The sequence below is a fragment of the Microbacterium sp. SA39 genome, assembly GCF_000967865.1.
Taxonomy (GTDB): domain Bacteria; phylum Actinomycetota; class Actinomycetes; order Actinomycetales; family Microbacteriaceae; genus Microbacterium.
Genome location: NZ_JXRU01000023.1, coordinates 1 through 56117, shown reverse-complemented (window position 1 = coordinate 56117; position 56117 = coordinate 1). Strand labels below are relative to the sequence as shown.

Annotated in this window: 54 protein-coding genes (1 of these 54 running past the window's edge); 22 read left to right on the top strand and 32 right to left on the bottom strand. The window is 69.4% G+C overall.

The window, feature by feature from the left end; translation table 11 throughout:
- Positions 1-659, top strand: partial view of a DNA repair protein RadA gene (gene radA / locus RS85_RS02205; protein WP_046011787.1) — the 3' end only. 706 nt of this gene lie to the left of the window's left edge; the window shows 659 of its 1365 coding nt (coding positions 707-1365); its start codon lies beyond the left edge, outside the window; its stop codon occupies positions 657-659.
- 11 nt (positions 660-670) lie between these two features.
- On the opposite strand, the gene RS85_RS02200 is transcribed toward radA, so the two are convergent.
- From RS85_RS02200 to RS85_RS02160, 9 genes are all read right to left on the bottom strand, one after another.
- Positions 671-1081 (bottom strand): hypothetical protein, encoded by a 411-nt coding sequence (locus RS85_RS02200; protein WP_046011786.1) that lies wholly within the window; start codon positions 1079-1081, stop codon positions 671-673.
- Between the two features lie 334 nt (positions 1082-1415).
- On the bottom strand, positions 1416-2735 hold the full coding sequence (locus RS85_RS02195) for an RNA polymerase sigma factor (RefSeq protein WP_046011785.1): 1320 nt from the start codon (positions 2733-2735) through the stop codon (positions 1416-1418).
- A 4-nt stretch (positions 2736-2739) separates the two neighbouring features.
- On the bottom strand, positions 2740-3072 hold the full coding sequence (locus RS85_RS02190) for a YciI family protein (RefSeq protein ID WP_046011784.1): 333 nt from the start codon (positions 3070-3072) through the stop codon (positions 2740-2742).
- 81 nt (positions 3073-3153) lie between these two features.
- Entirely contained in the window at positions 3154-3483 is a 330-nt protein-coding gene (locus RS85_RS02185; RefSeq protein ID WP_160298605.1) for a YciI family protein, read from the bottom strand.
- Positions 3484-3588: 105 nt separating this feature from the next.
- Entirely contained in the window at positions 3589-4251 is a 663-nt protein-coding gene (locus RS85_RS02180) for a hypothetical protein (RefSeq protein ID WP_046011782.1), read from the bottom strand.
- Between the two features lie 35 nt (positions 4252-4286).
- Positions 4287-4685 carry a hypothetical protein gene (locus tag RS85_RS02175; RefSeq protein ID WP_046011781.1) on the bottom strand — a complete coding sequence of 133 codons (399 nt, stop codon included), beginning with the start codon at positions 4683-4685 and terminating at the stop codon, positions 4287-4289.
- A gap of 231 nt (positions 4686-4916) precedes the next feature.
- Positions 4917-5987: an ABC transporter permease gene (locus RS85_RS02170; RefSeq protein ID WP_152642310.1), complete on the bottom strand. Its 1071-nt coding sequence runs from the start codon at positions 5985-5987 to the stop codon at positions 4917-4919.
- Positions 5984-7483, bottom strand: coding sequence for a sugar ABC transporter ATP-binding protein (locus RS85_RS02165; RefSeq protein ID WP_046011780.1), 1500 nt, complete (start codon positions 7481-7483; stop codon positions 5984-5986). The genes RS85_RS02170 and RS85_RS02165 overlap by 4 nt, the downstream gene beginning before the upstream one ends.
- A 76-nt stretch (positions 7484-7559) precedes the next feature.
- The gene (locus tag RS85_RS02160; RefSeq protein ID WP_046011779.1) at positions 7560-8597 is read right to left on the bottom strand and encodes a substrate-binding domain-containing protein; all 1038 of its coding nucleotides are present in this window, start codon (positions 8595-8597) and stop codon (positions 7560-7562) included.
- 246 nt (positions 8598-8843) lie between these two features.
- Between RS85_RS02160 and RS85_RS02155 the strand changes: the two genes are divergently transcribed.
- Positions 8844-9734 (top strand): AraC family transcriptional regulator, encoded by an 891-nt coding sequence (locus RS85_RS02155; RefSeq protein ID WP_046011778.1) that lies wholly within the window; start codon positions 8844-8846, stop codon positions 9732-9734.
- 79 nt (positions 9735-9813) lie between these two features.
- On the opposite strand, the gene RS85_RS19420 is transcribed toward RS85_RS02155, so the two are convergent.
- The 8 genes from RS85_RS19420 to RS85_RS02125 form a co-directional block, all read right to left on the bottom strand.
- Positions 9814-10086: a SidA/IucD/PvdA family monooxygenase gene (locus tag RS85_RS19420; RefSeq protein WP_152642309.1), complete on the bottom strand. Its 273-nt coding sequence runs from the start codon at positions 10084-10086 to the stop codon at positions 9814-9816.
- A gap of 9 nt (positions 10087-10095) precedes the next feature.
- Complete coding sequence (locus tag RS85_RS02150; RefSeq protein ID WP_046011777.1) at positions 10096-11160, bottom strand: LPO_1073/Vpar_1526 family protein; 1065 nt, start codon at positions 11158-11160, stop codon at positions 10096-10098.
- A complete protein-coding gene (locus RS85_RS19655) occupies positions 11157-11333 on the bottom strand; it encodes a hypothetical protein (protein ID WP_160298604.1) in 177 nt (58 codons plus the stop codon). The genes RS85_RS02150 and RS85_RS19655 overlap by 4 nt, the downstream gene beginning before the upstream one ends.
- Positions 11334-11483: 150 nt before the next feature.
- The gene (locus tag RS85_RS02145; protein ID WP_046011804.1) at positions 11484-12161 is read right to left on the bottom strand and encodes an NYN domain-containing protein; all 678 of its coding nucleotides are present in this window, start codon (positions 12159-12161) and stop codon (positions 11484-11486) included.
- A gap of 286 nt (positions 12162-12447) precedes the next feature.
- Positions 12448-13383 carry an aldose 1-epimerase family protein gene (locus tag RS85_RS02140; protein ID WP_046011776.1) on the bottom strand — a complete coding sequence of 312 codons (936 nt, stop codon included), beginning with the start codon at positions 13381-13383 and terminating at the stop codon, positions 12448-12450.
- A 1-nt stretch (position 13384) separates the two neighbouring features.
- Positions 13385-16375 carry a DUF5107 domain-containing protein gene (locus tag RS85_RS02135; protein ID WP_052703287.1) on the bottom strand — a complete coding sequence of 997 codons (2991 nt, stop codon included), beginning with the start codon at positions 16373-16375 and terminating at the stop codon, positions 13385-13387.
- Between the two features lie 161 nt (positions 16376-16536).
- Complete coding sequence (locus RS85_RS02130) at positions 16537-17037, bottom strand: amino-acid N-acetyltransferase (protein WP_046011775.1); 501 nt, start codon at positions 17035-17037, stop codon at positions 16537-16539.
- Between the two features lie 59 nt (positions 17038-17096).
- Positions 17097-19625 (bottom strand): ATP-dependent Clp protease ATP-binding subunit, encoded by a 2529-nt coding sequence (locus RS85_RS02125; RefSeq protein ID WP_046011774.1) that lies wholly within the window; start codon positions 19623-19625, stop codon positions 17097-17099.
- A 274-nt stretch (positions 19626-19899) separates the two neighbouring features.
- On the opposite strand from RS85_RS02125, the gene RS85_RS02120 reads away from it, so the two are divergent.
- From RS85_RS02120 to RS85_RS02095, 6 genes are read left to right on the top strand one after another with little or no spacing between them, the layout of a single operon-like run.
- Entirely contained in the window at positions 19900-20526 is a 627-nt protein-coding gene (locus RS85_RS02120; protein WP_046011773.1) for a hypothetical protein, read from the top strand.
- Complete coding sequence (locus tag RS85_RS02115) at positions 20526-21167, top strand: hypothetical protein (protein WP_046011772.1); 642 nt, start codon at positions 20526-20528, stop codon at positions 21165-21167. Before RS85_RS02120 ends, RS85_RS02115 begins: the two co-directional genes overlap by 1 nt.
- Positions 21167-21940, top strand: coding sequence for a hypothetical protein (locus tag RS85_RS02110; protein ID WP_046011771.1), 774 nt, complete (start codon positions 21167-21169; stop codon positions 21938-21940). Before RS85_RS02115 ends, RS85_RS02110 begins: the two co-directional genes overlap by 1 nt.
- Positions 21937-22173, top strand: a complete 237-nt coding sequence (locus RS85_RS02105; RefSeq protein ID WP_046011770.1) for a helix-turn-helix domain-containing protein — start codon at positions 21937-21939, stop codon at positions 22171-22173. The genes RS85_RS02110 and RS85_RS02105 overlap by 4 nt, the downstream gene beginning before the upstream one ends.
- A 17-nt stretch (positions 22174-22190) precedes the next feature.
- A complete protein-coding gene (locus RS85_RS02100; protein ID WP_235282302.1) occupies positions 22191-22466 on the top strand; it encodes a CopG family transcriptional regulator in 276 nt (91 codons plus the stop codon).
- Complete coding sequence (locus RS85_RS02095) at positions 22463-22897, top strand: TA system VapC family ribonuclease toxin (protein ID WP_046011769.1); 435 nt, start codon at positions 22463-22465, stop codon at positions 22895-22897. The genes RS85_RS02100 and RS85_RS02095 overlap by 4 nt, the downstream gene beginning before the upstream one ends.
- 4 nt (positions 22898-22901) lie before the next feature.
- Here RS85_RS02095 and RS85_RS02090 read toward each other — a convergent pair whose 3' ends face one another.
- Complete coding sequence (locus RS85_RS02090) at positions 22902-23282, bottom strand: YbjQ family protein (protein WP_046011768.1); 381 nt, start codon at positions 23280-23282, stop codon at positions 22902-22904.
- 108 nt (positions 23283-23390) lie between these two features.
- Between RS85_RS02090 and RS85_RS02085 the strand changes: the two genes are divergently transcribed.
- Positions 23391-23678: a hypothetical protein gene (locus tag RS85_RS02085; protein WP_152642307.1), complete on the top strand. Its 288-nt coding sequence runs from the start codon at positions 23391-23393 to the stop codon at positions 23676-23678.
- A 158-nt stretch (positions 23679-23836) separates the two neighbouring features.
- The gene (locus RS85_RS02080; RefSeq protein ID WP_200894773.1) at positions 23837-25255 is read left to right on the top strand and encodes a dicarboxylate/amino acid:cation symporter; all 1419 of its coding nucleotides are present in this window, start codon (positions 23837-23839) and stop codon (positions 25253-25255) included.
- A 152-nt stretch (positions 25256-25407) separates the two neighbouring features.
- Here RS85_RS02080 and RS85_RS02075 read toward each other — a convergent pair whose 3' ends face one another.
- The gene (locus RS85_RS02075; protein ID WP_046011766.1) at positions 25408-27138 is read right to left on the bottom strand and encodes a cation:proton antiporter; all 1731 of its coding nucleotides are present in this window, start codon (positions 27136-27138) and stop codon (positions 25408-25410) included.
- 71 nt (positions 27139-27209) lie between these two features.
- Between RS85_RS02075 and RS85_RS02070 the strand changes: the two genes are divergently transcribed.
- From RS85_RS02070 to RS85_RS02035, 8 genes are all read left to right on the top strand, one after another.
- The gene (locus tag RS85_RS02070; protein WP_046011765.1) at positions 27210-28250 is read left to right on the top strand and encodes an LLM class flavin-dependent oxidoreductase; all 1041 of its coding nucleotides are present in this window, start codon (positions 27210-27212) and stop codon (positions 28248-28250) included.
- A gap of 99 nt (positions 28251-28349) precedes the next feature.
- The gene (locus RS85_RS02065) at positions 28350-29618 is read left to right on the top strand and encodes a molybdopterin molybdotransferase MoeA (RefSeq protein WP_046011764.1); all 1269 of its coding nucleotides are present in this window, start codon (positions 28350-28352) and stop codon (positions 29616-29618) included.
- Complete coding sequence (gene mobA, locus RS85_RS02060; protein ID WP_046011763.1) at positions 29615-30265, top strand: molybdenum cofactor guanylyltransferase; 651 nt, start codon at positions 29615-29617, stop codon at positions 30263-30265. The genes RS85_RS02065 and mobA overlap by 4 nt, the downstream gene beginning before the upstream one ends.
- On the top strand, positions 30262-30543 hold the full coding sequence (locus RS85_RS02055) for a DUF6457 domain-containing protein (protein WP_046011762.1): 282 nt from the start codon (positions 30262-30264) through the stop codon (positions 30541-30543). Before mobA ends, RS85_RS02055 begins: the two co-directional genes overlap by 4 nt.
- A gap of 157 nt (positions 30544-30700) precedes the next feature.
- Complete coding sequence (locus RS85_RS02050; RefSeq protein WP_046011761.1) at positions 30701-32089, top strand: MFS transporter; 1389 nt, start codon at positions 30701-30703, stop codon at positions 32087-32089.
- Positions 32089-33639 (top strand): FAD-dependent oxidoreductase, encoded by a 1551-nt coding sequence (locus RS85_RS02045; RefSeq protein ID WP_046011760.1) that lies wholly within the window; start codon positions 32089-32091, stop codon positions 33637-33639. The genes RS85_RS02050 and RS85_RS02045 overlap by 1 nt, the downstream gene beginning before the upstream one ends.
- Positions 33636-35774: a molybdopterin oxidoreductase family protein gene (locus tag RS85_RS02040; RefSeq protein WP_152642306.1), complete on the top strand. Its 2139-nt coding sequence runs from the start codon at positions 33636-33638 to the stop codon at positions 35772-35774. The genes RS85_RS02045 and RS85_RS02040 overlap by 4 nt, the downstream gene beginning before the upstream one ends.
- A gap of 101 nt (positions 35775-35875) precedes the next feature.
- A complete protein-coding gene (locus RS85_RS02035) occupies positions 35876-36085 on the top strand; it encodes a hypothetical protein (protein ID WP_046011759.1) in 210 nt (69 codons plus the stop codon).
- 90 nt (positions 36086-36175) lie between these two features.
- Here RS85_RS02035 and RS85_RS02030 read toward each other — a convergent pair whose 3' ends face one another.
- Both RS85_RS02030 and pheA read right to left on the bottom strand, forming a co-directional pair.
- Entirely contained in the window at positions 36176-37102 is a 927-nt protein-coding gene (locus tag RS85_RS02030; RefSeq protein ID WP_046011758.1) for an endonuclease domain-containing protein, read from the bottom strand.
- A gap of 213 nt (positions 37103-37315) precedes the next feature.
- Positions 37316-38266 carry a prephenate dehydratase gene (gene pheA, locus RS85_RS02025; protein ID WP_046011799.1) on the bottom strand — a complete coding sequence of 317 codons (951 nt, stop codon included), beginning with the start codon at positions 38264-38266 and terminating at the stop codon, positions 37316-37318.
- Positions 38267-38344: 78 nt separating this feature from the next.
- Here pheA and pgm point away from each other — a divergent pair, with 78 nt between their 5' ends.
- On the top strand, positions 38345-40036 hold the full coding sequence (pgm, locus tag RS85_RS02020) for a phosphoglucomutase (alpha-D-glucose-1,6-bisphosphate-dependent) (protein WP_046011798.1): 1692 nt from the start codon (positions 38345-38347) through the stop codon (positions 40034-40036).
- Here the strand turns inward: pgm and RS85_RS02015 are convergent.
- The 8 genes from RS85_RS02015 to RS85_RS01980 all read right to left on the bottom strand — a co-directional run bounded on the left by RS85_RS02015 (position 40033) and on the right by RS85_RS01980 (position 48535).
- On the bottom strand, positions 40033-41136 hold the full coding sequence (locus RS85_RS02015; protein WP_046011757.1) for a glycerate kinase: 1104 nt from the start codon (positions 41134-41136) through the stop codon (positions 40033-40035). The two genes, pgm and RS85_RS02015, sit on opposite strands and share 4 nt — an antisense overlap.
- Complete coding sequence (locus tag RS85_RS02010) at positions 41133-42200, bottom strand: LacI family DNA-binding transcriptional regulator (protein WP_046011756.1); 1068 nt, start codon at positions 42198-42200, stop codon at positions 41133-41135. The genes RS85_RS02015 and RS85_RS02010 overlap by 4 nt, the downstream gene beginning before the upstream one ends.
- Positions 42201-42209: 9 nt before the next feature.
- Positions 42210-42992, bottom strand: a complete 783-nt coding sequence (locus RS85_RS02005; protein ID WP_046011755.1) for a sugar phosphate isomerase/epimerase family protein — start codon at positions 42990-42992, stop codon at positions 42210-42212.
- A 4-nt stretch (positions 42993-42996) separates the two neighbouring features.
- Complete coding sequence (locus tag RS85_RS02000) at positions 42997-43887, bottom strand: sugar phosphate isomerase/epimerase family protein (RefSeq protein WP_046011754.1); 891 nt, start codon at positions 43885-43887, stop codon at positions 42997-42999.
- Positions 43884-45092: a dihydrodipicolinate synthase family protein gene (locus RS85_RS01995; RefSeq protein ID WP_046011753.1), complete on the bottom strand. Its 1209-nt coding sequence runs from the start codon at positions 45090-45092 to the stop codon at positions 43884-43886. Before RS85_RS01995 ends, RS85_RS02000 begins: the two co-directional genes overlap by 4 nt.
- A gap of 3 nt (positions 45093-45095) precedes the next feature.
- Entirely contained in the window at positions 45096-46259 is a 1164-nt protein-coding gene (locus RS85_RS01990) for a Gfo/Idh/MocA family protein (protein WP_046011752.1), read from the bottom strand.
- A 97-nt stretch (positions 46260-46356) separates the two neighbouring features.
- Complete coding sequence (locus tag RS85_RS01985) at positions 46357-47493, bottom strand: cobalamin-independent methionine synthase II family protein (protein ID WP_046011751.1); 1137 nt, start codon at positions 47491-47493, stop codon at positions 46357-46359.
- A gap of 85 nt (positions 47494-47578) precedes the next feature.
- Positions 47579-48535: a LacI family DNA-binding transcriptional regulator gene (locus tag RS85_RS01980; RefSeq protein ID WP_046011797.1), complete on the bottom strand. Its 957-nt coding sequence runs from the start codon at positions 48533-48535 to the stop codon at positions 47579-47581.
- 152 nt (positions 48536-48687) lie between these two features.
- Here RS85_RS01980 and galT point away from each other — a divergent pair, with 152 nt between their 5' ends.
- The 3 genes from galT to galE are packed head-to-tail and all read left to right on the top strand — an operon-like array spanning position 48688 to position 52202.
- A complete protein-coding gene (gene galT / locus RS85_RS01975) occupies positions 48688-49953 on the top strand; it encodes a galactose-1-phosphate uridylyltransferase (RefSeq protein ID WP_046011750.1) in 1266 nt (421 codons plus the stop codon).
- The gene (gene galK, locus RS85_RS01970) at positions 49950-51173 is read left to right on the top strand and encodes a galactokinase (protein WP_046011749.1); all 1224 of its coding nucleotides are present in this window, start codon (positions 49950-49952) and stop codon (positions 51171-51173) included. Before galT ends, galK begins: the two co-directional genes overlap by 4 nt.
- 48 nt (positions 51174-51221) lie before the next feature.
- Entirely contained in the window at positions 51222-52202 is a 981-nt protein-coding gene (gene galE, locus RS85_RS01965) for a UDP-glucose 4-epimerase GalE (RefSeq protein ID WP_046011748.1), read from the top strand.
- Positions 52203-52457: 255 nt separating this feature from the next.
- Here galE and RS85_RS01960 read toward each other — a convergent pair whose 3' ends face one another.
- The 3 genes from RS85_RS01960 to RS85_RS01950 are packed head-to-tail and all read right to left on the bottom strand — an operon-like array spanning position 52458 to position 55917.
- Positions 52458-53831: an MFS transporter gene (locus RS85_RS01960; RefSeq protein ID WP_046011747.1), complete on the bottom strand. Its 1374-nt coding sequence runs from the start codon at positions 53829-53831 to the stop codon at positions 52458-52460.
- On the bottom strand, positions 53828-54757 hold the full coding sequence (locus tag RS85_RS01955) for a polysaccharide deacetylase family protein (protein WP_046011746.1): 930 nt from the start codon (positions 54755-54757) through the stop codon (positions 53828-53830). Before RS85_RS01955 ends, RS85_RS01960 begins: the two co-directional genes overlap by 4 nt.
- A gap of 20 nt (positions 54758-54777) precedes the next feature.
- Positions 54778-55917, bottom strand: a complete 1140-nt coding sequence (locus RS85_RS01950) for an ROK family transcriptional regulator (protein ID WP_046011745.1) — start codon at positions 55915-55917, stop codon at positions 54778-54780.
- Positions 55918-56117 lie beyond the last annotated feature (200 nt).

Genomic DNA, 56117 nt, shown 5'->3' with positions numbered 1-56117 from the left:
ACGTGGTCTGCCACTTCGAGGGCGACCGGGAGACCTCGCTGCGTTTCATCCGCGCGCTCAAGAACCGCTTCGGCCCCACCGACGAGGTCGGCTGCTTCGAGATGACCGGTGCCGGCATCGCCGAGGTCCCCGACCCGTCAGGGCTGTTCCTCTCGAAGTCCACGGCCGAGGGCACGTGCGTCGCGATCTCCCTCGAGGGCCGACGCGCGCTGCCGGTCGAGGTGCAGGCGCTCACGGTGCCGTCGACGGCGCCGAACCCCCGGCGCATCGTGCACGGCGTCGATTCGTCGCGCGTCGCGATGGTGCTCGCGATCCTCGAGCGGCGCGCGAACATCAAGACCAGCAACCTCGACGTCTACGTGTCGACCGTCGGCGGCGTGCGCTTCACCGAACCGGCGGCGGATCTCGCGATCGCGATCGCCGTGGCCGGATCCGTTCAGCGCACCTCGGTGCCGCGCACGGTGGCCGCCGTGGGCGAGCTGAGCCTGGCGGGTGAGATCCGTCCCGTGACGCAGGCCGCACAGCGCCGGTCGGAGGCATCGCGCCTCGGCTACGACCAGGTCGTCGACGACCGCTCGAAGACGCTCGTCGGCGCATTGAAAGACATCAAGGCGCGCGAACGCGGTCCGCGCGAGCAACGCGACATCCCTCCGTTCTAGATTCCCCCGGGTTACGCGTCGAGCGCCTTGAGCAGCTCGACCGGGTCAGCCTGCATCGGGTGGGGGCCGGCGATGTCGAGGAACACCGTCGTGATCGGATGCGCGGCGAGGAACTTCCGCAGCCAGTCCGCGGTGTAGATGCCCACGCCGGGCGGGAGGTTCGCCGGCTTGTTCTTCGCGTCGCTGAAGAGCAGCAGCGCGAGGTCGCCCGTCTTCGCATCGCGGTAGGTCCACACCTCGCCGCTGTCGAGCGGGTTGTCGCGTGCACCCGGCGAGTTCAGGGGCACGACGGTCGTGCCGTGACGGAGCGCCAGGGCGACGGCGGCGACATCCTGCTTCTCGAGGGCGTGGGCCAGAGCATCCGATCGGAAGTCTTCCGGTGCGGGCTTTTTCTTCGAGGCCTTCGCCTTCTTCGCTGCCATGTCACCAGCTTATTCACGGTCGGCGGCGCAGTGCGCGGCATCCGCTGGCGGCGAAAAGAGCCGCCCGAGAAAAGATTGGGGCCCTCTCGAGTCCCACATTGGGGACTGGGGTACTCGAGAGGGCCCTCGGACTCTCGAACGGCGATGTCGAAGCGCTGGGGACGCTGTAGTTCGACGCCACTGGGGATGGCATGTGCCGCTAGTGCGGAGAGTCACTCAATGGTATCCCAAAGAGCGGTTCCTGTCTGCACCCGTCGCACAAAACCTCTGATGTCGAAGTATTCCGAATCGTGGAGCACGATCGACAGTGCTTTTCGAAGTTCGGAGGGGGGATTCACAACGAACTACGATCGCCGCCGCTCTGCCGGAGTTCCGCGATCCGACGTGCGAGGAACCGCCGTTCCGGATCGGACGGGGCGAGATCGAGTGCGCGGGCATAGTGCACCAGGGCCTCGGTGTCCCGCCCGGCACGGCGCAGCATGTCGGCCCGAGCCGCGGGCAGCAGATGGTAGCTCTCCAACCGTGCGTCCTCGAGCGCGTCGAGAAGAGCGAGTCCCGCGAGCGGGCCCTCCGAAAGTCCGACGGCCACCGCGCGGTTCAGGTCCACGACCGGCGAGGGCGCCACTCGCGCCAGCCGCGCATAGAGCTCGGCCACCCGCGCGAAGTCGGTCGACTCGGGTGACGGGGCGGTCGCATGGTGGCGCGCGATCTCCGCCTGCAGGCGATACGGTCCGACGACGCTGTCGAATTGTCGGCGCGCGGACTCCGAGGCAGCGAGCGCCGCCACCGCTTCACCGATCATGGCGGCATCCCACCTTCCCCGATCCTGGTCTTCCATCAGGACCAGATCGCCCGCTTCATCGAGGCGGGTCTCCGCGCGCGAGTGCTGGAACAGCATGAGGGCGAGGAGTCCCAGCACCTCGGGCAGCAGCGGTGAGCCGGCCATCAGCGTGGCGAGCAGTCGTCCGAGCCGGATCGCCTCCTCCGACAGCTCGGTCCGCACGAGCACGCCCCCACCCGCGTATCCCTCGGTGAACAGCAGGTAGAGGACCGCGAGGACTCCCTGCGTACGCTCCGGCAGGTACTCCTCCCGCGGGACGCGGTAGGGGATCCCCGCATCACGGATCCTGGCGCGCGCCCGCACCAGGCGCTTCTGCATCGCCGGCTCCGACACGAGGAAGGCGCGCGCGATCTCGTCGACCTCGAGCCCGGCGACAGTGCGCAGGGTCAGGGCGACGCGCGCCTCCATCGGCAGGGCGGGGTGGCAGCAGGTGAAGATCAGCCGAAGCGGATCGTCGTCGACCACGCCCTCATCCTCTGCGGCAGATGCCGCGCCGCGCGCCTCTGCATCCTCACGATCGATGTCCGCCTCGATGGCCGCGCGGGCCGCCGTCCTGCGATCGGTCGCGGCCCGGCGAAGGGCGTCGACAGCCGCGTTCCGCGCGGCCGTCGTGAGCCACGCGCCGGGGTTGTCGGGGATGCCGCGATCCGGCCAGACGGTCAGAGCGCGGGTGACGGCATCCTGCACGGCATCCTCCGCGAGGTCCCACTCCCCCGTGCGACAGATCAGCGTCGCCACGATCCGCAGACGCTCGACGGCGACCGTCGAGGCGAGCACGCGGCGCACCTCGGCGATCGCCGTCGAGTCGGTCATCCGGTCACTCCATCGGCCAGACGGGGCGCACCTCGACGCGACCGAAGCGGGCCATCGGGTGCTTCGCCGCGATCTCGATCGCCTCGTCGACGTCGGCGACATCGATGAGGTCGAACCCGGCGATCCATTCCCTCGTCTCGGTGAATGGGCCGTCGGTGAGGATCGTCCGGCCGTCTCGCACCGTCACCGTGGTCGCATCGGACGGCGGTCGCAGCCGATTGCCCGTCCGGGCGACCCCGCGGGTCTCCACCTCGGCCGCCCACTCCTCGATGTTGTCCTCTTCGGGCACGTACGCCGGGGCGGCCGGGTCGCTGACGATGAACAGCAGATATTCCATGTGCTCTCTCCCTCTCGGATTGATTCTTCGTCATGACGACGGGGACGAGAAGGCCCGGAGGACACTTCGGGACGAAAGTTCTCAGTGCATCAAACGTCGGATCTCGACCGGTGAGAAGCGCGTCTCCGCCAGACGACCGGCGATCTCGACGGCCCGCTCCCGGTCGGCCACGTCGACGATGTAGTACCCGCCGATGATCTCCGCGCCCTCCGTGAACGGCCCGCGTGTGGCGATCGGTTCGCCGCGGTAGGTGCCGATGACCGTGGCATCCTCCTGATCGAGCTCGTTGGAGTCGACGAGCTCTCCGGTCTTCTGCAGCTCGAGATGGACGGCCCGGTGGGCCTCGTCGAACATCGCCGCATCCGCAGCCCACTGCTTCCGGGCGTCGTCGTCGGTCAAGATGTTGATCATGTAACGCATGAGCGTCCTCCTGTTTCCGTTCGGTGTACACCCGTACGACGGATGATGCCGTATCGGGAGGACACCGTGGTGATCAGGTGACGGCGACGCGCCGGATCAGTACAGCAGGATCTGCTTCGTCGTCACGCTCGTGAACCCGCCGATCGAGACAGAGACGTGGAACGACGAGCCACCGCCCGGCGCACGCTGGCGGTTCTCCGCCGCGCACGTCTCGACGCTCGAGCGCGTGCGGTCCCAGACCACGGGGTCCTTGCTGGTCACCGTGGTGCCGGCCGCGAGGGTCGCGATCATGCTGCTCGGGTTCTCCTGGCAGTCGGTCGAGCGCCACCACACATCGGAACCGCTCGACACCGTGAACACCTGCGTGGTCGAGCCCACGTCGATCGTGCAGTCGGTGGAGCCGTTGTTCGTCAGCGAGATCGAGAGCCGAGGCGTGACGCCGGCGGGGTAGGTATCGGCATCCGTCACCGCCGTCACCTCGATGTCCTCCGCCTCACAGGCCACGATCGCGGGGGTCGACTCGCCCGAGGGTGTCGGCGCGGGCGTTTCCGCGCCGGGAGTCGCGCCGGGAGTCGCTGTCTGCGTCGGCGTGTCCTCGGGTGTCGCGGAGCTGGTCGGCGCGGGGCCGGCAGCGGCATTTGCCCATGGCCGTGCGATCAGCAGCCACACCGAGACGCCGATCAGGGCGACCACGAGGATCAGGCCGATCAGGAGCACCAGGCGCCGTCGACGATAGACGGCGGCGGAGTGACGGGGCATGTGTCCAGGCTATGCGATCGAGTGGGAGGAACCGCTCAGCCCGAGGACTCCGGTGAGGCCCGGTACGGTCGATCTCCGCACGTCACCGATTCGCTGTAAGCCCCTTCTCGGGCATTTGCGATCATCGTGCTCGACGCGACTGAATGGGGGATCACGGCAACCTCGACAGACGTCGCCGCTCCCAGGTGGGGCCGGTCGGCACAGAGGGCCAGGACGGTCCACTCAGGGCTGCCGTAGTTCACTGCCGTGTAGGTCGGATCCGCGTCCGCGAGCACCGAGACGTCCTGGATGATCACGAAGATGTCAGGCGGGATCTCCCGCGTGACCGCCTCGAACGTGCCGCCTAGAAAAGACCCGAGAGGTCGTCCGGTCGGGCTCGGCGTTGGCGGAGGTGCTTCTGCGCAACCCGAGAGAGCGAGGACGACGGCCAGCATACCGACCGCTCCTCGACGTCTTTCACGCGCACGGCGCATCGTGCTGCTCAGAGCGTGCAGTAGACATCGTTCGCTCTCAGGTTGACGGCATAGGACTCATAGCTCGTATGCCTAACTTATGTAGTCATGTGAGGATACTGATGGTCTTTGCTGCCTGTCTGTCCGCCTTTCGGGGGACAACGCGATCGCCTTTTGGACTAACGGTGGCCTGCCGTGCGACCGACCGGGCGATCAGCCCGGAATTCCGATACGACGCTCGCCGGATCGCAGCTGCTGGATCACGACGGCGATCACGAGGAGCGCGCCCTGGGCGACGTTCTGCCAGAACGAGTTGACGCCCAGGATCGTCATTCCGTTGGTGAGCACGCCGAGGAGGATCACCGCGAGGATGGTGCCGGCGATCGTTCCCTTGCCACCCTTGAGCGCAGCCCCGCCCAGCGCGGCCGCAGTGATCGCCTGCAGCTCGAGCCCCTCCGATCCGGAGATCGGCTGCCCCGACCCGGTCCGTGCGGTGATGAGGATGCCGGCGATCGCGGCGATCGCACCGGTGACCATGTAGACGCCGATGATGTAGCGGTTGATGTTGATGCCCGCGAGTCGGGAGGCGATGTTGTTGCCGCCGACCGCGTAGATGTTGCGACCCCACGAGGTGTAGCGCAGCACGATGTGCGCGAGCAGCGCGACGATCAGCAGCACCAGGATCAGAGTCGGGATGCCGGCGACACCGCCGCGGGCCAAGAACACGAAGAAGGGGTCGGCGCCGGTGTACCCCTGGGCGCGGCCGTCCGAGATCAATTGCGCGATGCCCTTGAACGCAGCGAGCGTGGCGAGGGTCGCGATGACGGGGTTCACCCGCCCGAACACGATGATGCAGCCGTTGACGAGTCCGCAGAGAATGCCGATGCCGATCGCGCCGACGACTCCGACCGCAGGACCCGCGGCGGTGAACAGCATCGCCGACGTCACCGAGGTGAGACCCGCGATCGAGCCGACCGAGATGTCGAGGGCACCGAGGATGATCACGATGGTCTGCACCACCGCGAGCAGACCCATGATGGCGATCGCGGTGCCGATCACCTTCAGGTTGCCGACGCTGAAGAACAGCGGGTTCTGGAACCCGATCACGGCGACCACCAGCACGATCGCGATGATCAGGGAGATGTTCTGCGCGCCGACCCCGCTGATCAGCCGCTTCAGCGGCGACGGGCCTCCCGCCGTCGGAGCAGGGGCGGTGGTGGTCGTGGTCGCCGTCTTCACGGCGCCGTCCTTCAGTGCGTCGTCTTTCAGTGCGTCGTCGCTCATGCGGCGACCTCCTCGTCCATCGCGAGCGCGAGAATGCTCTCTTCGGTTGCCTCGGCACGCGGGAGCTCTCCCGTGATGCGCCCGTGGGCCATGACATAGATGCGATCCGAGACGCCGAGCACCTCGGGAAGTTCGCTGGAGACCACGATGACCGCGACCCCTTCGTGAGCGAGGCGATCGATGATCGCGTAGATCTCCGCCTTCGCCCCGACGTCGATGCCGCGCGTGGGCTCGTCGAGCAGGAGGAGCTTCGGCTTGGTGGCGAGCCACCGTGCGAGCACGACCTTCTGCTGGTTGCCGCCGGAGAGGCGTCCGACCAGCTGCTCCGGGCTCGGCGTGCGGATGCGCAGCGACTCGATGTAGCTCTGCGCGAGGGCCGACTCCGCGGCATCCTTCACGAAGATCCACCGCGAGAGCGAGCGGAGCACCGCGAGCGCGGTGTTGTCGCGCACGCTGCGATCGAGCAGCAGGGCCTCGGCCTTGCGCTCTTCCGGCGCGAAGCCGATGCCGGCGCGGATGCTGTCCTGAGGGCTGCGGAATCGTCGCGGCACCCCGTGCATGCGGATCTCGCCGCCCGTGACGAGCAGATCGCCGGCGATGGTCTTCATGAGCTCGCTGCGCCCGGCGCCGACCAGGCCGGCGACGCCGACGACCTCGCCGGCGCGCACCGTCAGCGAGATGTCGTGGACGATGTCGTTGGACACGTTGTCGAGCTCGAGCACCGTGTCGCCGAGAGCGGCGGGCTCGCGATGGAAGAACTGGGTGAGGTCGCGGCCGACCATCATGCGGACGAGCTCGTCGTGGTCGGTCTCGCCGACGGCCTTCGTTCCCACATACGCGCCGTCACGCAGCACGGTGATGTGGTCGGCGAGCTGGAAGATCTCGCCCATGCGATGCGACACGTATCCGATCGCGACGCCGTCGGCCTTGAGCCGGCGGATCAGGGCGAACAACAGCGCGACCTCTTCGTCGCCGAGGGACGAGGTCGGCTCATCGAAGCAGATGACCTTCGGCCGTGCGATCACGGCGCGCATGATCTCGACGATCTGCCGCTGCGCGGGCGAGAGGTCGGCTCCGAGCGTGCGGGCGTCGATGACCCGGTCGAAGCCCCAGCGGCGCAGCTCTTCGGTGGCGTTCCGTTCGAGCTGTCCGCGACGGAAGCCGACCGAGCCGAGAGTGCCGATGTAGATGTTCTCCGCGACCGAGACCCAGGGCACGATCTCCGGCTCCTGGGCGATCACCCGCAGCCCGGCGTCTCGGGCGTCCGCCGGACCGGTGAAGTCCGTCGCCTCGCCCGCGAGCAGCAGCTCGCCGCCGTCGGGGCGGTAGTCGCCGCCGAGGATCTTCAGCAGCGTGGACTTGCCTGCGCCGTTCTCACCCATGAGGGCGGTGACCTCTCCGGCGCGGAGCTCGAGGTCCACGCCGCGGAGGGCGTGGACGGGACCGAACGACTTGGTGATCGCGTGCGCCTTCAGCGCTGCGGCCTGCTCAGTCATGCGTGCCTCTCAGGGTGGGGTGACGATGCGAATCGATGACGGGGACGACCGCTCGCGCGGCCGCCCCCGGAAGGCGTCAGGTGCAGACGACGCCCTTCTCCTCCCAGTTGGAGGCGTCGACGATCTCGGTGTTCGCCACGGTCTTCGGCGGCAGCTCGGTGCCGTTGCGCAGCAGGTCGACCATCGAGGTGACGGCGGCCTTGCCGACCTCGACGCCCGAGATGAACAGCGCGGACTTGTTGCCCGTCTCCTGTCCGGCGTTCCAGTCCTTGCAGGTCAGGTAGGCGCCGAGACCGACGCCGATGATGTCAGCGGGCGCGACGCCGGAGTTCTGCAGCGCCGTGACGACGCCGGTCTCGTTCTCGTCGTTGCAGCCCCACACGACCCAGTGCTTGACACCGGCGTTGGCGGTGATGATGGCGCCGGCCTTGTCCTGTGCGTCGGTGGCGGAGTTGTCGGTGCCGACCTCGATCACCTCGGGGCCGTCCGGGACGGCTTCCGAGAAGGCGGCGACCGCGCCGTCGACCCGCTCCACACAGTTCGGCTGGTCCTGCTTGTAGGCGGAGAGGATGCGGGTGTCGGCAGCTGCCCATCCGGCTTCCTGGTAGAGACGGGCGGCGTCCGCGCCGACCTGCTCTCCCATCGACGTGCCGTCGAAGCCGGTGAAGGGAGCGTCGTCGCCCTTCGCGTCGACGATCGGGTCGTCGGCGGCCATGATCGGGATGCCGGCGTCAGTCGCCAGCTGAATGACCTGCGGGCCGATCTGCGTGTCGGGCACGACGATGATGATGGCGTCGACGCCCTGGGCGATCGCCGCCTCGACCTCGGAGATCGCCTTGTTCGAGTCGGTGCTGACGTCGACGACGTTGATGGTGACGTCGCCGTCGGCCTTCGCGGCCTCCTTCGCGCCGTTCGCCTCGTCGATGAAGTACTGCTGGTCGCCCTGCTTCTGGATCAGCGCGATCGTGAGGGGACCGTCGGAGGGACCCTTGTCTCCGGTGGCCGGGTCTGCCGTCTCCATGCCGGAGGAACAGGCGGTGAGCGCGGCGAGAGCCAGAACGGCGACCCCGCCCGCGGCAGTTCGCGCCCAGAGGCGGCTGCGTGTGGCGAACATTGAGACTCCTTCGTCTTCGTGCGATGGCCGGTCATGACGACCGGGTGCTGTGTGGAACAGATCGAACGTACATCGATCGCACGGCAGGGCTTGAGGACGATCTCACGGAACATATGGACTTTCCTACGGCGCCGCTCCTCTCCCGGCGGGACGTCTCGCCGACCACGGGTGCCGTTCAGCGGATAGCCTGACGGGACCGGCCTGCGAACACGGCCGTCCCACACCGTCATACACCTGCGAGGCCTCATGGACGAGACGCCGATCCCCGCGGAACCTCACTATCGCATGGAGGGGTTCGAGCATCAGCGGCTGTGCGTGCTGCCGCGTCCCCAGGTCGAGACCGCACTCGGCGCCGCCGGAACTCGCCGGCTGCTGGTGACCGATGCGGGGTACTTCCCCCGCGCGCGCGGCCACCGCCGCGCCCGTCCGCACGGGTCTGCCGAGACCGTGGTGCTGCTGTGCGTCGCCGGGCGCGGCACCGTGACGATCTCGGGCGAGGTCCATCCGCTCACCGCCTCCTCCGCGATCGCGATCGGCGCCGGGGCGCCGCACGTCTACGAGGCATCGGACGAGGACCCGTGGACGATCTGGTGGCTGCACGTGCGGGGGACGGATGCCGCGGAGCTCACCACCCAGACCCTCGGGCGGCAGAGCCCGGTCACGCGGCTGCGCTCCCTGGATCGCGTCGTCGCTCTCTTCGACGAGCTCGTCACGACGCTGGAGCGGAGGCTCTCTCCCCCGCAGCTGCTGATCGCCTCCGGCATCGCCTGGAATCTGCTCACGCGGATCGCCGCCGACAGCATCCTCCCGAGTGAGGGCTCCGCGCTCGAACGCGCGATGCGCTACCTGGAGGCGCGGGTCGACGGCAACATCCAGGTCAGCGAACTCGCCGCCCTCGTGGGCATGTCGCCGTCGCATCTCAGCGCGCTGTTCCGCCAGGCCACCGGAAGCGGACCCGCGGCCTTCCACACCTCGCTGCGCATGTCGCACGCCCGCAACCTGCTCGACACCACCGGGCTCTCGGTGCGGGAGATCGCGGCGGCGGTCGGGTACACGGATCCGCTGTACTTCTCGCGGCACTTCCGGCGACTGCACGGGCTCAACCCCACGGCGTATCGGGCCCTCCACAAGGGGTGAGGCTCAGGAGTGTCGTCGAGGCCCGTCGTCGGGCTTTAGTTCGTGCTCTCGACCAATGTGTTCACGATCTCGCCTGACCTCACGGCGATGTTGGAGAGCAAGCCGACGCCCAGGCCTGCGGGGAATCGTTGGTGCCGATCTCGAAGATGGGTAATGCGTCGCCGTCCACGATCATGCGGTGCCGACGCAGGATCTCGTCTCGGACGGCATCCGGAGCGACGTAGAAGTCGTCCACCGTGCTGGGATCGAACACGCGGTTCGCGTACGGGCTGTCGTCCGCGAGAACGAGTCCGTAGCCCGAGATGAAGCCGAAGACCTTCGTCTCCGGGTAATGCTCAAGAACGAACCACAGTCGTGACGGCTACTCACGTGTGATGTATCCCTCTGTATCCAGCCGGTAGGCATTCGCCTTAGCGAGAGTCTCTCCCGTCAGAGTCAAGTGAGCGCCGAGCGGGATTGAATCCCAGAAGATCATCGCCTGTGCAAGGTGCGTCCGCTCCTGAGCGGCAGCGAGCAGAGGTTCCCTGAGCGAAGGATCAATGGTGCCAAGTCCAAACAAGCTTCTCGCTTCAGCCATGATGATCTCGCGCCAATGCTGAGGGAATCCGTTCTGTTCAAAGACCCTGCTCAACATGGCTTCGTTCGAGGCGCGCACGCGCCGATAGCCAGGCTTTAGGGCGTGCTCGACGGTCAAGGGCTCCCACCGCACCCCAGGGACCGCTGGGTGGACCTGCTCCGGCATAGCGCGGCTCTCAACCCCCGGTGCGACGTACCCCACCAACTTCTCAGACAGGAGGAGTGGCATTTTCTTGAGTTCCATTACTGTCGTCGCGCGCACCAAGCCGAGGGACTCCAGATGCATAACCCACTCGCTGCCATGCGGCAGGGGTCCCGTGATGAGAACTCCCATCATCCGATCGATTACGTCAAGCCCTTCATCGATGTCATACGAGAAGGGGTGCCATTCCCTTATCGCGTACATAAGGCTCATGCCGCGGAGTGCGAGGTCATCGACGAGATCGACGACCTCGATAGCCTTTTCGATCGCCCCGACCGCCACTCGGTCGCCAACGGACTCAGCTCTGTCGGAAAGAAGGGCTGCAAGCGTGTCGTAGTCGGTCGCGCGGTCAGATGAGGCCGCACCGGTCTGAGCTTTCCGATAGGCCCGTTGGAATGCCGGATCCCCAAACGCATCCAGGTGGCCGCGAGCCTCGAGACTTGAGATCACGCGGCGATCGAACTCATCGATCCGCTCCTGAACGATCGCGAGCGCTACACCTGCATGCTCAGCGATGACCTGCTTAGCCGTAACCTCCGCGATCTCTCGCGCGCGCTCCTCGTTGATCCCGACGATGACGTTGCCAGCGACTTGCCACTGTTGCGCGCCGTCACCCGCTTCTTGTCGCTGCTTCCGCCCCCAAGTCACCTGATGTCGCCTTTGAAGTCACGCCCGGCCTGCACCTGAGTCGAATTGCTCCCCGCTCGTTGGTGCTGCGAGGTCTTCCGGGACATAACGCGCCAGGTGACGACGCTTCCCCCGGCGCCGCCGAGCACCAGTCCGATCAACATCGTTCCAAGTCCATCCAGGAACCACTCCATCACTGTCTCCTCTTCGTGGCGCCCCTCGCCGTTGGGTCTGACGATAGCTAGAGACCTCGACATACGAGCGCATCAAAGCACCGATCCCTCGCGTCGCTCGTCGGCACGGCCGTGTAAGAGCGATCGACGCGTCGACTACACGGTCAAGGACTACCGGTAGTCCTTCCTGTCCAAGGAAGCATCGAACACGGCGCGACCAAGATTGGTGTTCCAGATCTTTCGAGGGGCTGTGGGTCGCAAGCTACCAAAGTTGCGCGCAGCACCGCTGTCGAACCACGCTACGGTCTCGATTCGAGCGTACCGAGCGGGGTCGGCGCCTCGGAAGTCGTAGACCTCATCGAGCGCAGGAACTAGGTCAGTGTCTCGCGATGCGAGTATGACCAAGTCGACGTCGGGTCGCGCTGCTTCGCGGACGCAGGCGAGAGCGCAGAGCACGTCGATGCCCTTCTCCACCGGACGCCCCTCGGGTACCTTCTTGCCGTTAATATCAAGCACAGGCCGTCCGTCAGCGCCGCGCTGGAAACGATACTTCAGGTCGCGAAGCTCGACGTGAACGCCGTCGTTCGTCCATTCGGTTGCTTGATCCCTGCAGCGCCGGTTCTGCTCCCAGTCGTGGTCGACGTGGTGCAACCCGCGGAACACGGTGACGCGTTCGCATACCGCATGCGGAAACCCAGCACGCTGACGAGCGTTGCGTTCAATGATCGCGCTCTTCGCGAACTGCATCGGATGTATCAGGGAGTCATGCCGGTTGCCGCCAGGATTGAACACGTCGTGCGCAGTCAGATGAACGTTTTGATAGTCGATGACGACTGATGTACGCAGCATCGCGGCCCCCCGAGGTAAAAAAATCCCCGCCAATCCGGAGACGGCGGGGAGCAATGAACTCATCCTAACCCGGATTCGGGCCACTATGTCAACTTTGCGTAGCCCGGATTTGAGAACACTATGGGCGTTCCCAAGCTGCATCTCAACGACTGCCTCCAGGCGGATCCCACCCTCGGTTTCTCTGCTCGCCGTAGACGCTGCAAGGGCGAAATCCACCTCCTTCGCGGCGAAGGCCTGGTTGATACCGGCATATCGATACTTCCCGGCCGGACGCTTTCGCCGACGCTCACGCGGGGACCGGGCGGATCACCCAGCCCGCGCTGACTGAGCCGCCGGGCGGGACGACGAGCAGATCACGGCGGGAGTTGAACGCGTCAGGCGGACAGGTCATCGGCTCGATCGCCACCCCGCTGCGGAACTCCTCGCCGGCGCCGTGGTCGGTCGTGTAGACCTGCACCCAGGGGCAGCGCTCGTCCCACTCGATCTCGACGCCCGTGCCGTCATCAGCCAGGAGTCGCGCGCGCGCCAGGCCATCGCGGCGGTCGAGACCCGTGAACGCGTGGTTGATCTCGGTGCGGCCGATGCGCCTCGACTCGCGGAAGTCGCGCCCGTCTGCGAGCGGGTCAGCCACGTGGACCTCGCGCATCGGCAGCATCCGATCCTCCGAGATGAGCAGAATCCGCTCGGCATCCAGCTCGAGCGCCAACTCATCGATTCCCCGCGCCCGCGGGGACTCCGCCACCAGATACGGATGCCCGCCGAGGCCGACGGGAGCCGACGTCGCGCTCTCATTCGTGGCGGTGATCTCCTGCGAGAGACCTGCCGTGCTCAGACGGAACTCCGCGTCGACGCGCACCCTCCAGGGGTAGCCGGGCTGCGGTGCGATCACTGCGGTGAGCACGAGATTATCCGGTGCCACCGCCGTCGCAGCGAAGTCGATCCACGCGATCAGGCCGTGCGCCGCGGTGCGGGTATCCGGCTCGTTCTGCACGAGCTGGTGCACGGCGCCGGCGAACTCAAAGCGCCCGCCGGCGATGCGGTTCGGCCAGGGCGCGAGAAATGCGCCCCGCATCGACGGCCGGATCTCGTCCTCCCCGAACGGCACGATGAGGTCGACGCCGTTCCACCGCAGCGACCGCAGGGACGCACCGACGCTCGCGATCCGCGCCTCGAAGGACCCGGATCGCAGCGCGAACGGCTTTCCCGACAGCGGCGTCGACACGTCAATCCTCCTCGCCGTCATCCCCTTCTCCGGCCTGGTCGAACAGCAGCAGCTCCGGCAGGCTCGTCGCGAAGTAGTCGGTCACCCCGTCGTCACGAACGGCGGCGGGTGCGACATAGGCCGCGCGCGCCTCGCCGAGCGTGGCCGGCGGGTCGGTCAGCGGCAGGCCGAGAGCCTCGAGCGTGAGATCCCAGGTGGAGATCGCCTGCCCCTCTCCGCCTTCCCAGGGGTGGAACCGACGGGTGAGCAGGATGCTGCGCGCCCGCGCAGCCTCTCCCTCCGCGACGAGGAGACGCGCGTACTCGATCGCGAAGTCGTCGCGGGTGAGGACCAGGTCTTCCGCGGGACGCAGCCGGGCGAGACGTTCCGCAGCGGATTGGCCCAGCCGCGCGGCGAGTTGATCCTGCTCATATCGCACGCGCGCGTCGGACGGCGCGGTCTCGACAGCGCGGACGTACAGACTCCAGGCCTTCTGCTCGTCGCGCTCGACGTTGTAGGCCGCGAGCGCCGCATTGCGGAACAGCACGGCATCCTCCCGACCGGTCTCGATCGCGCGATTCCACGCCTCGGTCGCCTCCCGACGTCGGCCGACCGAGAAGAGCAGCATGCCGAGGAGAGACAGGGCGACCCCGTCGTCGGGCTCGGCCGCGACGGCAGACTCGAGCGCCTGCAGCGCGTCGAGGCCGGCCGGGAACGCCCAGCGCTGATCCATCGTTCTGGCGCGCGACCGTGCGCGAGCCGCGGCCTCGTGCTCACCACGCGCCGCATGGATCTCCGCAGCCAGGTAGGCCGCGATCGGGCGCACATTCCCGGCCGCGCGGATCGGGGCGGCGTTGGCCGCCTCGATCAGGCGCAGTGCATCGTCGACCGCTCCCGCAAGCCGAAGGTCCAGAGCCACGTCGAGCAGCAGCCCGGCATCCGATCCCAGGTCACGTCCGGCGAGCACGCGGAGCGTCGCATCGAGCGGGTCGGCCCCGAGGGCACGCTGAGCGATGGCCGTGCCGAGAGCGATCTCGCCGCGACCGCGCAGAGCGAGAACGCGGAGTGCGATCCGACGAGTGTCGTGACCGACGATGCCGTCGAGCGTGTCCAGCACCCGCAGGGCCGCGCGGTGCTGGCCCGTCCGCAGCAACGACCGGACGAGTTCGACACCGGATGCCGCGGCCCACGTCCCGTCCCATCCGGCCTTCCCGAACATCCGCTGCGCTTCGGTCTCCCGGCCGAGACGGGCGAGCACGAGCCCCGCGAGGTAATACGCCTCCGTGTCGGTCGGGTTCGCGTTACGGCGCGTCAGGCGCTCGATCGCGGTCTGCGCGTGTGCGAGCGCGCCCTCGAAGCGGCCGGCACGATATGCCCGATCCGCGAGTGCCAGGTTCGTGCGCGCATCACCCGCGTCGCGCTCGATCGCCGCCCGCCAGTAGGGTAGCGGCGACCGGGTGGGATGCCGGTTCTGATGAAGGTGAAGACCGGTGAGGTAGAGCTCCTCGACGCTGTCGATGTCTTCGGGCAGTGGCGGCTCGTCGGCCACCCAGGGCTCGCCGTCTGCGGCATCCGTCGGCATCCAGCGCACGAGCAGACCGCCGTCGGCGTCGACGAGCTCTGCGACGATCCCGTCGGAGGAGGCGACGTCCGCTTCGAGGGAGACGGGCACGCCGGGGACGAGGTCGGCCGTCAGGCTGGCGACGACGACACCGTGCTCCATTATCCGCAGCGTCGCGCCGGCGCGGCGGCTCGTGACCGCGAAGCTCGCCGTCACCCGCTCCCCACGCTCGACGTGCACGGCGGCATCCGTCGTCGCCTGATGCGCCGCCCCGATCGCGGGGATCGGGTACCAGTACTGGCTGAAGACCTTCGTCTCACCGGGCAGCAGCCACGCGAAGTCGGGCTGGTTGTCGGTGTACACGCCTGCCATGAGCTCGACGTACGGGCCGTCGGCGTCGGTGAGCTGGGAGTCCCAGGCGTGGCCGAACGGCGCGTCGCCCCAGGTCCACTGCTTCTTGCCGGGGGCCAGGCGCCGCTCCGCCCAGTGCACGAATCCCGCGCCCGCCGCGTGGTCGTAGCCGCCGAAGAAGTCCTGCTGCGAGTCGACGATCATGTACGACGTCGGCACGGGGATGTTCCGGTAGAAGTCGATGCGGTCGGCGCCCTCGCGCTCGGCGGCGAGAGCCGGGTAGTCGACGCCGTAGTACGGGCGGTCGGCCTCGGGGAAGGCGGTCAGCGCCCGGCGCGCATGGTCGGCGACGAACCGAACGTCCTGCGGGAAGAACGACTGATAGTCGTCGTGCACGCGGGCAGCGACGTTCGCCCACCACAGGAACGACTGCCGCTCGCTCGTGCGGTTGTGGAGCCGCACGACGAGCTCGACGACCGAACTCCCCGCGCGAAGACGGATGCCGTGCTGCGCCGACATCCGCGTGAACGGGTCGTGGTCGTGGCACCACACCGTGACGGCGCCGTCGTCGTCGTGCTCGATCGTCGTCTCGACCGGCAGGTAGGTGCCCGGGCGGTGATGCTGCGGCCAGTTGAACTCGACGCCACCGCTGATCCAGGGGCCGGCGAGCCCGACGAGCGCCGGCTTGATCACGTTGTTGCGGTAGAAGAAGTCGTAGCCGGTCGTCTTGTCGTAGCCGACGTGGATGCGCCCGCCGAGCTCGGGAAGGATCACGAGACGCACGTACTCGTTCTCGACGTGGATCGCCTGCCACTCGCGGATCACGCCGTCATCAGCGATGTGCTCGGTGAACGGGATCGGGTACACCTTGCCGCTCGAGCCCTGATAGACCCGCTTGTCGAGATACATCGGGTGGATGCTGGGCTCGGCGGCGTCGTAGGTCAGGATGCTCAGCGGCTCGCTCCAGGCGATCGCCTCGTCGCGGTCGAGCGCGGCGCGAAGCTCTCCTGTCGCCTCCGGCAGGACTATGCGGTGATCGCTCCGCGTGCTCTCTTGATGACCGCTCATGGTCGATCCGACGTCGATGACATCGTCGTTCATCCGTTGATCCTCCGTGCAGGTGCGAGCCGTCGACGAACTGCGGTCGATGACAGGACGCGGGGTCCTGCGACGAAGCTATCGGCGACGCGCGCCGCGCCCCATGGCGGGATCGGGGAAGAACATGGACGAAACGATGGATCGCCCGACGAGCCCTCGCGAGGTCAGAGCACCTTGAGCATGCGCGTGTTGCCGAGCGTGTTGGGCTTCACGTGCGCGAGGTCGAGGAACTCCTCGACACCCGCGTCACCGCTGCGCAGCAGCTGGGAGTACACGTCGGGGTCGACGACCTGCTCGCCGATCGGGGTGTATCCGCGTCGGCCGAAGAACTCGACCTCGAAGGTCAGGCAGAACAGCCGCGTCAGACCGAGGGCTTTGGCTGCCTCCTCGAGCCGGTCGACGATGCCGCGCCCGACGCCGTGGTGCAGCCAGTCGTCCCGCACGAGAAGCGTGCGGACCTCGCCGAGATCCTCCCAGATCACGTGCAGCGCACCGCAGCCGATGAGTTCGCCGTCGGCTTCCGCGACGATGAACTCCTGCACCGAGCCGTAGAGCACCGCGAGATCCTTGCCCAGCAGGATGCGCTGTTCGACGAGCGGCTGCAGCAGGTTCCGGATGCCGACGACGTCGGCGCTGCGCGCCGGTCGGACGATGTACTCGCTCACATCCCCAGCCTAGACATGCAGAAGGGGCGGATGCCGCAGCATCCGCCCCTTCTGATGAATCACTCCCCGCTGGCGACCGCCAGGTCGGGGGTGCCCGTGATGCCGGCGCCGGCGGTGTTGACGCCGACCGCGACCTTCTCGCCACGGGGGCCGTGCTCGAACAGGAATTCCGCGTCCTTCGCGTCGACCTTCACGTGATCGCCCGAGTTGAGCTCGCCGTGCAGGATCTTCTCCGACAGGCGGTCCTCGATCTCGTGCTGCATCGCGCGGCGCAGCGGGCGGGCGCCGAGAGCCGGGTCGAAGCCGATCTCGATGAGACGCTCCTTCGCGGCCTGCGACAGCTCGATCGTCATGTCGCGGTCCAGCAGACGGTCGCCGAGGCGCTTGGTGAACAGATCCACGATCTGCACCAGCTCCGGCTTCGACAGCTGCGGGAACACGATGATGTCGTCGACACGGTTGAGGAACTCGGGCTTGAAGTTGCGCTTGAGCTCTTCGTTGACCTTGCCCTTCATCCGCTCGTAGGTCGTGGCGTTGCTGCCCTCGATCTGGAATCCGACCGGACCACCCGCGATGTCACGCGCACCGAGGTTGGTGGTCATGATGATCACGGTGTTCTTGAAGTCGATCACGCGACCCTGGCCGTCGGTCAGACGACCCTCTTCCAGGATCTGCAGGAGCGAGTTGAAGATGTCCGGGTGGGCCTTCTCGATCTCGTCGAAGAGCACCACGCTGAACGGCTTGCGGCGCACCTTCTCGGTGAGCTGCCCGCCCTCTTCGAATCCGACGAATCCGGGAGGGGCGCCGAACAGACGCGAGACCGTGTGCTTCTCACCGAACTCGCTCATGTCGAGCGCGATCAGTGCGGCCTCGTCGTCGAAGAGGAACTCCGCGAGCGCCTTGGCGAGCTCGGTCTTTCCGACGCCCGTGGGGCCGGCGAAGATGAACGAGCCCGAGGGACGCTTCGGGTCCTTGAGTCCGGCGCGCTGGCGACGGATCGTCTTGGAAAGGGCGGCGATCGCCTCTTCCTGACCGATGACGCGCTGGTGCAGGGCCTTCTCCATGAAGACGAGACGCGAGGACTCCTCCTCCGTGAGCTTGAACACCGGGATGCCGGTGGCCTGCGCGAGAACCTCGGCGATCAGGCCCTCGTCGACGACCGCGGAGGTCGCGACGTCACCCGAACGCCACTGCTTCTCGAGGCGCAGACGCTCGGCGAGAAGGCTCTTCTCCTCGTCGCGGAGGGATGCCGCGCGCTCGAAGTCCTGCTCCTCGGAGGCGACTTCCTTCTGCTCGCGGACCTTGGCGATCTTCTCGTCGAATTCGCGCAGCTCGGGCGGGCTCGACAGGATGCTGAGGCGCAGGCGGGCGCCGGCCTCATCGATCAGGTCGATGGCCTTGTCCGGGAGGAAGCGGTCTGAGACGTAGCGGTCGGCGAGGTTCGCGGCTGCCACGATCGCACCGTCCGTGATCTGCACCTTGTGGTGCGCCTCGTAGCGGTCGCGGAGACCCTTGAGGATGTTGATCGTGTGCGGCAGCGTCGGCTCGTTCACCTGCACCGGCTGGAAGCGGCGCTCGAGCGCGGCATCCTTCTCGAAGTGCTTGCGGTACTCGTCGAGCGTGGTCGCACCGATCGTCTGGAGCTCACCTCGTGCGAGGAGCGGCTTCAGGATGCTGGCGGCGTCGATCGCGCCCTCGGCGGCACCTGCACCCACGAGGGTGTGGATCTCGTCGATGAAGACGATGATGTCGCCGCGCGTGCGGATCTCCTTGGTGACCTTCTTCAGGCGCTCCTCGAAGTCACCGCGGTAGCGGGAACCGGCGATGAGAGAGCCGAGGTCGAGCGAGTAGAGCTGCTTGTCCTTCAGCGTCTCGGGAACATCGCCCTTGACGATCGCCTGGGCAAGGCCCTCGACGACGGCGGTCTTGCCGACGCCGGGCTCGCCGATCAGGACGGGGTTGTTCTTGGAACGGCGCGAGAGGATCTGCATGACCCGCTCCGCCTCCTTCTCGCGGCCGATGACCGGGTCGAGCTTGTTGTCGCGCGCGGCCTGCGTCAGGTTGCGGCCGAACTGGTCGAGCACCTGCGAGCCGCCCTGGGCGCTCGGGGTGTCGTTGCTCTGGGCGCCGACGGCGGCCGGCTCACGACCCGGAGCGCCGGACAGCAGCTGGATGACCTGCTGGCGGACCTTGTTGAGGTCTGCGCCGAGCTTGACCAGCACCTGAGCAGCGACGCCCTCGCCCTCGCGGATGAGGCCGAGCAGGATGTGCTCGGTGCCGATGTAGTTGTGGCCGAGCTGCAGGGCCTCGCGGAGGCTCAGCTCGAGCACCTTCTTGGCGCGCGGGGTGAAGGGGATGTGACCGGTCGGCTGCTGCTGGCCCTGGCCGATGATGTCCTGCACCTGCTCGCGCACGGCGTCGAGGGAGATGCCGAGCGACTCCAGCGCCTTGGCTGCGACACCCTCACCCTCGTGGATGAGGCCGAGCAGGATGTGCTCGGTGCCGATGTAGTTGTGGTTGAGCATCTTCGCCTCTTCTTGGGCGAGGACGACCACTCGACGGGCTCGGTCCGTGAATCTCTCGAACATGCTGCTACTCCTTTTCGCACTGGGGCGAAGCGCTGCGCCGTCAGGGCGTTCTGCGCTTGTACATCGAGAGTAACCACCGCTCGGGCGAGGTATGCCCGTGTTCGCCCTGGGCGTGACAGCGCGGCATCCGCTCCCGTGGCACTTTCGGCGGGTGCAGCGGCGGAACACTCGCCGTTTCTGCGACGGGAGCCAGCGCGGGGTTGACGGGGATATCGACAGTCGTTATGTTAACGTTTATCGCTAATAACGACTATCGATATGTCAGGGGGAAGTCATGACGGAGACGCAACGGGCGGCGCGGGCGGCGAGCCTCGTGGAGAAGACCATTCTGGGGTTCATCGCCGGAGCGGCCGCGGCGATCGCGCTCATCGACGTCATCGGGATGATCGCGCGCTCGGTGACCACGATGACCGCTGATGCCGTGACGGTTCGCGGGATGGCCCTGGCCGACCCTTCCGCTGAGCGCATCTCCGACGCGCCCTCCGTGATCGACGCCACGTTCGACAGCGTCACGCTGAGCGTCGAAGGGCTCTCGACGTCGCCACGAGTCCTGCTCGCCCTCGCGGACCTGCTCGGGGTGATCGGCGTGATCAGCCTCTGCGTCGTGGTCGCGTGGCTGTGCGTACGGCTCTTCACCGGGCGCCCGTTCACGAAGGCGGCGACCTGGGGAATCGCGACGGCGTCCCTCATCGTGATGTTCGGCGGCCTCATGAGCCAGGCGGTGCGTGCGAACGCCCACTTCGAGATCACGGACGAACTGGGCCTCGAGGCGGTGGGTCTCGCAGGCTTCGAGATGAGCATCGACCTCGCCCCACTCGGATGGGGCTTCGCCCTGGCCGTGATCGCGGGGGCATTCGAGATCGGACAGCGCATGCAGCGCGACACGGAAGGACTCGTCTGATGGCTGCCACCACTGCTGCCCCCACCCGCTCCGAGACGGCGGATGCCATCACCGTCATCCTCTTCAGCGCCGCTGCGCTCGTCATCGTGGGGATCTCCACAGCGCTCCGTTTAGCAAGCACGTTCCGCGATGCCGGAATCGCCTGGTCGATCCCCATCGACGAACAGCCGATCTCCGCGACGACCGGTTCCGGCGCGGTGACGGTCGAGGGCATCGCCCAGCAGGCGATGGTGTTCGCGACCGGTGTGGATCCGGTGTCGATCGCCGCGATCATCGGCGGCATCGCGCTGTGGGCGCTGGCGGCACTCGTCGTGATCGGCTCGGTTGCACTCGTCGCGTTCAACCTCCTCCGCGGCCGGATCTTCGTCCCCGGTAACGCACGCGCCTTCGATGCGATCGGCTGGACCCTGGTGGCCGCGCCTATGGTCATCGTGATCCTGGAGAAGATGGGGCGCAATGGCGTCACCGCTGCCCTGGGAATCGGCATCGTCGAGCCGGTGCATCCGATCGAGTTCTGGACGGTCACGCCGATCTTCGCCGCTGGCGTCGCCGTGGGGCTGATCGCGGTCGCGTTCCGCCGCGGCATCCGCCTCCGGCAGGAGAAAGCGGCACTCGAGAAGGAAACGGAAGGGCTCGTCTGATGCTCAGCTTCGGCTCGGAGGAGGTCTGGCCCTCGCTCCTCAACATCGGCCTCGTGCTGGCCGCCATCGCGGCCGTCGTCGGCATCGTGGTCTGGCGCGGCAGGAAGAAGGGGAGCAGGACGATCGCGCTCGACGCCGCGCTCGCGATCTCCGGTTGGTGGGTGATGCTGTCGGGAGTCGGAGCGGTCATCATCATCATCAAGGCGTTCAGCGTGGACTTCGCGGAGTTCCATGGCGCGACCGATGTCCGGGTGGACTGGCCCACGGGCCTCCCGTGTTCAGAGTTCGGTGACAGTGCAGGAACGATGCTGACCTGTGGCGGAAATGCGCTCGCCGACTTCACCGTCGGCAACGCGTCGCTCGGCCTGCGGCTTCTCGCCGCTGCGGCGCAGCTGTCAACGGTGGCGCTGACGACCATGCCCGCATTGATTCTGGCGATCATCTGCTTCCAGACGCTGCGCGGAGCGACGTTCTCGCGCATCGTGACTCGCGCCCTCACGGGCGGCGCGATCGCCGTGCTGGTCCTCGGAGTCGCATCCGATCTCCTGGGCTCGATCGCGGCGACGGCCGCTCTGCGCGAGGTCTTCGAGCTCAGTAGCGAGTGGTACCCCCGGGGCTTCCAGTTGACCGTCACGCCGCTTCCGTTCGTCGGCGCCTTGGGCCTCGCCGCTCTCGCTGCGGTCTTCCGCGAGGGATCACGCCTGCAGCAGGAGCGCGAGCATCTGGCGCAGGAGACGGCGCGCCTTCAGAAGGACACGGAGGGCCTGGTGTGAGCCCGGCCGAGAACGACGACGAGTTCACCGGCATCCACTGCCGACTCGACGAGCTGCTCGCCGAACGCGGGATGACGCTGACCGAGCTGAGCGGGCTGGTCGGCGTGAGCATCGTGAACTTGTCGGTGCTGAAGAACGACCGCGCGCGGGCGATCCGCTACTCGACTCTGCGGGCGATCTGCGATGCCCTCGGGTGCGAAGTCGGGGAGCTGCTGGTGCTGGCTCCGCGCTGACATTCGTCTCGAGGCAGATGTCTGCCTGGAAGCGTATGCTTGTCTGCGTGCGTACGACATTGAATCTCTCTGAAGCGCTGGCCGCCCAGGCGAAGATTCGCGCCGCCGCCGAAGGGCGCACGTTGACCAGCTTCATCGAAGAGGCGCTTCGGGATCGTCTCGCGAAGAGTGAGGCGATGGCCCCCGCCGCGCCGTTGCCGACCTTCGGAGATCCGAGCACCTCGCATTTCCTCGTCGACATCGACGACCGTGATGCGCTCTGGGAAGCGCTGGACGAGGTCCCGAGCCGGTGATCGTCCCCGACGTCAGCATCCTCGTCTACGCGTTCCGCGCTGATGCCGCAGAGCATTCGACGTACGCACCCTGGCTCAACGAGGCGGTCGCTCGCGAGCCCATCGGCGTCTCCGACACGATCCTGAGCAGCTTCGTGCGTATCGTGACGCACCCGCGCATCACGACCGCACCCGCTCCCATCGAAGCGGCCATGGGCTTCACGCGAATTCTGCTCGCGGCGCCGCGCACGCAATGGCTGACGGCGGGGGCACCGGCGTGGGATCGCCTCGACGCTCTCTCCGCCGACGACGCCGGCATCCGCGGGAATCTCGTGCCTGATGCCTACCTCGCGGCGCTCTGCCTTGCGAACAACGCCCGTCTCGCCACCCGCGACCGAGGCTTCGGGCGATTCCCGAACCTGAAGTGGTTCGATCCGGCTTCGGAGGCCTGACGCCTCAGACCGCGGGCGGCGGAGTGTGCGGAGGCGTCGGAGGGGCGGATGCCGGTGGCGCGGGCTGTCCGAGCGGCTCGACGACGACGGCCGTACCGTAGCCGCAGACCTCGCTGAAGTTGCCGATCGATCCGGTGTCGAAGCGCATCGCGACGATCGCGTTCGCGCCGCGCTGCTGCGCCTCGGCCCACATCCGGCCCATGACGACCTGACGGCTCTCGTACATGACCTGCGTGTATTCGGGGATCTCGCCGCCGCCGAGCGAGCGGAAACCGGCGGTGAAGCTCTGCCCGAAGTCGGTCGACCGCACGGTCAGGCCCATGACCTCGCCGAGCACCTGCGTGATGCGGTAGCCGGGGACGTCGTTCGTGGTCACGATGAACATGAGGACATCGTGGCAGAGCCAGGGCGTGCGCGGGAGTGGCGAACCGTGGGCATCTCTCCCCATGCAACCCCTCCGCCGATATTCCGATACACCGCTAGCGTGATCAGCATGACGATCAACGACCGGAACCTGCGCACCCCCGCCCGCCTTCTCATGGCGCTGCCCATCGCCGCCCTTGCCTTCTCCCTCGCCGCATGCGGCGGCCCCAGCCGTCCGTCGGAAGCCGACGTCGCGAAGGGCCTCACGGAGTTCTTCGAGACGCAGGGCATGGGCGACCAGATCGACGCCGACGCCGCCGAGTGCCTCGCGGACTACCTCGTCGACTCCGAGCTGAGCAACGAGACCCTCACGTTCCTCGCGAACGGCGAGGACAACGTGCAGGAGTGCATCGCCTGACCCTCGCCGGCAGGTCGCAGCGAACGAAGGATGACGGATGCGCACAGCATCCGTCATCCTTCGTCATATCGGCCCCGGGAATGAACAGGCGCTCCTAGCGTTGGGCGTTATGGCGTGCACTCGGCACGCCGCGATTTCTCCCTGGAGTTCCACCCCACATGAGCACCACCGCACGCGCCCAGAAGGCGCCTGACACCCGCGGTCCGGTCCGGAAGCTGCTGACGTCCTTCGGCTTCCAGATCCTCGCGGCCCTCGTCCTCGGCGTCTCCGCCGGCCTGATCGCACGCAACCTCGGCGCCACCGCCGACAGCCCGAACGGTCTCTCCGCGACTCTCGACACGATCGGCAGCTCGTACGTGACGCTGCTCCGCGCCGCCGTCGTGCCGCTGATCTTCACGGCCATCGTCGCGAGCATCTCGAACCTGCGCCGCGTGCAGAACGCCGCGCGCCTCGCCGGCCAGACGCTGCTGTGGTTCGCGATCACCGCGTTCATCGCCGTGAGCATCGGCATCGCGCTCGGCCTCATCATCCAGCCGGGTTCGAAGGCCGGCGACGGCCTCGAGCCGGGCGATCCGTACACGGTCGGCACCTGGTGGAACTTCCTGCTCGGACTCATCCCGCAGAACTTCCTCGGGCTGAGCGTCAGCACGAATCCGGGCGCTGCAGAAGGCACCTTCTCGTCGAGTGTCAACTTCAACATCCTCCAGGTGATCGTCATCGCCGTGGCCGTGGGCATCGCCGCCCTCAAGGCCGGCAAGAAGGCCGAGCCGTTCCTCGCGTTCACCGAGTCGCTGCTCAAGGTCATCCAGCGCGTGCTGTGGTGGATCATCCGCATCGCCCCGCTCGGCACCTTCGGCCTGATCGGCGCCGCCGTGGTCGAGTACGGCTGGGAGAAGCTCGCCTCTCTCGCCTGGTTCGCCGCCGCGGTCTACATCGGCCTCGCCCTCGTGATCTTCGTCGTCTACCCGATCCTGGTGAAGACGCACGGCCTGTCGATCAAGCAGTATTTCTCGGGCGTGTGGCCCGCAGTGCAGCTGGCCTTCGTCAGCCGCTCCTCGATCGGCACCCTGCCGCTGACCGAGCGGGTCACCGAGCGCAACCTCGGCGTGCCCCGCTCCTACGCCTCCTTCGCCGTGCCGTTCGGCGCGACCACGAAGATGGACGGCTGCGCCGCGATCTACCCGGCCATCGCCGCGATCTTCGTCGCGCAGTTCTTCGGCATCGAGCTGAACATCGTGCAGTACCTGCTCATCGTGGTCGTCTCGGTCGTCGGCTCTGCGGCGACCGCCGGCACCACCGGCGCGACCGTCATGCTGACCCTCACCCTGTCGACCCTGGGCCTGCCGCTCGAGGGCGTCGGCCTGCTGCTCGCGATCGACCCGATCCTCGACATGGGCCGCACCGCGGTCAACGTCGCGGGCCAGGCGCTCGTGCCGACGATCGTCGCGAAGCGCGAGGGCATCCTCGACGAGGAGCTCTACAACGCACCGCGTGAGGGCCTGCCCTTCGCCGACGACAGCGACGATTCTGACGCGCCGGAGTCGGATGCCGTCCAGGAGCCCGTCAGCACCCGCTGACGCGGCTTCCCGAAGCGCCTCGTCCCATCTTGGGGCGAGGCGCTTTCGCGTTCCCGGGGCGTTTCGTCTCGTCGCTGCGCTCCTCGCTCAACGACCGATGCCCCGTTCGTTGAGCGAGCGCCAGCGAGACGAAACGCACCGACTGGGCGAGGCTACGCGCGACCCTGCTGGCGCGCGGCGCCGCGGGTGTCGAGCGCGAGCTCCTCGGCATCCATCGCGGTGAGCAGCTCGCGCATGACCTCCTCGTCGAGGTTGCCGGCGTCGCGCTCCGCGAGGAGGATCTCACGCCGAACCTGCAGCCAGCCCCGAGAGAGGGCGACCAGGTCGTCGAATGATGGTCGGCTCGCGGCATCCTCCACCTGCTGCGCCTCATCGGTGTCCTGCTCGACCCGGGTCATCCGCTTCGTGAACGCGTCGAAGACGCCCACGTCGACCGGGCCGTACTTCGCCTCCCACTCGAGCCGCTTCTCGGCGAGGAACGCCGTGCCCGCCGCTCGACTCTTCTCCTTCACTGCGGCGAGCGCCTTCTCGTCCTCCGCCTCGTCGACCTCGCTCGCGATCCCGAGACCGCGGATGAGCATCGGCAGCGTGAGCCCCTGCAGCAGCAGGGTCGCGACGGTCACGATGAATGCGACCACCACGATGGCGTGCGAGGCCTCGTCGTCGAGCGCCGCCAGATCGGATGCCGCGAGCGCGGTCGCGAGCGTCACCACTCCGCGCATCCCGGCCCAGGAGATGACGGCGTTGTCCCTCCAGGTGAGCTGGAGACCCGCCATCCGCTCGCGGACGATCTGCGACCGCAGCTCCTCCGAGCTGTACTGCCCCCAGCGCTGGGACTGATCCTTGCGCTTGTCGAAGTCGCCCGACGCGATCCCTCGATCCATGCGGGCGAGCCTCTTCCGGTCCTGGAAGTTCGACCAGGCGCTCACGGGGTAGATGTACAGCGGTCGCACGATCAGCACGACCAGCAGCACGGCCGCCGAGAGCAGCATGATGTGCCCGACCGACTCGCTGCCGAGGTCGTTGAGCACACGCGGGAACTGCAGCCCGATGTAGGCGAAGACGAAGCTCTCCAGCAGCAGGTCGGCGGAGAGCCAGAGCGGCTTCTCCTGCTGCCGCGTCGTGTAGTCGGTGCGCGGCGCGTTGAAGCCGACGTAGAGTCCCATCGCCACGACGGCCAGCACACCCGACCCGAGCAGGTGTTCGGCGATCGCGTAGGCGCCGAACGGGGCGAGCAGCCCGACGGTGCCGATCACCACCGGGTCGCTGATCCGCATGCGCAACTGGTGCAGCACGATGCCGAAGACGAGACCGATCACGACGCCGACGACGACGGCCAGCAGGAACTGCCAGACGCCGTCCCGCACCGTGAGCGTCGCCCCGGCGAGGATGGCGGCGAACACCCGGTAGAGCGTCAGCGAGGTCGCGTCGTTGATGAGACTCTCCCCCGAGAGCACCGTCATGATGCGCCGCGGGAGTCCGAGCTTGCGGCCGATGGCTGCGGCCGACACGGCATCCGGCGGGGCGACGATCGCACCGAGCAGCAGGGCGCCCGGCAGCGTGAGCGCGGGGAAGATCCACCAGGCGACGAACCCGACGGCCAGCGCGGTGAGGAGCACGAGGGTGACGCCGAGCCGACGGATCTGCGGCAGACTGCGCTTGAACCCGACGAACGAGACGTCCAGCGCCGCCGAGTAGAGCAGCGGCGGCAGCACGAGGTTCAGCAGCAGGTGACCGTCGATGTCGAGCTCGGGCACGAAGGGCAGGAACGACACGGCGAGCGCGACGATCGTCACGAGGAGCGGTGCGGGCCACCCCCTCCAGCGCGCGACGGCTGCGACAGCGACCGCCCCGACGAGCACGTAGAAGATCTGGGCATCCATGCGCCCACGCTAGCGGGCGGACGCGGGAGCCCGCGGGAATGTCCGGGCAGCCCCGCCGGTTGCAGACAGGGATGTCTGAACTCGCTCTCTCCGTCCTCGATCTCGTCCCGGTCAGCACCGGCCAGACCAGCACCGAGGCCATCGCCTCCTCGCTCGCCCTGGCCGAGACAGCCGACCGTCTCGGCTACCGCCGCTACTGGTTCGCCGAGCACCACAACATGCCGGCCGTGGCCTCCACCACTCCTCCGGTGCTGATCGCCGCCGCAGCCACCCGCACGACGCGGCTGCGTCTCGGTTCCGGCGGAGTCATGCTCCCGAACCACGCCCCGCTGATCGTCGCCGAGCAGTTCGCCGCCCTCGAGGCCATCGCGCCGGGGCGCATCGACCTGGGGCTCGGGCGGGCCCCCGGCAGCGACCCGGTGATCACGCAGCTGCTGCGCCAGGCCGGCACCTCGAGCGACGTGGAGCAGTTCCCTCGCCACGTGCAGGACATAGCGGCCCTCGTCTCCGGCGAAGGCGCGACGCTGCGGTTCACTTCCGGCGGCGAGTACACGGTTCGCGCGACGCCCGCGGCGACCGGTGCCCCCGAGGTCTGGCTGCTCGGCTCGAGCGACTACTCGGCGCAGCTCGCGGCGTCCCAGGGGCTCCCCTACGTCTTCGCGAATCACTTCTCCGGCCAGGGCCTCGAGCGGGCGCTGGATCTCTACCGCTCGGGCTACCAGCCCAGCGAGGAGCACCCGACGCCGCGCACCTTCCTCACCGTCAACGTCGTCGCCGCGCCGACCGCCGAAGAGGCCGAGGCCCGCGCGCTGCCTCAGCTGCGCATGATGGCGAAGCTGCGGCTGAACCAGCCGTTGACCGCCCTCGAGACGGTGGAGGAGGCGCTCGCCGCCGAGACCGACGCCGCCACGGACCAGGTCGTCGAGGCCGCACGCTCGCGGTGGTTCGTCGGCACCGGAGAGAGCGTCGCCCGCGAGCTGCGCACCTTCGCGGAGACCTACGGCGTCGACGAGGTCATGCTGTCGCCCGTCGCGGGGTCCTACGAATCCGAGCCGCGGAACACGTCGGCCGGGCGCGCGCAGACGCTGGAACTGATCGCCGCCGCGCTCTGAACGTGTGGAGGGCCGCCGTCTCATCGTCGCGCTGCAATCTCGCGACACACGACACGGCGACCCGCCGGGTGGAGCGGCGGCCCGGCGTACGCTGAATCCATGCGCCCCGACTCCCCCACGTCCGGCGCGGGGTCGACGCGCCGCACGGTCGAGGAGCATCTCGCGGTGATCCTCGCGGCGACCTCCGCGTCGCCCGCCGAGAGCGTCCTGCTCGCCGACGCCGTCGGCCGCACACTCGCGGCCCCCGTGCTCGCACGCGTCGACGTGCCGCTGTTCGACAATTCGGCGATGGATGGCTTCGCCGTGCGTCACGCCGACGTCGCGGATGCCGATGCGGAACGCCCCGTCACCCTGCGCGTCGTCGCCGACATCCCCGCCGGCTCGCCCGTCGACCCGCCTCTCGCGCCCGGTGAGGCCGCGCGGATCATGACGGGTGCGCCCGTCCCCACGGCGGCGAGCGCCGTGATCCCCGTCGAGGACGCTCGTGGCGGCTTCGCGGCATCCGCCACCGCTGTCGTCGTGACCGCCCGGCCGCGGAGCGAGGGCGCGCACATCCGCCGCCGCGGCGAAGACGTGCGCGCCGGGGCCGAGGTCGCACCCGCGGGCACCGTCGTCGGCCCCCTTCAGGCGGCGGCGTTCGCGGCATCCGGAGTGGATCGGGTCCAGGTGCACCGGAACCCGCGCGTCGCCGTCATCTCCACCGGCAGTGAGCTCGCCCCCACCGGCGGAGACTTCACTCGGGGGCAGATCCCGGAATCGAACTCGATCCTGCTCGCGAGCTCCTGCCGCCAGGCGGGTGCCGACGTGGTGTCGGTGACCACCGTCCGCGACGACGACGCCGCGTTCTCGGCAGCCCTCGTCCACGCGACGGAGGATCTCGGAGCAGACGTCGTCGTGACGTCGGGCGGCGTCAGCGCCGGAGCGTACGAGGTCGTCCGCAGCGTACTGGGCGACCGAATCTCGTTCGTCTCGGTCGCGATGCAGCCGGGCGAGCCGCAGGCGTTCGGGCGCGTGGGCGGTGCCCTCGTCTTCGGCCTACCGGGAAACCCGGTGAGCGTCGCGATGTCGTTCGAGGCCTTCGTGCGGCCGGCGCTGCTTGCGCTGCAGGGGCGTTCCGCGCTGCATCCTCCCGTGCTCCGGCTGCCCGCGGCTACCGGGTGGCGCTCGAAGGAGGGGCGGCGGCAGTTCGTGCCCGCGCGCATCGACCGCGACGATCCGTCGCGCTGGTCGGTTCAGCCCGCCACGGCCGGCGGATCGGGCTCACATCTGGCCGCGGGTCTGGCACGCGCAGAGGCGTACGTGGTCGTGCCGGAGGACGTGTCGACGGTGCACGCCGGAGACCTCGTCGATGTCGTGATGCTGTCATGACGGACCTCGCCAAGCCCGCTGGGTCTCCGACTGCCGCGATCATCCTCGCGGGCGGCCGGGCCACGCGGCTGGGCGGCGTCGACAAGCCGCAGCTCGTCGTCGACGGAGCGACCCTGCTCGACCACGCGGTGCGGTCGGTCGCGTGGTGCGATTCGATCGTCGTGGTCGGCCCAGCGGCATCCGTCAGTGCTGATATCGGGAACGCCGACACCGGCAGCGCCGAGATCATCTGGGCGCGCGAGACGCCCGCGTTCGGCGGGCCCGTGGCCGCGATCGCCGCGGGCCTGGCCCTGGTGGAGCGCGACGAGGTCTGCATCGTGGCCGCCGACACGCCCCGCGCCGAGGAGGCGGTCGCCCTGTTGCGACAGCATCCGCTCGACGACGCCGACGGCGTCTGCCTCGCCGACACGGCCGGACGCGCCCAGTGGCTGATCGGCCGGTACCGCACGGCCGCGCTGCGCGCCGCCCTCGGTCGGATGCCGAATTCCGGGCGCGACGCCTCGATCCGCTCGCTCGTGGCCGGGCTTCGCCTCGAACTCGTGACTGCCGGCGACCTGGCGGCGGATGTCGACACATGGGACGATCTGGAACGTGCGAGAGCGCGTCGCGCCTCGCCGACGAGTCCCACGGATCAGGAGCAGACATGACGGAACAGCCGCGGCATCTCCCTGTCGAAGCCCTCGAGGAATGGACCGCGGCCGTGTGCGCCCGGCTCGGCCTCGAGCGCTCCGACGTCGACGTGGCGCTCATCCTCGATCTCGCCCGCGATGTCGCCCACGGCGTGGCCCGCCCGGCCGCACCACTGAGCGCGTACCTTGCCGGGCTCGCCGCAGGACGCGCAGGCGGTACGCCCGACGCATCTGCAGCCTCGGCAGCCGCGATCAGCGACCTCGCCGCGGGCTGGCGCACCGCCGATCAGGGCTGACGCACCGCGTCGATCACCCCTCGATCACGGCGACCTCTCATGGGGGGTCTCGCCGATGTGATGCAAACGTCATCATCCCGAAATCGCCGGAGAGCGGCCGGGAAATACGCGACCCCTAGGTTCGGAGCATTCTTCCTCTCGAACTCCAGGAGCCGCGATGTCTCAGACAGTCGGAAACACCAGGGTCGACGCCTCGGCCACCACCCTCACCCGTGACGGCAGCTGGATCCACGGCTGGAATCCCGAGGACGCCGTCTTCTGGGCCGCGGAGGGCCGTGCGATCGCCCGCCGCAACCTCGGCTGGTCGATCTTCGCCGAGTTCCTCGGCTTCATCGTGTGGCAACTGTGGAGCATCGTCGTGGTGCTGCTCCCCGCCGCCGGGTTCACGCTCTCGACCAGCGAATCCTTCTGGCTGATCTCGCTGCCGAGCCTCGTCGGTGCGACCCTGCGCTTCCCGTACACGTTCCTCGTCGCCAAGTTCGGCGGTCGCAACTGGACGATCGTCTCGGTGCTGCTGCTGCTGATACCGGCCGTGCTCCTCGGTGTCGTGGTGCAGAACCCCGAGACCCCGTTCGGCATCATGCTGCTGGTGGCGGCCCTCGCCGGCTTCGGCGGCGGCAACTTCGCCAGCTCCATGTCGAACATCACCTACTTCTTCCCGCAGAAGGAGAAGGGCTGGGCGCTCGGCCTCAACGCGGCCGGCGGCAACCTCGGCACCTCAGTCGCGCAGCTCGCCGTGCCGATCGTCGTCTCGCTCACCGCCGCGGTCACCTTCAACCTGTCGTTCGCCGGATGGATGTGGATCCCGCTGATCCTGCTCGCAGCGTGGGGCGCCTGGCGCTACATGGACAACCTGTCGTCGGCGAAGGCCGACTTCGCCGGCGCTGCGGCGGCGCTCCGCGAACCGCACCTCTGGGTGCTGTCCCTGCTGTACATCGGCACCTTCGGATCGTTCATCGGATTCGCCAGCGTGTTCCCCAAGCTCATGGCCGACAGCTTCCCCGAGTACTCCACGTTCCAGATCGGCAGCGCGTCGCTCACGCTCGCGTTCCTCGGCGCCCTCGTCGGCTCGCTCGCCCGACCCTACGGCGGGAAGCTCGCCGACCGTTTCGGCGGCGCGCGGATGACGATCGTCGCGTTCTGCCTGATGATCGCCGGAGCACTCTCGCTGCTGCTCACGCTCGATACCGACAGCTTCGCGGTGTTCCTCGGATGCTTCCTGCTGCTGTTCGTCGCGGCCGGGCTCGGCAACGGCTCGACGTACCGGATGATCCCGAACGTGTTCGCGGCACGCGGCGCTGCCACGGCCGGCGACCCGATGACCGTGAGCACCCAGCGCAAGGCCGCCGCCGCGCTGGGGCTGATCTCGGCGATCGGCGCCTACGGCGGGTTCGTCATCCCGCAGGTGCTCGCCGCGGCGCAGAACGCGACAGGGTCCTACGCTCCGGCCTTCGCCGGCTTCGTCGGCGCGTACATCGTGCTCCTGACCATCACGGTGCTCGTCTACGCGATGCCCCGCACCTCCCTCGCCGGACACCGGATCTGATGACTGTGCGGGTCGTCGTCGTCGGTGCCGGTCCGGTCGGCATCCGCTTCGCCGAGGAGCTGCTTCCCCTCGTGACGAGCGGCCGGGCGAGCGTGACGGTGGTCGGCGCCGAGACCGCCGACCCGTACAACCGCGTGCTGATCGGCGAGTACGCGGTCGGCGAGGTCGCGGCTTCCGAGCTCACGCTCGCCACGGCCGAGACCCTGCCGGGAGTCGACCTGCGCCTCGGAGCCCGGGCGGAACGGGTCGACCGGGCGGCGCAGCAGGTCGTGCTCGACGACGGGTCGACCGTGGGCTACGACCGGCTCGTGCTCGCGACCGGTGCGCGACCGATCATCCCGACGCTGGACGGGCTGCACGACCTCGGGCCCGACGAGACCGGCCTCGACACGCGCCTGACCTCCGGCGTGTGCGTGCTGCGCGATCTGTCGGATGCCGCGCAGGTGCGCGACGTCGTCGAGCGCGGTGGACGCGTGGTCGTGCTCGGCGCCGGCGTGCTCGGGATCGAGCTCGCGATGCTCCTCGCCGACGCGGGGGCGACCCCGGCGGTCGCGCACTTCGGACCGATCCCGATGCCGCGTCAGCTGGATCGCGGCGCGGCATCCGTCCTGTCCGGGGCGCTCGCCTCCGCCGGTGTCGTGCTCGTGCCGCACACGCGGGCCGAAGGCGTGATCATCCGGGAGGACGAGCACGGCGAGCGCCGGTTCCGCGCGCTCGTCAGCTCCGATGCCAAGCACATCGAGGGCGACCTGCTCGTGCTGTCGTGCGGGGTCCGCGCGCGCACCGAGCTCGCCGAGGATGCGGGACTCCGCGTCGGGAACGGCGTGCTCGTCGACGGCGCCCTGCGCTCGTGGACCGATCCGCTCATCCACGCCATCGGCGACTGCGCCCACCTCGCCGATCCGGAGCTCTATCTGCACGAGAAGCACGTGCCCGGCGGACCGAACGGACTCGTCGGCCCGGGATGGCGGCAGGCCGCGTGGCTGGCGGCGGAGATCAGCGCGGAGATCGAGGCGGGTCTCGAGGTCAGCGAAGAGCGCGAGACGTTCCGCGAGGATCAGCCCGGCGTCGTGGTCTTGAAGGGCGAGCTCGTCGACCTCGTGTCGGCCGGTGATGTTTCGGCGGACCCGTTCGCTCCCGTCCCGGCCGGTGAGGATGCTCCGGGCATCGCGGTCTGGGCCGACCCTCAGCACGGCACGTACGTGAAGATGGCGACGCGCGACGGCGTGCTCACCGGATTCGTCGCCGTCGGGATGCCGCGGGCCGCGGCCGAACTGAGCGTGCTCTACCTGCGCGGCGGCGAGCTGCCCGCCGATCGATCCCTGCTGCTTCGTCTCGACGACGTCGACGAGACCGTGTCGGGAAGCGGACGCGATGCGACGCTCTGCATCTGCAACGCCGTGACGGTCGGGCAGGTCGAGGACGCGATCGACGACGGCTGCGCGACGGTCGCCGAGGTCGGCGGATGCACACGCGCCGGCACCGGCTGCGGCGGATGCCGCGCCCGCATCGCGGAGCTCGTCCACGCCCACGCGGCGGCGGCGGCATGACGGGCCACGGCGTGACGGACAGCGGCGTGACCGACACGCACTGCCCCTACTGCGCGCTCCAGTGCGCGATGTCGCTGACGCCGACCACCGACGGACCGCTCCCGGTCAGTGTCGCCGGGCGGGACTTCCCCACGAACCGCGGGGGCCTGTGCAAGAAGGGCTGGACCTCCGCCGATCTCCTCGCCGACACCGGCCGCCTGACGACACCGCTGGTGCGCGGCGCCGACGGCGAGCTGCATCCCTCCGAGTGGGACACCACCCTCGACCTGCTCGCAGCCCGGCTGGCCGAGATCTCGGGAGAGCACGGGCGCGACGCGATCGGCGTCTTCGGCGGCGGCGGCCTGACGAACGAGAAGGCCTACCAGCTCGGCAAGTTCGCCCGCATCGCGCTACGCACCTCTCGCATCGACTACAACGGCCGCTTCTGCATGTCGTCCGCGGCAGCGGCGGCGAACCGCTCGTTCGGCATCGACCGCGGGCTGCCGTTCCCGCTGACGGATCTCGACACGGCCGAGACGATCCTGCTCCTCGGCACGAACGTGGGCGACACGATGCCGCCCTTCGTCTCGCACCTCCAGGGGGCGCGGGCCCGTGGCGGCCTGATCGTCGTGGATCCGCGGCGCAGCTCGACAGCGCGCCTGTGCGCCGACGGCGGCGGCACGCACCTGCAGCCCGTTCCCGGCACCGACCTCGTCCTGCTGCTCGCGCTCATCCACGTGGTCATCGCCGAGCGCCTCTTCGACGCCGGGTACGTGGCCCAGCGCACCTCCGGGTTCGACGCGCTCCGCGTGTCCGTCTCGTCGTGGTGGCCCGAACGGGCAGCGACCGTCACGGGAGTGCCGGCGCACAGCATCCGCGATCTCGCCCGAGCGCTCGCCCGCTCGAACTCGGCGTACATCCTCACCGGGCGCGGAGTGGAGCAGCACGTCGACGGCACCGACACGGCGACCGCCGCGATCAACCTCGCCCTCCTCTTGGGGCTCCCCGGCACGCCGGGTTCCGGCTACGGCACCCTCACGGGACAGGGCAACGGACAGGGCGGACGAGAGCACGGGCAGAAGGCCGATCAACTGCCGGGGTACCGCAAGATCACCGATCCCGCGGCACGCGCGCACGTCGCCGCTGTCTGGGGAGTGGATGCCGACGATATCCCCGGGCCCGGGGTTCCGGCTGTCGAGCTGCTGCAGGGCGCGGGGCTTCCCGGCGGCGTGCGGGCGCTGCTCGTGCACGGGTCGAACGTCGTCGTGTCTTCGCCGAACGTCGCCACCGTCAGGGCGGCGCTCGGTCGGCTGGACCTGCTGGTCGTGTCGGACTTCTTCCTCTCCGAGACGGCGCGCATGGCCGACATCGTCCTGCCGGTGCTGCAGTGGGCCGAGGAGGAGGGCACGATGACCAACCTGGAGGGGCGGGTGCTGCGACGACGCCGAGCCCTCGCTCCGCCGGCCGGCGCCCGCAGCGAACTCTGGATCATGGCCGAGCTGGCCCGTCGGCTGGATGCCCCCGGGGTGTGGAGCCTCGAACCCGCCGAGGTGTTCGACGAGCTCGCCCGCGCCTCCGCCGGTGGCCCCGCGGACTACTCCGGTCTCAGCCACGCCCTGCTCGACCTCGGCATCGAGGCGCACTGGCCGTTCCCGGTCGGCAGCCTCGGCACGCCGCGTCTGTTCGCCGATCGTTTCGCGCACCCCGACGGCCGCGCCCGGCTGGTCGCGGTGCGTGCCGAGGAGCACGAGGTGGCAGAAGGCGAGCGTCTCAACCTCGTCACCGGCCGACTGCTGGAGCAGTATCAGAGCGGCACGCAGACCCGCCGCGTCGTCGAGCTCACCGCCACCCGGCCCGCGCTCATCGCGCAGCTGCACCCCGCGACGGCTCGCCGGCACGGCATCGCCGAGGGCGACGGCATCCGCATCACCAACGATCGCGGCGCCGTGACCGCACGCGCCGAGCTGACCCGCGACATCCGTCCCGACACCGTCTTCCTGCCGTTCCATTACCCGGATGCCGGGAGCGCCAACCTCCTGACCGACGACAGGGTGGACCCGCGCTCCGCGATGCCGGAGTTCAAGCGGGCGCTGGTCGACATCACCGCGGTGCCCGCGCCTCTGCTCGACGCCCTGCCGGCCGCCGTACCGGCCTGATGGCGGAATCGCGCTGTCAAGCCCTGGTGTTCCGGGGGCGTGAGGCGTAGCGTCACGAGCACGGTCACCGGCCGTGTCACGGCAGTGGAAGGAGTTCGACGATGAGCACCACGAAGACCCTGGCCCTCTGGGTCGCCTACGGACAGAACGGCGTGGTCGGCAGCATCCGCCATGCTGAGGACGGCTACGTCGTCACGATGGCGGGATCGGATGCCGCCACGGGCACGTACCCGAACCTGGCATCCGCCAAGGGAGCACTGCACTCCCACATGGCACCCGGCAGCGATTGGCCGCGCTTCCAGGAACACTGACCCGGCCCGGCCCGCCGCCGCGCCTCGGCATCCATGGTGGATCAGAAATGCCGCCGAACGGGGCCGCGCAGCGGCATTTGTGATCCAGCATCAGACCGAACGTTCGGCGATCGCCGAGCGGATGCGGGCGAGAAACGGGCCCGGATGGGTGAGATCCTGCTGGGTCAGGCGGATCACGATCCAGCCCCGTTCCTCCAGCTCGCGCTGACGGGCGATGTCCCTGCGCCATTGCGCCTTGTCCGTGCGATGGCCATCTCCCTCGTACTCGACCGCGATCAGCCACTCCGGGTACGCGAGGTCGATCCGTGCGACGAGGCGGCCTCCGACATGCAGCTCGAACTGCACCGCGGGCTCCGGGAGGCCGGCATCCACGATCGTCAGCCGCGTCTCGGTCTCCTTCGGGGATTCCACTCCTTCCCGAGCCCTGCGCAGTGCCCTGCGCACGTCCGCACTACCAGGGAATCGTCCCCATTCGATGAGCCGTGTCCGGAGATCTGCGAGCGTAGACCTCGGGCGAGCAACCTCAGCCACGCCCGGGTAGTTCATGCTGTCGGTGACGACCGCATCGAGCAGCATGACCAGGTGGGCAACGGACAGCTCGCGCGCGCAGCTGAAGACGGCGGCGATCGGATCGACCACGGGCGCACCCCCGACGCGCCAGGTCTGAGCCCGCGCCGCCTGCAGATGACGTCCTGTCACGCCGTGTGCCCGCGGAGGGCTGTTCTCCTGCGGTGCGGCGATCTCGAGTGGTTCGGTCGCTCGCCATTTCTCCGGGAAGGGCAGGGCCCACAGACGCACAGCGCTCCGGCCGACGATCCTCTGACCGGGTCGCATCCGCGGCAGATAGCAGTCGACGAGGGCACGGAACGTCGTCGGCGCTGACACTGAGCGGACACCGTGAAACGGGCGGTCGAGGTCGGCGGCATCCGTTCGTCCACGGCGCACACCAGCCGATGCCGCCTGCTGGACGCTGAACTGCGCACCCAGGCGCGCGGGGAGCTCGATCCGATGACGCATGGAGCAATGCTCGCAACACGACGCACCCCACCGTCGTCCCCTATCGCGTCTCCGCCGGCCCCTGTGCGAACTCCCCCGCCCCGACCCGCCGGTGCAGACGCCCTCCCGCTCGCGCCTGAACCAGGGTGGATCGAAAATGCTGGCGAAACGACTGCCGCACCCGCATTTGTGATCCAGCCCACGCCCGGACTGATCCGCGGCGGCGCCGGCGGGCTACTCCGCGGGCTCGCCGGAGAGGAGGCCGCGGAGCCAGTCGCGCGCCTCGACGAACACGTCGTCGGCGTAGCGGTCGGGGTACTGCACGATCTGCCGATCGGCGCGCGGATACGACCCGAGGAACACCACGCGAGGACTGAACCGGCGGATGCCGAGGAGCGCATCCGCCATCCGCTCGTGCTCGACATGCCCGTCGGCATCGATCACGAACCGGTAGCGGCCGAGCTCATCGCCGATCGGGCGCGACTCGATGAGGGACAGGTTGATCCCGCGGGTCGAGAACTGCTCGAGCATCTCGAGGAGGGACCCGGGGTGGTCGTGCGGCAGCTCGACGATGAGCGACGTCTTGTCGGCGCCCGTCGGCTCGGGCGGAGTGGTCGTGCGGGTGACCAGCACGAAGCGGGTCACGGCCTGCGCGTTGTCTCCGATGCCCTCGGCCAGCACGTCCACGTCGTAGTGCTTCACGATCCCGGGAGCCGCGATCGCCGCCTGCGCGGGGAGCGAGCCGTCGAGCACGCCGATGGCCGAGGCGACGTTGCTCGCGGCGGGCACGTGCGAATGCGAGGGCACGTTCGCGCCGAGCCAGCCGTGGCACTGCGCGTACGCGACGGGGTGCGCCGCGATGACCTCGACCTGGTCGAGCGTGGTGCCGCGCGGGGCGACGAGCACGAAGTTCACCTGCACGAGGTACTCGCCGATGATCCGCAGACCCGGCAGCGTCGCCAGCGCATCCTGCGTGGTGGAGACACCGCCCTCGATCGAGTTCTCGATCGCGATCATCGCCGCGTCGCTGCGTCCCTCGAGCACGTCGTCGAGCGCCTCGCCCACGTTGTGCACCGGGCGCCAGTCCTGGCCTCGCGCCTCGGCGACCTGGTCGAGAGCCGCTTCCGTGAAGGTTCCGGCAGGGCCGAGATAGCTGTAGGTGCGGCGTTCAGTCACGGCGTTCAGCCTATCCCCCGGTGTCGCACCGGACGTTCGGATGTCAAGACGGATGCGGTCCCCGCGATCAGGGGGCAGACTGAGAGGATGACGAGCCGTGCCGGCCTCCCCGCGGAGGACACTGACCTGATCGATGTCGACGAGCTGATCGCCGCCTACTACGACCGTGTGCCGAACCCCGAGGTAGCCGCCGAACGCGTCGTCTTCGGCACGAGCGGGCATCGCGGCTCATCGCTGTCGAACAGCTTCAACGAGACGCACATCCTCGCCACCACGCAGGCGATCGTCGACTACCGCGCCGCGCAGGGCATCACCGGGCCGCTCTTCCTCGGCCGCGACACGCACGCGCTCTCCCTCCCCGCCGAGCGCAGCGCGATCGAAGTGCTGCTCGCGAACGGGGTCGACGTGCGCGTGGACTCCCGTGACTCGTACGTGCCGACCCCGGCGCTCAGCCACGCGATCCTCACGTACAACCGCGCCCTTCGCGCGGTTCCTGAGCCCGTCGAAGGGCAGGGACCCACGGACGGGTCGCCGGAATACAACGCCGGCCGCGCCGACGGCATCGTCGTCACCCCGTCGCACAACCCGCCGCGCGACGGCGGCTTCAAGTACAACCCGCCGCACGGCGGGCCGGCCGACACGGATGCCACGGGCTGGATCGCCGACCGCGCGAACGAGCTGATCGCGACCGGCCTTCAGGGCGTCAAGCGCGCGCGCTTCGCCGATGTCGACTGGGACGCGATCACCGGGTATGACTTCCGCGACGCGTACGTGCGCGACCTCCCCTCGATCATCGACATCGACGCCATCCGCCGCGCGGGCGTGCGCATCGGTGCGGATCCTCTCGGCGGAGCATCCGTCGAGTACTGGGCCCTGATCGCCGAGGTCCACGATCTCGACCTCACGGTCGTCAACCCCGAGGTCGACCCGACCTGGCGCTTCATGACGCTGGACTGGGACGAGAAGATCCGGATGGATCCGTCGTCGCCGTCGGCGATGGCGTCCCTCGTCGCCAAGAAGAGCGACTACGACGTGCTCACCGGCAACGACGCCGACGCCGACCGGCACGGCATCGTCACCCCGGATGCCGGGCTGATGAACCCGAACCACTACCTCGCCGTCGCGATCGATTACCTGTTCTCGCACCGGAACGAGTGGCCGCGGGATGCCGCCATCGGCAAGACCCTCGTGTCGTCGATGATCATCGACCGCGTCGCCGAGTCGCTCGGCCGTCGCCTGCTGGAGGTGCCCGTCGGCTTCAAGTGGTTCGTGCCCGGGCTGCTGGACGGCTCCGTCGCGTTCGGCGGGGAGGAGTCGGCGGGTGCGTCGTTCCTCCGCAAGGACGGCTCGGTCTGGTCGACCGACAAGGACGGCATCCTGCTCTGTCTGCTCGCCGCCGAGATCCTCGCGGTGACGGGCAAGACCCCGTCGGAGCGCTACGCCGAACTCGAGAAGGCCTTCGGGTCCTCCGCCTACCAGCGCGTCGACGCGCCGGCGACGCCCGAGCAGAAGGCGACGCTGGGCAAGCTGTCGCCGGATGCCGTGACGGCGACGACCCTCGCCGGTGAGGACATCACGGCGAAGCTGTCGCAGGCCCCCGGCAACGGCGCCGCGATCGGCGGACTCAAGGTGCAGACCGAGCACGCCTGGTTCGCCGCGCGCCCTTCGGGCACGGAAGACGTGTACAAGCTCTACGCCGAGAGCCTGCGCGGCCCCGAGCACCTCGCCGAGGTGCAGGCCGAGGCCCGCGCCGTGGTGTCGGCGGCGCTCGGCGGCTAACGCCCGCGGGCGAGCTCGGCGCCGGCTGCCCGCAGCCAGCGGGCGGGCTCGGCGAGCGCGGCATCCGATGACCCGGCCAGGTCGGTGAGCGAAGCGGATGCCGCGAACAGGTCGGTGTCCGCGTCTTCCGTGATGCGTCCGGCGGCGAGGAGGGCCTGAGCGCCGGCATCCGCCGCGAGGGTCGCGATGAACGAGGGCACTTTGCCGTCACCGGACTGCCCGTCGTACGAGCCCTCGCCGGTGATGACGACGTCGGCAGCGGCGATCGCGTCGGCCAGTCCGATCAGCTGCGCGACCTCCGCGGCTCCCGGCGCCAGCACGCCGCCCCACGCGACGAGCGCCCCGCCGGTGCCGCCGGCCGCGCCCGTGCCGGGCAGATCCGCGTCCAGACCCAGGAGCACGGCGAGCCGGCCGAGGCCCCGATCGGCGAGCGTGATGTCGGCGACCGAGTTCAGCCCCTTCTGCGGTCCGAAGACGGCCGAGGCGCCGCGCGGTCCGATGAGCGGGTTGGTGACATCGGTGAGCACGCGCACGTCCGGCGCGGCGCGGAGACCGGCCAGATCGACCGAGGCGATGCCGGCGAGCCCGCGGGCGCCGCGCAGGACCGGAGCGCCCGCGGCATCGAGGAAGCGCGCGCCGAGGGCGGTCAGCATCCCCGTCCCGCCGTCGGTGGACCCGCTGGAGCCGATGCCGACGACGACGCGCGAGACGCCGTGATCGAGTGCGGCGGCGATCGCCTGGCCGAAGCCGGTCGTGTCGGCATCCCACGGTCGCAGCCGATCGAGGAGTTCGATGCCCGAGGTCGAGGCGAGGTCGATCACCGCGGTGCCCTGCGGCGCATCGACGGTCGGCGGCAGCAGCAGCCACGTCGTGTCGATCATCGCGCCGGTCGGCCCTTCGACCGCGACGGGCATGCGCGTGGCTCCCGGAACCGCCGCCGCGAAAGCTGCGACCGTACCCTCGCCGCCGTCGGCCATGGGGCGATGGATGAACTCCGCGCCGGGGTCGACCTCGGTCCACCCCGACTCGAGCGCCGCCGCGGCATCCGCCGCCGTGATCGTGCCCTTGAAGCTGTCCGGGGCGAGGACGACGCGGGTCACGCGGCCGCCTCGGGAGTGCTGTCGCGCACGATGACCTCGAGCGGGAGCGGAGGCTGCTGCCAGTCCGCATCGACCGTCGCCCGGAAGGCCTGGTATCCGACCTCGGTCAGCGGTACGCGCACCGTGGTGAGCGCGGGAGTGACGTCGCTGCTCGACGGCACGTCGTCGAAGCCGCAGACCGCGATGTCCGCACCGACCTCGCGTCCGGCCCCGCGGATCGCCGCCATCGCGCCGATCGCAACGACATCACTGATGCCGAAGACCAGGGCGCCCTTCTCCACGCCCGCCGTGAGCGCCGCCGCCATCGCAGCCGCTCCCGACTCGCGCCGGAAGTCTCCGCGCAGGACGCGACCGATCGTTCCGCCGACGGACTCGAATCCTGCGCGGAAACCGGCGAGACGCTCATCGGACGTGCGCACTCCCTCCGCGGCGCCGATCGCGATGGCCACGCGGTAACCGCGCTCCGCCATGCGGCGGCCGAGCGCCTCGGCTCCCGCGCGGTTGTCGATCTCCACGCGGCGCTCCCCGACGCCGTCGGGGCCGAAGGTGACCGTCCGGCCGCCGAGCCGCGCGAACTCCGCGAGCTCCCGGGCGGTCTCCGACTCCATGGGCTCTCCGGAGCGTGACGCCGCGAGGATCAGGCCGCGGGGGCGCTGACCACGGAGCGCGCGCACGATCCGCGCCTCGCGCTCAGGGTCGCGTTCGGTGATCGCGATCGTCACGACGAGGCCGTGCTCATCGGCGCCGCGCGCGACGCCGGAGGCGATCAATCCGAAGTAGGGGTCGGCGATATCGGCGACGAGCAGCGCGATCACGGGCGACGATCCGCGCGCGGTCGCCTGTGCCGAGACGTTCGCGGTGTATCCGAGTTCGGCAGCGGCGGTCTGCACCCGGTCGCGGAACGACTCGGCCACCGTGCGCTCGGAGCCGTTCAGCACGCGGGATGCCGTCGCGAGCGACACTCCGGCGGCTCTCGCCACGTCATGCAGCGTGGGTGCAGCCCCTCGTGCCGAGCGGGCCGGGCGCGCGAGCGGTGCGGGATCCGGGGATGAAGGCGCACTCATGCCCAGAGCCTACTGGCCGGAACGGCGGCGCTCCGGCCACCCGAGGTAGGCGCGGAGTGCGGCCGCTTCCCCTGCGAGCAGCGCCGGATCGTCACCCGGCACGAACTCCAGCAGGGCGTCGCGCGGCGGGGCGGCAGCCGTCTGCGCCTGGGCGAAGAGCCGCGTCCAGAGGGCGTCGCGCGCACGCAGCGGCAGTCGCTCCGCCTCGGGCCACCACGAGAAGACGTGCACGGCCGTCGTGCGGTCGGCGAGCGCCGCGTACTCGGCGAGCGCGACGTCGACGGATGCCGAGACGGTGGGCTGCCAGTACGTAGACAGGGCCGGATGCCCCACCTCAGCGAGCAGCCGACGTGTCGTCGGCGCCGTGTCGGCGAGCGTCCCCGAGTGGAACTCGAGCGCCAGTCCGATCCCCCGCGATGCCGCCTCGGATGCTGCCGCCCGCAGCCGCGCGACCGTCGTCCCCCAGTAGGCCGCGGTGGCGTCGGCGGAGCCCAGATCGCCTGCCCAGATCCGGATGCGATCTGCGCCGAGGGCCTCCGCGCTGTCGAGGACGGGCGTGAGCGGCTCGTCGATCCCGGCGCGGAAGTACGAGCCGTAGGACGCGACCGAGAGTCCGGCATCGGTCGTGAGCTTCGCCACGTGCGCGGCGCGGTCCACGTCCCCCGGAGGAACGTGCAGGTCGCCTCCCCATTCGATGACCTCGAGACCGGCATCTGCCGCGAGCTCGACGATCCGCTCGGGCGCGAACTCCCGGAACGTCACCGAGCACAGCCCTGCGCGGATCGAGGTCATGCGTTCATCCTCTCGTGGAACCAGGGACCCCGCGCAGATGCGGAGAGACGGCCGCGGCGAACGACTCCGCGGTGCGGCGGACGACGCTCGAAGGAGCATCCGCCCAGATGTCGGCGTGGAAGAGCTCGACCTCGATGTCGCGGTCGTAGCCCGTGGCCATCACGGCACGCGTCAGCGACCCGAAGTCGATCACGCCTTCGCCGGGGTAGTGCCGCGACAGCAGGATGTCGGCTTCGAGCGGGGTCTTCCAGTCGCACACCTGGTACGTCGCGATGCGACCCTCCCGCCCTGCGCGCCCGATCTGCTCGAGCACCTGCGGGTCCCACCAGATGTGGAAGGTGTCGACGGCCGCTCCCACCACGTCGGGCTCGAACTCGGCGGCGATGTCGAGCGCCTGCCCGAGCGTCGACACGACCGCCCGATCCGACGCGTACATCGGATGCAGCGGCTCGATGGCGAGCGTCACTCCCGCGGCCTTCGCGTCGGGCTCGAGTGCGCCGATCGCGTCGCGGACGCGCTCGCGCGCACCGATCAGGTCGCGGGACGCCTCGGGGAGTCCTCCCGCGACCAGCACGAGCACGGCGGTCGATCCGGTCGCGCCGGCGGCGGCCAGCGTCGCGGTCTCCTCGATCGCCCGGCGGTTGTCGTCGAGCGCGGCGACCCGCGCCGGCCCGTCGGGCAGGGTGAAGAATCCGCCGCGGCAGTGCGTCGAGAAGCGTAGACCCGAATCGGTCAGCATCCGGGCGGCGACGTCGAGGCCGACCTCGTTGACCGGCTCGCGCCAGAGTCCGATGGCCTCGATGCCGGCATCCGCGGTCACGCGCAGCGCGGTGGCGAGGTCGGCGTGCTTGACGGTCGCCTGGTTGAGCGACAGGCGCGGATCGGGGCTGGTCATACGTCCACCCCGTTCAGGCGCAGCATCCCGTGCCAGCGTGCGCGGGCGAGCTCCGGATCTTCCAGGGCGAACGAGGCGTTCGCGAGTTCGACGATGCGGCTCAGGTGCGGGAGACTCCGCGCGGAGTGGAGCCCCCCGACCATCTGAAACGCCGGCTGGTGACCGTTCAGCCACGACAGGAAGGCGACACCCGTCTTGTAGTAGAAGGTCGGCGCGGCGAACACCTGGCGGCTGAGCTCCTCCGTCGGACCGAGTATGTCGAGGTATCGGGAGGGGTCGCCCGCGTCGAGCGCCTGGATCCCCGCCGAGGCGACCGGGGTGATCGCGGCGAAGGCCCCGAGCAGTGCGTCGGAATGAGTACGCGATGTGCGTTTCGTCTCCTCGCTTCGCTCGTCGCTCAACGACCGGGTGGTGTCGCCGCCGATCAGGCTCACGTAGTTGAAGTCGTCACCCGTGAACATGCGCACGCCCTCCGGCAACCGCTCGCGCACCGAGATCTCGGAGTCGGCGTTCAGCAGACTCATCTTCACGCCCGCGACCTTGCCCGGGTCCTCCGCGATGACGTCGAGCAGGACTTCGGATGCCGTCTGCCAGTCGTCAGCGCCGAAATAGCCGGCGAGCTCCGGGTCGAAGGCGGTGCCGAGCCAGTGCAGCACCACCGGCACGGTCGCCGACTCGAGCACCGCACGGTACACGCGGCGGTAGTCGTCGGCGCTCGTGGCGACCCGAATCAGATGCCGTGAGGCCATCAGCACCGGACCCGCGCCCTGCTCCTCGGTGAAGTGCAGCTGCTCCTTGTACGCGTCGATCACCTGGTCGAACGAGACGTGCGAGTCGGTGAGGTGATCGGTGTTGACACCGACCACGACTGAGCCGCCCTCCTCCCGCGCGACTGCGGCGCTGCGCGCGATGAGTTCGCGGGTCGCCGCGGCATCCAGCCCCATATTCCGCTGAGCGGTGTCCATGGCGTCGGCGACGCCGAGCCCCCAGGAGTAGACGTTGCGGCGGAAGGCCAGGGTCGAATCCCAGTCGATGTCGGCGGGCCGGCCCGGAGTGTTGTCGGCGTGCACCTTCGGCACGACGTGCGCGGCGGCGTACGCGACGCGACTTCGCAGAGCGGATGCCGGCCGGGTGAAAGACCCGCCGGCGTGCAGCGCGGCATCCGTCAGCTTCCCGTCGGTGGCGAGGAGTCGAAGGGTCGTCATCGATCAGTCCAGGGTCAGCGCGGACAGGGAGACCTTGCGGCCCTCGGCGCTGGAAGTGAGACCGGCCTCGGCGAACTGCACCCCGCGGGCGCCGGCGAGCAGGTCGAACGGGTATTCGGTGCCTTCGACGTAGGAGACCAGGTACTCCTCCCACTGCTGGCGGAAGCCGTTGAGGAACACGTCGTTGGTCGGCACCTTCTGCCAGTCGGCGTCGTAGTCGCGGGTGTCTTCCAGGTCGGGGTTCCAGACCGGCTTGGGCGTGGCGTTGCGCGGCTGGATCTTCGCGCCGAACAGCCCGACGACCGCGGAGCCGTGCGTGCCGTCGACCTGGAACTCGACGAGCTCGTCGCGGTTGACGCGCACCGTCCAGCTGGAGTTGATCTCGGCGATGATGCCGCCCTCGATCTCGAAGATCCCGTACGCGGCGTCTTCGGCGGTGGCGGTGTAGTGCGCGCCCTTCTCGTCCCAGCGGTCTGCGATGTGCACCGCGGCCTGCGCGTACACGCTCGTGACCTCGCCGAACAGGTTCTCGAGCACGTAGTTCCAGTGCGGGAACATGTCGGTGATGATGCCGCCGCCGTCTTCGGAGCGGTAGTTCCAGCTCGGACGCTGCGCAGGCTGCCAGTCGCCCTCGAAGACCCAGTAGCCGAACTCGCCGCGCACCGAGAGGATGCGGCCGAAGAAGCCGGAGTCGATCAGCCGCTTGAGCTTCTGCAGACCCGGCAGGTAGAGCTTGTCGTGGACGACGCCGGTCTTGACGCCGGCGCTCTCGGCGAGGCGGGCGAGCTCGAGCGCCTCCTCGAGCGACTCGGCGGTCGGCTTCTCGGTGTAGATCGCCTTGCCGGCGGCGATCGCCTTGCGGATGGCCGAGGCCCGCGCCTTGGTCACCAGGAAGTCGGCGTAGATCTCCCATCGCGGGTCGGCGAGGGCGGCGTCGAGGTCGGTGGTGTAATCCTCGATGTCGTGCAGCGCGGCGAGTTCGGCGAGCTTCGCTTCGCTGCGGCCCACGAGAATCGGCTTCACCGTGACGCGGGAGCCGTCGGGGAGCTCGATGCCACCGGCGTCGCGGATCGCGAGGATCGAGCGCACCAGATGCTGGCGGTAGCCCATGCGCCCGGAGACGCCGTTCATGATGATCCCGATCTCGCGGATGGTCGCCTGTGCCATGGTGATCCGTTCTCTGGAAGTAGATGCGCTCTCGTTCGATACGGGTAAGCGCTTTCCCAGATCATGACACGAAGCGAGCGAACGTGCAAACGGGGCGTCAGAGCCGCGAACTCGCGAGCTCGGCGCCGACCGCCAGCGTCTCGAGCTTCGCGTAGACGATGTCGGGGTCGACCGCCCCGAAACCCGCGAACGTCGAGAAGCCGCAATCGGTGCCGGCGATCACGCGGTCGGGACCCACGATGTTCACGAACGCGGCGATGCGCTGCGCGACGACCTCCGGATGCTCGATGAAGTTCGTCGTCGAGTCGATCACACCGGGGATCAGCACCCGGTCGTCGGGGAGGAGCTCCGCGTGCTCGCTGAAGGCCTGCCAGTCGTGCTGGTGACGCGGGTTCGAGGCCTCGAAGAGCAGCCCCTGCGGCTTCGCCTTCATCAGCGCGGGAAGGATCGTGCGCATCTCGATGTCACGGTGGTGCGGACCCTCGTAGTTCCCCCAGCACACATGCATCCGCACGCGATCCGCAGGGACATTGCGCAGCGCATGGTTGAGAACCTCGATGTGCTGCGCGACGACGCGCAGGTACTCGTGATCGCTGCGGTCCTTGAACATCATGTGGCGCCCGACTCCGATGTCGGGGCTGTCCAGCTGCAGCGTGAAGCCGGCTGCGACGATGGCCTCGTACTCCGGACGCATCGCCTCGGCCAGCGCTTCGAGGTAGGCGTCGTGATCGCCGTAATACCGATCCGGCTGGAACAGCGCGATGACCCCGGGCGACGCCGCGTTCATGAACGCATCCGTCGGACGGTGGCGGTCGACCGGCGCCCGGAGGTGCCGCAGATCCACCTCGAGCGGGGCGAGGGTCTTCGGGGCGATCGGACCCACACAGCAGGGCCGGCGGTAGGTGGGCGTTCCGCCGCTGCTCGCCTGGCGGCGCAGGAAGCCGGGGAAGTCCTCCAGATCGGCGGGCGGTGTGCGGGGACTGTCGCCGTCGAACCCCGTGATGCGGTCCTTGATGTACGTCGCGTAGGAGATCTTCGACATCTCCCCGTCCGACACCAGGTCGATCCCGGCGGACACCTGTCGCGCGACGCACTCGTCGACGGCCTCACCGATCACCGCGTCGAACCGCTTCGCGTCGACCGCGTCGCCGCGCTCCTGCGCGAAGACGAGGTCGGTGACGGCGGCGCTGCGGGGCAGCGACCCGACGTGCGTGGTCAGGATGCGTTCGGCCATCCACGCAGTCTGGCATACGCATGCATCGTGCAGCCAGAGGCCTCACGCCGTCGCGTTTTTGTGTTGAGCCCCGGCTGATGCGCCGTCAGCGTGACGCAGCGCTCTCGCGCTCCACGAGCCGCGTCGGGATGATGTCGGGGCCCTCGAGGCCGTCGAATCCCTCGATGCCGGCGACGAGGGCAGCCACCGCGCGCTGCGCGAGAGCGGTGAAGTCCTGCCGGATCGTGGTCAACGGTGGGCGGTAGTTCGCGGCATCCGGCACATCGTCGAAGCCGATCACGCTGACATCCCCGGGCACCCGTCTGCCGGTCTCGGCGAGCGCGCGCAGCAGGCCGAGCGCCATCTGGTCGTTGGCGCAGAACACGGCGGATGCCGAGGCCAGGGCCGTACCGGCGACGAATCCGGCATCTGCGCTCCAGTCGCCGCGCACGACATCGGGTGCGGAGACGCCCGCCGCGACGAGCGTCTCCCGCCATCCCCGCTCGCGTTCGGACGCTGCATAGGAGTCGGCGGGACCCGCGAGGTGATGCACGGTGTCGTGCCCGAGCTCGAGCAGGCGCGTGGTCGCGGTCGCCGCTCCCCCACGATGGTCGCTGTGCACGGCGATGAACCCGGCGTCGGTCGGAGCGTCGACGACGACGAGACGCAGCCCCGCCGGGTGCTTCTCGGCGGAGACCTGCGCCGAGGCCTCGTTCAGGACGATGGCTCCGTCGACCTCCTGCTCGGCCAGGCGGTCGAAGGCCGAGCCGACCCCGTCTGCGGCGGTCACGACCGTGAGGGCGTAACCGCGGTCCGCCGCCGCTTCGGCCGTGGCCTGCAGCATCCTCGAGTTGCCGATCGTCGCGAGCGTCGTGACGACGAGCCCGATGGTGTGCGAACGACCGGTGCGAAGTGCACGTGCTGCGCGGTGCGGGCGATAGCCGAGCTCGACCATGGCCTGCTCGACCCGGGCTCTCGTGGCGGGATCGACGCGAGGACTGTCGTTGACGACGCGTGAGACGGTCTGTCCGGAGACACCGGCACGGGCGGCGACCATCGCCATCGACACGCGACCCGATGACGGACGCCGAGATCGCGGGCGGCGGTCCGGCGCGGGGAGGGCGCGGGGGTCGAGATCGCCGTCGGTCACCGGCATCCTCCGTTCACAACTCAGCAATGTTGACGTTACCACGGTCGCGGACGTACCATGTTTACGTGAACACGGAAAATCTTGCTGAGTTGCGCACCGAGACCCTCGGCGCCGGTGTGGTCAAGCGCGCCACCACGCTCGCCGACGGCCGAGACCTCGTCTACTACGACGACCCCGGCACGACGCTCGGCGCCGAACGCGCCGTCGACGCCCGCACCCTCGCCCCGCGCCCCGAGACCGCCTCCATGCGCCTCGACGTTCTCACCGGAGACTGGATCACGGTCGCGGCGAACCGGCAGAACCGCGTCATGATGCCGAGTGCGTCGGCCGATCCGCTCGCGCCGCAGACCCCGGACAATCCCTCCGAGGTGCCCTCGCTCTACGACGTCGCCGTGTTCGAGAACCGCTCGCCCGCGTTCGGCCCCGCGCTGGCCGAAGCCCTCGGCGGTGCCCCCGCGGCCGCCGACGCTCCCCGCGGACTCGACGACCTCGACGCCCTCGGCCTCGGCCGCTCCCGCACCTCGATCGGCCGTTGCGAGGTCGTCTGCTTCAGCCCCGAGCACACCGGTTCCTTCGGCACCCAGTCGGTGACCCGGGCCCGTACGGTGATCGAGGCTTGGGCTGACCGCACAGCGACACTCTCGCAGCTTCCCGGGATCCAGCAGATCTTCCCGTTCGAGAACCGCGGAGAGGCGATCGGCGTGACCCTCCCGCACCCGCACGGTCAGATCTACGCGTACCCGTACGTGACGCCGCGCACCACCCGCCTTCTCGACTCGATCGACCGCACTGCGCCCGACCTGTTCCAGCGCATCCTCGAGTTCGAGCAGGCATCCGAGCGCGTGGTCTTCCGCGGCGAGCACTGGACGGCGTTCGTGCCGTTCGCCGCGCGCTGGCCGCTGGAGGTGCACCTCATGCCGCACCGTCACGTGCCGGATCTCGCCGCCACGTCGGAAGCCGAACGCGACGAGCTCGCCCCCCTCTACCTGCGGCTGCTGCGCGGAGTGGACGCGCTCTACGACTCCCCCACTCCTTACATCTCCGCATGGCATCAGGCTCCCGTGCACGCGGGCCGCGACGCCGTGCGCCTGCACCTGCAGCTGACGAGTCCCCGCCGGGCAGCCGACAAGCTCAAGTTCCTCGCCGGGTCCGAGGCCGCGATGGGGGCGTGGGCCGCCGAAGTCCCGCCCGAGCAGGGCGCCGCCCGCATCCGCGAGGCGATCGCACGCGCGGATGCCGAGAGCACCCCGCTCGCTGAGAGCACCTCGCCCGCCGAGAGCACCCCGCCCTCCGGCGAGGCGCAGACACCTGACCTGGAGCCCACCGCATGACCCCCCTCTCAGCCGACGCACCGACCACGACGGATGCCGCGCGCGCACTCTTCCTCGAGCTGACCGGCCGTGAACCCGACGGCCTGTGGTCGGCGCCGGGACGGGTGAACCTCATCGGCGAGCACACCGACTACAACGACGGGTTCGTGCTGCCGTTCGCCATCCCGCACCGCACGGTCGCGGCGGTCGACCTCCGCGACGATGACCGCGGACGCGTCCGCGTCGCATCGACGTTCGCGGCGGAGCCGGTGGAGGTGGCCCTCGACGAGCTCGACGACCTGTTCCCGACCGCTACCGGCGCCGAGCCGGCCGTCCCCGAGTGGGCCGCGTACCCTCTCGGCGTCGCGTGGGCACTGCGCCAGGCGCTCGCGGCCACCGACTCCGACCGCGGGTTCCGCGGCATCGACATCGCGATCGCGTCGGACGTGCCGGTGGGAGCCGGGCTCTCCTCGTCGGCCGCGATCGAGGGTGCGGCGGCATCCGCGCTGAACGATCTCTGGGACGCCGGTCTCGACCGCCGTGCCCTCGCTCGCATCGGACGCCGTGCCGAGAACGAGGCCGTCGGCGCCCCGACCGGGATCATGGACCAGATGGCCTCGATGCTGGGCGAGCCGGATGCCGCGATCTTCCTCGACTGCCGGTCTCTGGAAACCCAGCTCGTGCCCCTCGGCATGGCCGATGCCGGGCTTGCGATCCTCGTGATCGACACCCGCGTCACACACGCGCATTCGACCGGCGGCTACCGTGAGCGCCGCGCGTCCTGCGAGCTCGGCGCCCAGATCATGGGTGTCCCGTCGCTGCGCGACGTGTCGGTCGACGACCTCCCCCGCGCGCAGGAGCTGATGGACGGCGTGACCTTCCGCCGCGTGCGTCACGTCGTCACCGAGAACCAGCGCGTGATCGACACGGTCCGCGTGCTCCGCGATGCGGGCGCGCGCGCGATCGGCGATCTGCTCGTGGCCTCGCACGCCTCGATGCGCGACGACTTCGAGATCTCCGTACCCGAACTCGACACGGCGGTCGACACCGCACTCGCGGCGGGAGCGGTCGGGGCGCGAATGACCGGTGGAGGCTTCGGCGGCGCCGCGATCGCGCTGATCGAGCAGGATGCCGTGGCGGCGGTGTCGGATGCCGTGACCGCGGCGTTCGCGGCAGCCGACTTCACCGAGCCCATCGTCTTCACCGTCACGCCGTCGGCAGGCGCCCGCCGCGACGCCTGACAGAATGAGTGGTCGAGCCGCGACGAACTGCGGCAGGAGAGGAACGTCATGTCCTGGATCGTGACCGGCGGCGCCGGCTACATCGGTGCCCACGTCGTCCGTGCCCTCGCGGATGCCGGACTCACCCCGGTCGTGCTCGACGACCTCTCCAGCGGAGTGCCGTCGTTCGTGCCCGAGGGCGTGCCCTTCGTGCAAGGCAGCATCCTCGATCGTGCGCTCGTCGAGAAGACGCTCCGCGACCACGATGCGGAGGGCGTGATCCACGTCGCCGGCTTCAAGTACGCCGGCGTCTCCGTGCAGCGCCCCCTGCACACCTACGCGCAGAACGTCGAGGGCACGCGGGTGATCCTCGAGGCCATGGAGGCCGCAGGCGTGGCGAACATCGTCTTCTCCTCGTCCGCCGCCGTCTTCGGCACCCCCGACGTCGCTCTCGTCGAGGAGGCCACCGCGAAGAAGCCGGCGAGCCCCTACGGCGAGTCGAAGCTCATCGGCGAGTGGCTGCTGCGTGATCAGGCGATCGCCACCGCCGAGTCGGACCGCCCGCTGCGCCACACCTCGCTCCGCTACTTCAACGTGGTCGGATCCGCCGACCCCACGGTCTACGACGTCAGCCCGCACAACCTCTTCCCGATCGTGTTCGAGGCGCTCATCGCGGGGAAGACCCCGAAGATCTTCGGCGACGACTACGACACCGAAGACGGCACCAACGTGCGCGACTACGTGCACGTCGGCGACATCGCGGCCGCGCACGTCGCCGCCGCGAAGCGCCTGGCCGGCGGCCAGCCCATCGAAGCCGCGTACAACCTCGGTTCCGGCGACGGCCTCAGCGTGAAGCAGATCATGGATGCCGTGGCCCGCGTCACCGGCATCGACTTCACCCCCGAGATCGGTCCGCGCCGCCCTGGAGACCCCGACCGCATCGTCGCGACCGGCGAGCTCGCGGCGCGGGACCTGGAGTGGAAGATGCGGTATTCGGTGGACGCTATGGTGGCGTCTGGGTGGGAAGCTCGGCGGGCTTCCGGTTCTTAGGTCTCAGGTTTCTCGGGGGGCGGGTGCGGGGATCGCGCCGCTGCTCGCAGAGCGGGGCGCCCCTCCCCGCAAGCGGGTCCCCTCCCCGATGCTCGCCTCGGCGCGATCCCCGCACCCGCGAGCCGTAGGACGGCCGCGTTTCCTGTACGGAGGTACGGCGGAGGCAGCGGCTCGCTGCGCTCGCCGGCTGCGCCTGCCGGTCGTTGAGCGAGGGAGCGAAGCGAGGGAGACGAAACGTCGCTAGAGGGATGCGACTCAGACGTCGCGAGTGCGGATCGGGTAGAGCCAGAAGCAGAGCCAGGCGAGCGCCGTGAATCCGAAGGGGATCACGGCGAGCATGACACGGATGCCGCCGTCGACGCCGTCCGGCTGAGCATCCTCCAGCCGTGCATCGAAGCCGGATGCCGTCAACACCCAGGCCGCGACGATCGCCTGCAAGATGACGCTACCGCGCACCACGAAACCGTTCACCCCGAAGTAGGCGCCCTCGCGGCGGCGCCCTGTGCGCGCGGCATCCGCATCGATGATCTGCGCCAGCATCACCTCAAGCAGCTGCAGCAGCCCACCGACGCCGACGCCGGCCGCGACACCGACGAGAGCCGCGCCCGCGACGTTCGACGGGAACACGTAGCCGAGTACCGCGATGCCGAGCACGGCCACGCTCCACAGCAGTGCCGTGCGCGGACTCGTCCGCCGCACGACGGCGCTCCACAGCACGATCGAGGGGATCGCGGTCACGGAGATCGCTCCCAGCAGGAGACTGCCCTCGCCCTCGTCCGCCCGGAGCGAGTAGCGCACGTAGAAGGGGACCGCGGCCAGCATCACGGCGATCGCGGTCTGCACCAGGAGCGACCCGAGTACGTAGGGGGCGAAAGCGCGATTGCGGAACGTGTAGATCAGCTGGTCGCGCCAGCGCATCTCGACGGCAGTCGGCGTCGACGCGGCGTCGGGCGCGCGGCGCTCGATCATGCCCCCGAGGAAGGACCACACCAGCAGCACCAGGCAGACGCCGGCGAGCACGAGGGCCATCCCGGGCCAGCCGATCGTGGCGTAGAGCGCGGGAGCGCCGGCGGTGCCGAGCACGATGCCGAGGATGGCGAAGATCTGCCTGGGGACGTTGCCTCTCGCGCGTTCCTCGGTGGTGCGGAAGATCTCCGGGAACAGCGCAGAGATGTTCAGCACCACCACCACGAAGGCGATGTCGTAGACCGCGACGACGACCAGGAACCAGACGATGAGTCCCGCGACCGGGAGTTCCGGCGGCATCCAGACCAGCGCGAACGCGACGACGAGCGGCACGACACCGATGCCGATCCACGGGATGCGCCTGCCCCACGGCGTGCGCAGGCGGTCGGACAGCGTACCGACGATCGGGTTCAGCACGGCGTTCAGGATGCCGTGGGCGATCATCGCCGCGGCCACCCACCCCGCGGGCACCGCCAGCTGCGCGACGTAGAAGTAGACGACGAAGGCCGAGAACGTCTGCGTCATCAGCTGGGTCGGGAAGCCGGAGGCGCCGAAGGCGATCGACTGCGCCCGCGTCGGTGCGGCATCCAGTCGGCGGTCGCGGAGGCGCGCGCGGAAGAGCTCGCGGGTCTGCCCGTGGATCTGCCCGTCCGGGGAGGTCATCGGATGCCGCTCCGCTGCAGGTTTCGCAGATCGCGCCACCCCACGCGCACGAGCGCCTCGTCCTCGATCGCCTGCAGGACCACGGGGTCGCTCAGCAGCCGCTGCTCGTAGCCGCGTTTCGCGGCGCCGTAGTCGACCACGGCCTGCAGTTCGTCGTCGTCGATCATCGGATGCAGGTAGATCTCGGTCACTCCCGCCGGGACGGCGCGCAGCAGGGCGACGAAACCTTCCCGCACCTGTTCGTAGGTCTCCTCCTCGGCTGTCCCCTCGCCGAGCAGGGCGAACGGGTGACTCCACAGGCGGTCGACGATCTCGACGCCGGCAGCCTCTGCAGCCGCCGCCGCCTCGTCGAGTTTCGCCTGCAGCGCGGCATCCGCTCCGACTCCGTCCATGCTGCGTGGCAGACGGAACGGAAGTCCGTGGCGCGCGGCGAGCTCGAAGACGGGGCGCAGGAAGTCTCGGCCGGTGACGAGTCCGTAGACGGAGCCCATGTGGTTGTCGAGGTGCGTCACGTCGACGCCGGCGTCGAGCGCGGCGTGCAGCTGTGCGGCGATCTCTGCGGCGACATCCTCTTCTGAGACGTCGCGTTCGACGGCCGCGGTGTCTACGGGGAAGAACCCGTCTGCATCGACGAGCGTCGTCGCTGTGCCGGTGAGCGGGCGCCAGCGGTAGCGGGTCCATTCGCTGGTCAGGACGAGGTGCACCCCGACGTCGAGGTCGGTGCGGGATGCCGCGAACGCCAGAGCCTCCGGTGACCAGGCGCACGGCACCATCACCGTGGTGGAGTCGATCCGGCCCGCGATCAGGAGATCGATGATGGCGGTGTTGGCCGCGTGGCACATGCCGAAGTCGTCGGCGTTGAGGATGATTCCCCGCGTGCCCGGCGCGAGTCCGAGACGATCGGCGAGGTCGGACGGAGCGGTCATCGGCGGATCCTGTCGGGCGGTCAGCGACTGACCTTGGCGGGCGGGGTGAGGATGCGGGTGAACAGCGCCACGCGAAGAGCGGATGCCGCTTCGCCCACGGCCCCGACGAGAGGCGCTTCGGGGCCGAACGAGGAGACGAGGAACCGCAACGGGAGCTGGGCGTTGTACTCGGCTGCGGTGCGGGCGACCGCGTCGATGAGCATCGGATGCACGGCGTCGCCGCCCAGGATGAACGCCTCAGGGTCGATCACGAGTCCGACGGTGCCGGCGACGAGCACGAGGCGTCTGCCGACCTCGGCGACGAGTTTCTGCGCGGCCTCGTCGCCGCCTGCCGCTGCCTCGAGGTGCGCGACGAGCGGGGCATCGACGTCGAGGCCGAGTCCGAGGGCCAGGTCTCCGACGACCGCATCGTTCACGATCGGGGCGCCGATCGGGAGCGGAGTCTGGGGGAGGTAGGCGACCTCGCCCGCGACGCCGGAGAATCCGCGGTGGAGGGTTCCTTCGATCACGATGCCGGCGCCGAGGCCGTCGTCGAGGTGCAGCAGGGCGAAGCTCGCGAGCTCGCCGCCCGCACCGGAGGTGAGTTCGGCCAGGGCCGCGAGGTTGACGTCGTTCTCGACGCGGACGGGGCAGCCGAGGGCGTCGGAGAGAGCGGTCCGGAAGGCACCCCCGTCGGGTCCCATGTCGTCACGGATGCCGCCGTCGGGGGTGACGATGCCAGGGACGCCGACGACCGCGAGCTGCACCGGCCCTTTCAGGGCGCGACGGCATCCCTCGACGAGCGCGGCGATGTGTCCGACGCGGTCGTCGTTCGTCGGGAAGGGCGCATGTTGCTCTGCGCGCACGGTGCCTGTCGCATCGACGAGCACGACGTGCGCCGCACGGTGGTCGACGTGCACGGCCGCGGCGAAACCGAGGCGAGGATGCAGTCCGACCCGCGCGGCCGCGGGACCGCGGGTGTCGCGGTCGACCCCCGCGGCGGCGACGGCTCCGACGCCGTCCAGCATGCGGAGCACCTGGGTCACGGCCGTGCGGGAGAGTCCGGTCGCGGCCATCAGCTCGGCGCGGGTCTGCGGCCCTTTGCGCGCCAGCGCCTCGAGGATCGCGCGGCCGTTGAGCGTTCGAAGCAGGCTTTGCGGTCCCGCGAGTGGTCTCGACATGTCATCCCTGGGTCGGCGTCCCGCCCACTATGCCACATCGGGTTGCACCCGTCGATGGGCATCGGGTGACGCTCGGTTCAGCCTGCGCGGGCGCGAGAGGGACGAGCGAAGTGAGAGGCGGTGTGGAGGTGGTGGGGCGTGCGCCATCTGCGGTGGGGGTCCCACCAGGCCGGGCCGCGGACCTGCGGGATGCCGTTGTT

Excerpts from the sequence above, each read along its gene's own strand:
- RS85_RS02200 (WP_046011786.1), bottom strand. The coding sequence starts at position 1,081 with ATGGCAGCGAAGAAGGCGAAGGCCTCGAAGAAAAAGCCCGCACCGGAA.
- RS85_RS02195 (WP_046011785.1), bottom strand. The coding sequence starts at position 2,735 with ATGACCGACTCGACGGCGATCGCCGAGGTGCGCCGCGTGCTCGCCTCG.
- RS85_RS02190 (WP_046011784.1), bottom strand. The coding sequence starts at position 3,072 with ATGGAATATCTGCTGTTCATCGTCAGCGACCCGGCCGCCCCGGCGTAC.
- RS85_RS02185 (WP_160298605.1), bottom strand. The coding sequence starts at position 3,483 with ATGATCAACATCTTGACCGACGACGACGCCCGGAAGCAGTGGGCTGCG.
- RS85_RS02180 (WP_046011782.1), bottom strand. The coding sequence starts at position 4,251 with ATGCCCCGTCACTCCGCCGCCGTCTATCGTCGACGGCGCCTGGTGCTC.
- RS85_RS02175 (WP_046011781.1), bottom strand. The coding sequence starts at position 4,685 with ATGCTGGCCGTCGTCCTCGCTCTCTCGGGTTGCGCAGAAGCACCTCCG.
- RS85_RS02170 (WP_152642310.1), bottom strand. The coding sequence starts at position 5,987 with ATGAGCGACGACGCACTGAAAGACGACGCACTGAAGGACGGCGCCGTG.
- RS85_RS02165 (WP_046011780.1), bottom strand. The coding sequence starts at position 7,483 with ATGACTGAGCAGGCCGCAGCGCTGAAGGCGCACGCGATCACCAAGTCG.
- RS85_RS02160 (WP_046011779.1), bottom strand. The coding sequence starts at position 8,597 with ATGTTCGCCACACGCAGCCGCCTCTGGGCGCGAACTGCCGCGGGCGGG.
- RS85_RS02155 (WP_046011778.1), top strand. The coding sequence starts at position 8,844 with ATGGACGAGACGCCGATCCCCGCGGAACCTCACTATCGCATGGAGGGG.
- RS85_RS19655 (WP_160298604.1), bottom strand. The coding sequence starts at position 11,333 with ATGGAGTGGTTCCTGGATGGACTTGGAACGATGTTGATCGGACTGGTG.
- RS85_RS02145 (WP_046011804.1), bottom strand. The coding sequence starts at position 12,161 with ATGCTGCGTACATCAGTCGTCATCGACTATCAAAACGTTCATCTGACT.
- RS85_RS02135 (WP_052703287.1), bottom strand. The coding sequence starts at position 16,375 with ATGAACGACGATGTCATCGACGTCGGATCGACCATGAGCGGTCATCAA.
- RS85_RS02125 (WP_046011774.1), bottom strand. The coding sequence starts at position 19,625 with ATGTTCGAGAGATTCACGGACCGAGCCCGTCGAGTGGTCGTCCTCGCC.
- RS85_RS02120 (WP_046011773.1), top strand. The coding sequence starts at position 19,900 with ATGACGGAGACGCAACGGGCGGCGCGGGCGGCGAGCCTCGTGGAGAAG.
- RS85_RS02115 (WP_046011772.1), top strand. The coding sequence starts at position 20,526 with ATGGCTGCCACCACTGCTGCCCCCACCCGCTCCGAGACGGCGGATGCC.
- RS85_RS02110 (WP_046011771.1), top strand. The coding sequence starts at position 21,167 with ATGCTCAGCTTCGGCTCGGAGGAGGTCTGGCCCTCGCTCCTCAACATC.
- RS85_RS02100 (WP_235282302.1), top strand. The coding sequence starts at position 22,191 with ATGTCTGCCTGGAAGCGTATGCTTGTCTGCGTGCGTACGACATTGAAT.
- RS85_RS02090 (WP_046011768.1), bottom strand. The coding sequence starts at position 23,282 with ATGTTCATCGTGACCACGAACGACGTCCCCGGCTACCGCATCACGCAG.
- RS85_RS02085 (WP_152642307.1), top strand. The coding sequence starts at position 23,391 with ATGACGATCAACGACCGGAACCTGCGCACCCCCGCCCGCCTTCTCATG.
- RS85_RS02080 (WP_200894773.1), top strand. The coding sequence starts at position 23,837 with ATGAGCACCACCGCACGCGCCCAGAAGGCGCCTGACACCCGCGGTCCG.
- RS85_RS02075 (WP_046011766.1), bottom strand. The coding sequence starts at position 27,138 with ATGGATGCCCAGATCTTCTACGTGCTCGTCGGGGCGGTCGCTGTCGCA.
- RS85_RS02070 (WP_046011765.1), top strand. The coding sequence starts at position 27,210 with ATGTCTGAACTCGCTCTCTCCGTCCTCGATCTCGTCCCGGTCAGCACC.
- RS85_RS02065 (WP_046011764.1), top strand. The coding sequence starts at position 28,350 with ATGCGCCCCGACTCCCCCACGTCCGGCGCGGGGTCGACGCGCCGCACG.
- mobA (WP_046011763.1), top strand. The coding sequence starts at position 29,615 with ATGACGGACCTCGCCAAGCCCGCTGGGTCTCCGACTGCCGCGATCATC.
- RS85_RS02055 (WP_046011762.1), top strand. The coding sequence starts at position 30,262 with ATGACGGAACAGCCGCGGCATCTCCCTGTCGAAGCCCTCGAGGAATGG.
- RS85_RS02050 (WP_046011761.1), top strand. The coding sequence starts at position 30,701 with ATGTCTCAGACAGTCGGAAACACCAGGGTCGACGCCTCGGCCACCACC.
- RS85_RS02045 (WP_046011760.1), top strand. The coding sequence starts at position 32,089 with ATGACTGTGCGGGTCGTCGTCGTCGGTGCCGGTCCGGTCGGCATCCGC.
- RS85_RS02040 (WP_152642306.1), top strand. The coding sequence starts at position 33,636 with ATGACGGGCCACGGCGTGACGGACAGCGGCGTGACCGACACGCACTGC.
- RS85_RS02035 (WP_046011759.1), top strand. The coding sequence starts at position 35,876 with ATGAGCACCACGAAGACCCTGGCCCTCTGGGTCGCCTACGGACAGAAC.
- RS85_RS02030 (WP_046011758.1), bottom strand. The coding sequence starts at position 37,102 with ATGCGTCATCGGATCGAGCTCCCCGCGCGCCTGGGTGCGCAGTTCAGC.
- pgm (WP_046011798.1), top strand. The coding sequence starts at position 38,345 with ATGACGAGCCGTGCCGGCCTCCCCGCGGAGGACACTGACCTGATCGAT.
- RS85_RS02010 (WP_046011756.1), bottom strand. The coding sequence starts at position 42,200 with ATGAGTGCGCCTTCATCCCCGGATCCCGCACCGCTCGCGCGCCCGGCC.
- RS85_RS02005 (WP_046011755.1), bottom strand. The coding sequence starts at position 42,992 with ATGACCTCGATCCGCGCAGGGCTGTGCTCGGTGACGTTCCGGGAGTTC.
- RS85_RS02000 (WP_046011754.1), bottom strand. The coding sequence starts at position 43,887 with ATGACCAGCCCCGATCCGCGCCTGTCGCTCAACCAGGCGACCGTCAAG.
- RS85_RS01995 (WP_046011753.1), bottom strand. The coding sequence starts at position 45,092 with ATGACGACCCTTCGACTCCTCGCCACCGACGGGAAGCTGACGGATGCC.
- RS85_RS01990 (WP_046011752.1), bottom strand. The coding sequence starts at position 46,259 with ATGGCACAGGCGACCATCCGCGAGATCGGGATCATCATGAACGGCGTC.
- RS85_RS01985 (WP_046011751.1), bottom strand. The coding sequence starts at position 47,493 with ATGGCCGAACGCATCCTGACCACGCACGTCGGGTCGCTGCCCCGCAGC.
- RS85_RS01980 (WP_046011797.1), bottom strand. The coding sequence starts at position 48,535 with ATGGCGATGGTCGCCGCCCGTGCCGGTGTCTCCGGACAGACCGTCTCA.
- galK (WP_046011749.1), top strand. The coding sequence starts at position 49,950 with ATGACCCCCCTCTCAGCCGACGCACCGACCACGACGGATGCCGCGCGC.
- galE (WP_046011748.1), top strand. The coding sequence starts at position 51,222 with ATGTCCTGGATCGTGACCGGCGGCGCCGGCTACATCGGTGCCCACGTC.
- RS85_RS01960 (WP_046011747.1), bottom strand. The coding sequence starts at position 53,831 with ATGACCTCCCCGGACGGGCAGATCCACGGGCAGACCCGCGAGCTCTTC.
- RS85_RS01955 (WP_046011746.1), bottom strand. The coding sequence starts at position 54,757 with ATGACCGCTCCGTCCGACCTCGCCGATCGTCTCGGACTCGCGCCGGGC.
- RS85_RS01950 (WP_046011745.1), bottom strand. The coding sequence starts at position 55,917 with ATGTCGAGACCACTCGCGGGACCGCAAAGCCTGCTTCGAACGCTCAAC.